Here is a 57,671-nt window from a genome sequence, read left to right as displayed (position 1 = left end):
ACCAATTTTAACGCTTCTGGCTTAGAAAAATCTGCTACCAAATAACTATGACACTGTTTATTATTTGGCAATGCTGCCAATACTTCTTTTAACTTTTCTTCATTTCTAGCAATTAAAGTTACGTTTGCTCCTTCTTCTGCTAATAAAATTGCAGTTGCTTTTCCTATTCCTTGTGTGCTTCCACAAACTAAGGCGTTTTTGTTTATAAGTTCTAAATTCATAAGTCCATCCCTAGCCCTTCCCAAAGGGAAGGGAATTTAATACATGTTAGTAATTTAATTTTAATATAAAACATTTTTTTAACTTTTCAACCTCAACAGTTTCTTCCCTTTGGGAAGATTAAGATGGGCTTTTATTTTCAATCATTGCTTTAATCTTAAGCGCTTTCTCAAAATGATCTAATTGATGTGTTTCAATCCACCATTTTGCAACTTCCATTAACAACACCGGATTATCATTTTTATTTTTAAAAAATGCGTAAAAAGACAATCCCACATTTGTTCCTTTTTTAGCAATCTTATCATCACAAACTTGAATTATTTTTTCTTTTATTTCTTTATTCATAGTGTATACATATATTTTTTGGTTCTGTAAAAAAACGCAAGGCTTCAAAACCTCCTTCTCTACCAATTCCACTGGCTTTTTTGCCTCCAAATGGTGTTCTTAAATCTCGCAACATCCAAGTATTTACCCAAACAATTCCTGTTTGTAATTGCTTAGAAAACTGCATGGTTCTATTTAAATTATTTGTCCATAAAGTGGCCGATAAACCATATTTAGTATCATTTGCCAATTGCAACGCTTCAGCATCCGTTTTAAACGGCATGATGGAAACAATGGGGCCAAAAATTTCTTCTTGATTAACACGACAGGAATTATCTGTCACTTCAATTACCGTGGGTTGAAAATAATAACCGTTTTCAAAACCAGGAACTGTTACTTCTAAACCTCCACATAAAATTCTTGCACCTTCATTTTCTGCAATGGCCACAAAAGATTCTATTTTTTCTAAATGCTCTTTTGAAACCAAAGCACCAATGGCTGTTTTCCTTTTAGAAGGATGACCTACTTTTAATTTTTTTACTTCTTTTATAAAATCTCTTTTAAAGCGCTCATAAATTTGTGCTTCCACAAAAATTCTACTTCCACATAAGCAAATCTGACCTTGATTTGCAAAGGAAGTACGAATTGTAGTTGCCAACATTTTGTCATAATCACAATCTGAAAAAATAATATTCGGATTTTTACCTCCTAATTCTAAAGACAATTTCTTAAACATTGGTGCTGCAATTCTGGCAATATGTGCTCCCGTTTTTGTGCCACCAGTAAATGAAATTGCTTTTATATTTGGATGTTCTACAATGGCTTGTCCTGTGCTTGTACCTAAACCATGCACAATATTTAAAACGCCTTTTGGGAGGCCAGCCTCATTTAGTATCTCACTCAAAAGATAAGCTGTCATTGGAGTTACTTCACTAGGTTTTGCAACTACACAATTACCTGCTGCAATTGCTGGTGCAATTTTCCAGGTAAATAAATACAACGGCAAGTTCCAAGGCGAAATACACCCAACAACTCCTATTGGTTGCCGCAAAGTAAAATTGATTGCATTTAGTCCAATACTTTCATGTGCTTCTGAAGAAAACTGAGTAATTGCATTTGCATAAAACTGAAAATTTTCTGCAGCTCTAGGAATATCAATTTGTTTTGCCAAACTGATTGGTTTGCCATTGTCTTTAGATTCTGCTTCTGCTAAAATATCTAATTTTTCTACAATTAAATTGGCAATTTTAGATAAGATTTTACTGCGTTCCTCTAAGGTTGTATTGCTCCAACTTGGAAAAGCTTTTGCTGCCGCTTCGTATGCTTTTTCTACATCTTCAGAAGTTGAATTTGCAATTTGTCCGTAAACTTCTCCGTTTGATGGATTGTAATTATCAATAAATTCTCCATTTATTGGGTTTTCGAATTTTCCGTTGATGTAGTTCTGGATTTTCATTTCATTAAAAGATTAAAGAAAATAGCGCGAGAAAAAAGACAACTCCTATCTTTATTCTTGACTCTCTTATCTAGATTCTTACTATTCAATTATTTCTTTTTATATGCCGTTACCTTAATCTCTACCACTAAATCTGGATGCGGTAATTGATGCACCGCAACTGTGGTTCTTGTGGGGCCGGTTTCTTTGTCAAAAAATTCTGCGTAGGCTTTGTTGTATCCTGCAAAGTCATTCATATTTACTAAAAATGTAGTAACATCTACCACATCTTTTATACTTGCGCCTACGGTGCGTAAGTTCTTATCTATATTTTCTAAAACGGCTCTTGTTTGCGTTTCTATATTTAAAAATTTAGTCCCCATTTCATCAATAATATCAACTCCGGCAATAGTATTATCTGCTCGTCTAGAACTTGTTCCGGAAACAAAAATAAAATTGCCCACAACTTTTACATGTGGATAAGCGCCTCTTGGTGTTACTTTTTTTTCTGACATATTATTTAGTTGCTAATTCTAATAACTTTAATGTTGTTCTTAGGTTTCTTGTAGTTGCTGTTACATTTAACTTTCTTTCAAACAGATTGTTAGAAAGTTTTGTTCTTGCAAAACCTGAAGGACAATAAAGATAAACCATATTAGTATCAATTAGGTATTCATCTTCCAAAATTCCTTTTACTTCAATTTTTTTAATTTCTGTATTGTGCTCTAAAAAAGTAAAAGCAACTATTTTTTCATTTTCTAGTGAAAATGGATAGTTCTGAATTACTTTTTTCCATTCAGGAATTGTTCTTGCAATTACAGGAATTTCAAATCCAAATTTGTTTTGAATTCCTTCTTTAATTTTCTGACAAACGGTTGATTTTATTTCTTCAGAATCTAAAATAATATTACCACTCTGAATATAGGTTTGCACATTTTTAAACTCTAAATCATGTAATAATTGACGTAAATCTGCCATCGGGATTTTATTTTTTCCTGAGACATTAATTCCACGTAATAAAACGATAAACCTGTTCATTATTGCTTTTAAAATTTCTAATGGTTTCTTACCTAATTTCTTTTACAGATAATATGTCTTTACAAGAAACGAAGTAATCTATTTCTTACAATGAGATTGCCACAGTTTACAAAACTGTAAACTTCGCAATGACAAAATAAAAAGAGAGAACCTTTATATTTTGCTCAAGATAAACTCCAAAAAAGGAAACAGCTACAAATTATATGATTCTGAAATAAATTAAGAATTGCATTGTGCTTACAATCCTGCAATTTTATCTTCTTCTAAAATGGTATTTGTTTCTTTTTTCACCTTCTCTAAAATCACTTTTAATTCTTCTTTTGTCATATTTAAATGCGTGTGTACTTCATCTCCTGCAATTAAGTTTAACAATGCTTTATCTTGTGCTCTTCCTATTTTCATTGCGGCATTATAACCAATATCTTCATTAAAGGTAACTAAAGAATATTTAGAAAAATATTGGGTTGGAAATGTTTTTTCTAAATCCATTTCTATTTTTCTTTTCTCTTTAAAAATAGGGTTTGCCACATGATCTCGCATTTCATAAAAATTATCAATAGCTAAATCTGCAATGGCGTCTGTGTCTTGTTTTCTTGCTTTTTGATAGGTTTTAAAAACGGACTTCCAGTCACTTAAACCTTGATCTAATATTTCATCAAAAACAGTAACATCTTCAAAAGAAGCGTTCATTCCTTGTCCGTAAAAAGGTACAATTGCGTGTGCTGCATCTCCCAATAAAACGGTTTTATTTTGATAACTCCAAGGTGAACATTTTACGGTTCTTAAAGCACCTGTTGGGTTGTTCATAAACTCTTCCTTTATATTTGGAATGATCTCTAGAGCATCTGGAAATTCTTGCTCAAAAAATTGGGTTATTTTTTCTTCGGAAGTTAAATTTTCGAAATTAAATTCACCTTCAGTATAGCTTAAAAAAAGTGTAACGGTAAAACTACCATCTAAATTTGGCAAGGCAATTAACATAAAATCGCCACGAGGCCAAATATGTAAATGCTGATTACTAATTTGGTGTTTTCCGTTTTTATCGGCAGGAATTTCTAATTCTTTATAGCCGTGATTTAGATAATTTTGAGCATAAGAAAACAAGAATTTACGTTCTAAATAATAGCTTTTTCTAAGAGAAGAACCTGCGCCATCTGTTCCGATAATAACGTCTGATTTTACACTAAACTCTTCTTTGGTTTTGTAATCTTTAAAATGTGCTGTATTCTTATCTAAATCTACATTTTTACACTTTTTATTAAAATGAATGTTTACATTTTTATGTTTTTCTGCTTCGGTTAATAACAATCCGTTTAAATCGCCACGCGAAATAGAATTGATGTATTCATTTTCTCTTCCGGAATAATTAGATGCAAAGGTGTTTCCTCCTGTGTCATGCATTAATCGTCCGTACATTGGCAAACAAATTTCTCTTGCCTTCTCTTCTACGCCACACAAACGCAATGCTTTAAAGCCTCTGTCTGACAGCGCTAAGTTGATAGAACGTCCTGCGGAAATATCTGTAGTTCTTAAATCTGGTCTGCTTTCGTACAATTCAACTTTAAAACCTCTTTGTGCCAAACGTAAAGCTAAAAGAGAACCACATAAACCTGCTCCAATAATTAATATTTTGTCTGATTTATTCATGTAATATACCTAATTCTTTCAATGATAAAATAGTTATTTTTTTTCTAATCGGAATAAATTCTTGTAAAGACACACCTTCTTTGGGACTAATTTTTGTAGCAAAATAAACAACTTTTTTATCAACCTCTACAAAACCAACAAACCAACCCATTTTTTCTGTATCAGAAATTGCCAATCCTGTTTTTCCGCTTAACGTAAAATTTTCTTTAACGTCTAATTTCATAATATTCTTTACAATTTTGGTTGTAGTTTTTGTAATTGGCAACCTATTTTCATAAAACCTATTTAAAAAATTAATTTGCTCAAAAGGAGAAATTTTAGAATCTCCAACCAACCAAAAATTATCTATAGTTTCTGAGGCAACATTCATTGTTCCGAATTGCAATTTTTGAAGATAAACCTGTGTACTTTCTACGCCTATTTTTCTTGCCACTTCTTGATAACAAGGAACACAAGATTTCTGAAAAGCATCTTTAAGAATCAAGTCTTTTTCCCAAACTTTCATTGCTCTTTTTTCTCCATTCCATTTAAAAACTGTTTGTTCGTTTTTTATAATTCCTGTTTCTAAACCAATAATAGTATTGATTATTTTATAAGTAGAAGCTGGTAAATATGTTTCTTTCCCTTTGGTAAAATCATTTGAATAATAGGTGTTTTTTTTACTATCAAAAATTAATATAGCACCGTTTACATTGTACGTTTCTAATAAGCTTTCTATTTTTTTACTTACAACATACGCAGCATTATTTTCTTTAAGATTTTGTTTCTGAGCACAAGCAACCGAAACGAATAAAAAAGAGAGCATATAAAACCAGATTTTCATGATAACAATTCTTTTAATATTGAAACCATTCTATACACATCTTCAAAAGAATTATACATTGGGGTTGGCGCACAACGAATAACATCTGGTTCTCGCCAATCTGTAATAATATTGTTTTCGGTTAATTTTTTATGCAACCCTTTGTCTGCATTTTTTACCTGAATACTTAATTGACAACCGCGTTCTTTGGGATTTGAAGGCGTGATAATTTTAATATTATCTGAACCTATTTCATTGATTAAAAACTCGAAATAACCTGTTAGTTTTTCTGATTTTTTACGCAACGCATCCATACCCACTTCATCAAATAAATCTAAAGCCGCTTTTATGGCTGCCATAGATAATATTGGCGGATTGGATAATTGCCAACCTTCTGCTCCTTGCATTACATCAAAGGGCATGCGCATATTAAAACGGGTTTCTTTGTTGTGATTCCACCAGCCGGCAAAACGTGGTAATTTTTTATTATTTGCATGTTTTTCATGCACAAATAATCCAGCTAAACTTCCTGGTCCTGCGTTTAAATATTTATAGGTACACCAAGCCGCAAAATCTACTCCAGATTTATGCAAGTTTGGTTGTATGTTTCCTGCGCCATGCGCCAAATCAATTCCTACAATACAATCTTTTGAGTGTCCTATTTTTGCGATTCTTTTTAAATCTAAAAACTGGCCCGTATAATAATTTACACCACCAATTAACAACATGGCTATTTCATCTCCTTCAAATTCTAGTATTGTTTCTAAATCTTCAATGTTTAATAATTCTTCTCCCGCTCTTGGTTTCCATTCAATTAAATCTGTTTCTTCATCAAAACCATGAAATTTTAATTGAGATTGTACCGCATATCTATCCGAAGGAAAAGCATCACTTTCTATTACAATTTTATATTTTGATTTTGTTGGTCTGTAAAAAGAAACCATTAACAAATGCAAGTTGGTAGTTAGCGTATTCATAACCACAACTTCTATTGGTTTTGCGCCAACAATTGTTGCCATTTTATGGGTTAGTAATTCATGGTAATTTAACCATGGATTTTTAGCTTCAAAATGACCTTCTACCCCTAAATTTGCCCAATCTTCTAATTCTTGATTGATATATTCTTTGGTAGATTTTGGTTGTAATCCCAAAGAATTTCCTGTAAAATACAACCAGTTATTGCCGTTTTTATCTTTTGGAATGTGAAATTGATTTCGCAAATAAGAAAGTGTGTCTTCTGTATCTTGCTGTTGTGCAAATGCTAAATTATTTTGATATTTCATCAACTAAAAAAATGAGTGTTTCCAAATATAAAACAATCCTTATTAGATTTCAATTTTTAAATGTAAATTTAAGATAAAGTTTCCAACCTTTTTTAACACCACTTCACATATTATAAAAGCTATAGTTTTGTATTTTAGCAAAAAACATTTCTTATGAAGTTTCTAAAATTCTTTGCTTTCTCTTTGTTAATATTTTTTATCTCTTGTAAAAAGAACACAAATAGTATTGCAGAACTGCAAGGCCTTCATTCAAAAATTAAGATGGAACTTGCACCAGATAAACGTGTAGAATTGTTTGACATTAACTTTGAATTCACTAATAATCAATTCATTTTAGAAGGAGAAACTACCTCTAAAAAGGCATTCACTATGCTATTAGATAGTTTAGAAAACAAAAAGATAAAATATACCAATAACGTGCGTATTTTACCAGACTCCGCAGTTGGAAACCTACAATATGCCATTGCCAGAAATTCAGTTATAAACATTCGTTCTCAACCAAAACATTCTGCAGAATTGGGCACACAAGGTTTGTTAGGAATGCCATTAAAAGTACTAGATAAAAAAGGCGATTTCTACAGAGTGCAAACTCCTGATAATTATATTTCTTGGGTAGACAAAGGTGGAATTACAAGAATGGATAAAGAAAATTATGATAAATGGACACAAAGAAAGAAAATAATATTTACAAAAAACTTTGGATATGTATATTCTGATAAATCTACAGATTCTCAAATTGTTTCTGACATTACTTTAGGTGGACTTTTAAAATACATAGCGCAAGACGGTAATTTTTACGAAGTAGAATATCCAGACAAAAGAAAAGGCTATATAAAAAAAGAAGAAGGTTTACTGTTTAGTTCTTGGTTACAAAACTTAGAAATAAACAGAGAAAATATTGAAATTACATCTAAAAAAATGATGGGAACTCCCTATTTATGGGGCGGAACTTCTAGTAAAGGAATGGATTGTAGTGGCTTTACAAAAATGGTATATTTAATGAATGGTTTTATTATACCTAGAGATGCATCACAACAAATAAATGCAGGAAAAACTGTTGATAAAGATTTAAAATTTGAAGGTTTAGAAAAAGGTGATTTATTATTCTTTGGAACAAAAGCTACTAAAGATAAAAAACAACGCGTTACACACGTAGGTATTTGGTTAGGAAACCAAAAGATGGAATTTATTCATTCTTCTGGAAACATTCACCTGAGCTCTATGGATGAAACACAACTAACGTATGATGCTTTTAATAAACAGAGATATTTGGGTAGTAAACGGTATTTAAATGTTGATGATAAAATGATTATTGATTTAAAAAAGAAAATGAAACTGTAAATCATAATTGCAAAGCATGAATAACAAAATCTTTCAAAAATTCTTAGCCCTGATTGAACGGTTTGTCTGAGCTCTTTTTTAGTTTATGTTCGAGTGAATTTGCGAAGAATGAGCAAATTTGTATGGAGAACAAACTAAAAAAATCGAGTAGTGAAAGCAGGAAATAGCTTCAAAAAAAAACACCCTTTAAATGATAAATCTAAAGGGTGTTTTTCTATTTTAAAAAGAAGATTAATACAGAACTCTAAATTTAATTGTTCCTTCTACTTTTCTTAATTTGTCTAATACTTCTTTGTTATATTCTTTGTCTAAATCTGTAATTACATACCCTACTTTTGGGTCTGTAGATAAATACTGACCTGTAATATTTAAATCATATTTGGCTAAAATCTTATTGATTTTTGCCATAACTCCGGGTACATTTTTATGAATATGTAAAAAACGATGCGCATTTGTTTGTCTTGGTAAACGAATATTTGGGAAGTTTACAGCATCTACTGTATTTCCAGAATTGATGTACGCCATAATTTTACTGGGTACAAAATCTGCAATATCTCTTTGTGCTTCTTCTGTACTACCACCAACATGTGGTGTTAAAATTACATTGTCTAAACCTTGTAATTCAGTTTCAAACTCTCCGTTTTTTCTTGGTTCAGAAGGATAAACATCTACAGCAGCTCCTGATATTTTTTTGCTTTTTAGGGCAGAAACTAAAGCAGGAATATCAACCACAAAACCACGTGCTAAATTGACTAAAACAGCTCCATCTTTCATTTGTGAGATTTCTTTTTCTCCAAAGAAATTTTTGTTTGCTGCATTGTCATCAACGTGTAAACTAACTGCATCAGAAATAGTTAATAATTCTTCTAATGTTGCAACTTTAGTAGCATTACCTAAAGCTAATTTATCTTCTACATCATAATAATAAACATCCATACCTAAAGCTTCTGCTAATATTGATAGTTGTTTACCAATATTTCCATAACCTACAATACCTAGTTTTTTACCACGAACTTCTCTAGAACCATCTGCTGTTTTATTCCAATAACCATTGTGTATTTCTGTACTTCTTTGAAAAACACTTCGCATTAGCATAATAATTTCTCCAATAGCCAACTCAACTACAGAACGTGTATTACTATAAGGAGCGTTAAAAACAACAATTCCTTTTTCTTTACATGCCTCTAAATCTATTTGTTTGGTACCAATACAAAATGCACTTACCACCATTAATTTATCTGCAGCATCTACTACTTTTTGAGTAACGTTTGTTTTAGAACGAATTCCTAAAACATGTACGTCTTTTATTTTCTCTATCAATTCGTCTTCTGACAAACTTTTAGAAACAGATTCTACAGAAAAACCATCTGACGATAACTTTTTAAAAGCATCTGAATGTACGTTTTCTAATAATAATATTTTAATTCTATTCTTTGGGTATGAGATATTTCTTGGCAACTTGTTTACGTATAAAAATTCATCTAAATTTGGGGCAATATGATCTGCGTTTTCTGTTGTTTTAAGTCTTGAAACATTTTCTGTATAGGCAAAAAACTTATCTGCTACACCTGCTTCACGAGTTACATAATCGCTATATCCATCGCCAATAACTTGTATTTCTCCTTCTAGTTTCATGTCTCTTAAACACTGTATTTTACCATTGTGTTGAGAAAGTGGATTTTTAGCATCAAAACTAACAATTTTACCATCTTTATCAAACTCAAAAGTATTTGCAAATACTCTTTCTGAAGGGATATTGTATTCTTTTACAATAGGATCTATAAATTCTTTAAATCCGCAGGAAATCACATAAATATCATCGGCAAAATTTTCAAAAAATTCTTTGTTGCTTTCTATAGATTTTGATACTTGCTTTTTTAAAGCCGCCACCAAACCAGATAAATCTGATTTATTGGCATTTAATAATTTAATTCTTCTTTCTAAAGATTCTGTGAAGGATATTTCGCCGTCTATTCCTAAATTGGTGATGTCAATTATTTCTTGAATAATTGCTGCTTTATTAGGATTGTTTTCTAAAGTGATTTCAGCTAAAACATCTAATGCTTCTACACGAGTTAATGTGCTGTCAAAATCGAAAATATAATTTCTTTTTGTGGTAATCATTACTTAAGAATCTTGGTTGAATTTTAAGTCTGTAAATTTACAAATATAGTAGGGAAATAAGTAGTAGATTTTAAATTTTATGATATCTGTTTTATTATTAGCACTTTTTTAAAAAACTTTATAAAAAAAGAACTAATAACTACTAAAAATTATAGAATCCTAAAAGAAGTAACCACCAAACCATTGGTAAAGCTTCTACCCAAAAAGAACTATAGTATTTATATTGGTCTGTTTTGGCTCTCATTAGGAAAATAATCAACATAAAAAAGAAAAGCATAAAGGGTGTTTTTACCATAGTTGGCGTTGCAACTAAATACTCTAAAACCAATGAAAAAACAAGCAACATTACCCCCAACTTCTTTGTTTTTTCTACTCCTATTTTCCTTGGAATAGTTTGCAAAGAAATAGCATCATATTTTACATCTCTAATATCAAAAGGCAGTATTAAAACTACTACAATTAAAAATCTTTGAAGCAGTAACAATAGCACATTTAAGGTAATCTCTTTATCAGCATCAACCACAGGAATTAACACGGTAAACCCTGCCCAAACCAAGGCTACCACCATAATTTTTAAGTAACTTACTTCTCTTAAGTTTTTTTCAAAACCACTTAAGAATGGCACTGCATACAATACCGTTAACAGACAAAAAGGGATTGTAAAACACAAGGTTTTTATAGGCATTTGATATGCAAAATAGCACAAAACGAAAAAGCAAAACAATGAAAAAATCTGAATAATTTTTATACCTTTTGTTAAACTTTTGTGATGCAATTTTGCAAAGCCTGCATATTTTACAAAGTTATAGCCAGTAATGCTTCCAAAAAACATAAAATAATGTAAGTTCTCGTTGTACGGAAGATCAAAATAAATTTCTGTAATTCTTAGAAATGCATATACAGAAAATGCAACATGAATACTCGCATTTATATAAAAGTTGAATGCTAATTTTAAAAATTTCATTTTGCAAAAATAGGTTTTCTGTTCATAACAATCTTTTTTTGGTTGATAATTAACCCATTTTTGCTTAAAATATTGGCTAAATTATTTTATTATTTCCCTACTTTTGATACTTTCAAAATCAGTTGATATAGAGCGCATAAAACTCAAACTAAATCGATTGAAACATGACTAAACTAAACTTTCATTAATGAATACAAATTCGTTTCAAAATAGACATATTGGTCCTAATAAAAAGGAGCAAGAAATAATGTTATCTACAATAAAAGCTAAAAATCTAGACCAATTAATTTACGAAACCGTACCCAATGATATTCGTTTAGAAAACGAGTTAGATTTAGCACCTGCAAAGAGTGAATATGAGTATTTAGCTCATATTAAGGAACTAGCAGAAAAAAACAAAGTTTTTAAAAGTTACATTGGTTTAGGATATCATGAAGCAATTGTACCAAGTGTAATTCAGCGTAATATTTTAGAAAACCCCGGTTGGTATACGGCTTATACGCCTTATCAGGCAGAAATTGCACAGGGTAGATTAGAAGCTTTGTTAAATTTTCAAACTATGGTTTGTGATTTAACGGGAATGGAATTGGCAAACGCTTCTTTATTAGATGAAAGTACAGCTGCTGCAGAGGCAATGGCTTTGTTGTTTGATGTTAGAGAAAGATCTCAAAAGAAAGCGGGTGTAAACAAGTTTTTTGTATCCGAAGAAATACTACCTCAAACCGTATCGGTTTTGCAAACACGTTCTATTCCTATCGGGATTGAATTGGTAATTGGAAACCATGAAGAATTTGATTTTTCTAAAGATTTTTTCGGGGCAATTTTACAATATCCAGGAAAACATGGTCAAGTATATGATTATGCACAGTTTGTAGAAAAAGCAAACAATAACAATATAAAAGTAGCGGTTGCTGCAGATATTTTATCGTTGGTAAAATTAAAAGCACCTGCCGAATTTGGAGTTGATGTAGTTGTAGGAACCACTCAACGCTTTGGAATTCCGTTAGGTTATGGAGGGCCTCATGCGGGTTATTTTGCTACTAAAGATGCGTATAAAAGAAGTATTCCTGGACGAATAATTGGAGTTACCAAAGATGTTAATGGCAAAAGTGCTTTGCGTATGGCATTACAAACAAGAGAACAACATATTAAACGTGAAAAAGCAACTTCTAACATTTGTACCGCCCAAGTTTTACTAGCGGTAATGGCAGGTATGTACGCTGTTTTTCACGGTAAAGAGGGGCTAAAACACATTGCAGACGCTGTACATAACAAAACAAAATTAGTTGCAGATTATCTAGAAAAAGCAGGTTTTAAGCAATTAAATACTTCTTATTTTGACACTTTACGTGTAGAAATAGATTGTATAAAACTAAAATCTGTAGCAGAATCTTTTAAAGTAAACTTTAATTATATAGACAATAAACACATTTCTATTTCTATAAATGAAGCTACTACTCAAAAAGATTTAATGAAATTGTTTACCATTTTTGGACAATTAAAAAAGAAACCTAATTCTTCAGAAGCAGAAAATGTAGGTGATTTTCATCAAATTTTGACTAAAGAATCTTTTAATGCTGATTTTGAAGTAATTTCAGAAAACACAACAAGAAACACACCATTTTTAGAAAACGATATTTTTAATACGTATCAGTCTGAAACAGATATGATGCGCTATATTAAAAAATTAGAGCTCAAAGATTTGGCGCTAAATCATTCTATGATTTCTTTAGGATCTTGCACTATGAAGCTGAATGCGGCCTCAGAAATGCTACCTTTAAGCAATCCACAATGGGGAAACATCCACCCTTTTGTACCTTTAAATCAGGCGGAAGGATATCAACAAGTTTTAAAAAGATTAGAACATCAATTAAATATTATTACTGGTTTTGCAGCCACTTCTTTACAACCAAATTCTGGCGCACAAGGTGAGTTTGCTGGCCTAATGACCATTAGAGCTTATCATCAAGCAAATAAAGAAGAGCACAGAAATATTTGTTTGATTCCTGCTTCTGCACATGGTACAAATCCTGCTTCTGCTGTTATGGCTGGAATGAAGGTAGTGGTTACCAAAACTGATGAAAAAGGTAATATTGATGTGGAAGATTTACGAGCTAAAGCAATTTTACACAAAGATAATTTAGCTGCTTTAATGGTTACCTATCCTTCTACGCATGGCGTATACGAAAAAGCAATTAAAGAAATTACGCAAATTATTCATCAAAATGGTGGACAAGTATATATGGATGGCGCAAATATGAATGCACAAGTTGGTTTAACAAATCCGGCAACAATTGGCGCAGATGTTTGTCACTTAAACCTTCACAAAACTTTTGCCATTCCGCATGGCGGTGGTGGTCCAGGAGTTGGTCCTATTTGTGTTGCACCACAATTAGTTCCGTTTTTACCCACAAATCCTGTAGTAAAAACCGGAGGAGAAAACGCAATTACCGCAATTTCTGCAGCACCTTGGGGTTCTGCTTTAGTTTGTTTAATTTCTTATGGATATATTACCATGTTGGGAGCAAAAGGATTAACAGATTCTACAAAAAATGCAATTCTTAATGCCAACTATATAAAAGAACGTTTGCGCGGACACTATGAAACTTTGTACTCTGGTGAAATGAACAGAGCTGCACACGAAATGATTATTGATTGTCGTGATTTTAAACAAAATGGCATTGAAGTAGTAGACATTGCTAAGCGTTTAATGGATTATGGTTTTCATGCGCCAACAGTCTCATTTCCGGTTGCAGGAACTATGATGATTGAACCTACGGAATCTGAATCTATAGCAGAATTAGATCGTTTTTGTGATGCCATGATTTCAATACGTAAAGAAATTATGCAAATAACAAAAGGTGACGATAACAATCTTTTAAAAAATGCTCCTCATACGCAAGAACTACTAACTGCGGATGAATGGACGTTGCCTTATACCAGAAAACAAGCGGCTTTTCCGTTAGATTATATTGCCGAAAATAAATTTTGGCCTTCTGTTAGAAGAGTTGATGATGCTTTTGGAGATAGAAACTTAATTTGTTCTTGCAATCCTATTGAAGATTATATGTAGCAGACAATGTTTGTATAAAAGTATTTTAAAACCACTTCTGTTTGAGGTGGTTTTTTAGCTTCAAAAAAGCTTACGTACAAAAAAAAACCTGACAACCTTTGTTAAACAAAGCCTGTCAGGAATTTTAAAATAACTAATTTATTTTATGCTGTAATTTCTACAACTTCAAGATCAAAAATAAGGTCTCTACCCGCTAAAGGATGATTTCCATCAACAACAATGCTTTCTTCTTTCACTTCAACAACCATTAAATTAATTTCTTGTCCTTCTGGAGACGTAGAAACTAAGCCCATACCAACTTGTGGCTCCATATCTTGTGGAAGTTGCGTTTTAGCTACTTCTTGAATTAAGTTTTCATTTACATCACCATACGCGTCTTCTTTCGCAATTGTTATGGTTTTTTTCTCGTTTAATTTCATGTCAATTAAACCTTTTTCAAAACCTGGAATTAATCTTCCTTGTCCTAAAACAAATTCTACTGGTTCCTTTCCTTCAGAAGTATCAAAAATCTGTCCGTCAGTTAATTTTCCTGTGTAATTTACTTTAATTGTGTTGTTCTCTTTTACTTGACTCATATTATACTATTTCATTTTAAAAATGCTTTTTGTATAATTTTTACACAGCCAACATTTTAGTTTAAACTTACGTTTATGCTTGCCGCCAAAATCAAGCCAAAAAAGGAAAAAACTATAATTTGATACACTAAAAATTGAAGAAAACACCTTACAGACCTTAATTCATAGGATACCACAACTTTATGCTCTTATTTTAAAAAACATTTACAAAAATATTAATCGGAAAAAATGTCAGTTAAAACTAAAAATAGCATAACAATATGTCAAGTTTTCACAAAAGACAATCTCATTTATCATCAACATAATTCTTTAACACCTGTACCATTATATGAACTATTTTTTCACCATAAATTTTTAAAAGATTCTTTCGAATATGTTTTATTGGTATTCTTAAAGTTGGTAGAAATTGGTTTCTTTAACTGAAGAGTGTCTTTTTTATGAAATATTTTAGCTAATAAAGAAATTGGAAATAGTAGAAAATAATAAAACAGCGTTAAAATAAAAGTACTTAGCAAGTTACCAATAAAAACAAATACATAGTGTAAAATAGCATCTATAAAAACAACAAACCTTCTAAAAGCTAGTGCCAAGAAAGAAATCACCGTAATTACATAAGGAATCCAATCGAAACCTTTAAAAATATATAGTAAGGATAACCCAAAAACGGGACCTAAGATGCTTTTATATGGTGAATTATTTTTCATTTAATCTACTAAAAAAGACTATAAATAAATGGTGCAACCGCACTAGAACTACCAATGATAAATAAAATAGACACAAAGACCAAAATGATAATAATAGGTGCTAACCAATACTTTTTTCTCGCCTTTAAAAAATGCAATATATCCTTTAAAAATTCCATTTAATCCAATTTAAAATTGATGTTTTTTTCACTATTCCAATGCACTTGGTCTTCTTTTAAATATATAAAATCTTGCATTACTAAGCAATCCATTTCCGTATTCATAAAACACAGATAAGCTTCTTCCGGAGAACAAACAATAGGTTCTCCTCTCACATTAAAACTTGTATTTATAAGTGCACTTATTCCTGTTAATTTTTTAAAGTTAGTTAATAAATTCCAGAATTTCTCATTCTGATGTTTATTTACTGTTTGTAATCTTGATGAAAAATCTACATGTGTAGTTGCTTGTAAAACGCTTCGTTTTGTATACAAGCGCTCTAACAAAGAAGTATTAAAATAGGTTTCTGGTACATTAAAAATATGTTCCTTTTTTAATTTTGCTACTTTTAACATATAAGGAGATGACTTTCTAATATCAAAAAAAGCAAAAGCGTCTTCTTCTAAAATTGCAGGTGCAAAAGGCCTAAACGCTTCTCTTTTTTTAATCTTGAGATTTACTCTTTTCTGCATTTCAAAAGCAGTTGCATCTGCTAAAATACTCCTATTTCCTAAAGCTCTTGGGCCAAATTCCATCCTGTCTTGAAACCAACCAACAACTTTTCCTTCGGATAAATATTTTGCTGTTAATTTAGAAACATCTACCGAACTCATTTGTTTAGAAACGGCATTCAATTTATGATTTAAAATTTCAATTTCGCAATTTGTATAACTCGGACCTACATATACATTCTGATTCGAATTTTCATCAGAAATTATATTTTTATTTTTAAAATAAAGATGATTAATTGCCAATGCCGCGCCAAGAGCACCTCCTGCATCACCCGCAGCAGGTTGAATCCAAATATTCTCAAAAATATTCGCTTGTTCTAACCTACCATTTGCCACACAATTTAACGCCACGCCGCCCGCCAAACAAACATTGTTAGCATTTGTAATTCTTTTTGCTTCGCTTGCCATTTTTAAAACTACTTTTTCTGTAATTTGCTGAATTGCCAAAGCCAAATTAGCATGATGTTGTTCCAATTTTCCTTCTTCCTTTCTCTTTGGAAACCCAAATAAAGATTCCCATTTCTTTTCTGAAATCATTTTTAAGGAAGTTGAGTAACTAAAAAAATCTTGATTTAACCAAATAGAACCATCATTGTACAAATGAATTACTTTCTCTAAAAGAAGCTTTTTAAAATGAATTGTTTGTGCGTCATTCGGATTACCATAAGGCGCCAATCCCATTAATTTATATTCTCCAGAATTTACTTTAAACCCTAAAAAAAAAGTAACCGCACTGTACAACAATCCCACAGAATGTGGAAACTCTAGTTCTTTTAGCATTTTTATACCAACACTGTTGCCAACACTAATGGAAGCTGTAGTCCACTCACCAACACCATCAATTGTTAAAATTGCCGATTCTTTAAAATTAGAAGTATAAAAAGCGCTTGCCGCATGCGCCAAATGATGTTCTGTAAATAATAATTGAATTTCCTTGTATTTTTTACTGCCCAATTCTTTTAAAGCTTTCCTTAAAACCTTCTTCAAAAATAATTTTTTATGCAACCAAACTGGCATTGCTTTTAGAAAAGATTTTAATCCTATTGGTGTAAATATAAAATAGGTTTCTATTAAGCGCTCAAACTTTAAAAAAGGTTTGTCATAAAAAACAACGGCATCTAAATCATCAATAGTAATTTTTGCTTCCTGTAAACAATAAGCAATAGCTTGATAAGGAAATTCTGAATAATGTTTGATTCTTGCAAATCGCTCTTCTTGAACTGCCGCAATTATTTTTCCATCAATAATAATTGAAGCAGCAGCATCATGATAAAAAGCAGAAATTCCTAGTATTTTAGACACGTAAATTATAGATAAATTAAGAATGAAGTAAATATAATTTATTTTGATTAAAATATCATTTAGAAAAATATGTATCTTAACGTCGTTAAAAAAAGAATTGTTATTTATTGATGAAAAAAAACTCTAAAAATTTATTTTTTGGCTTTCAAAAAAAAACGATAATCTGGTTCTTATATCTTATTATTTTAATTCCTATTTGTTTTGAAATTGCATTGCGAATAGTTGGTGCAAAACCTTATATTCAAAAAGATTATCATATAAAATCTATCCCTGAAAATCCGTTCTTAGGACACGATTCTTTAGCAATTGTCTTAAATCCTGGTATGTATAAAATTACCTTAAATGAACATCATACATTTACAACAACACATACAAAAGACCAATTTAGAAAAGTTTCTTTTTACAAATCACAAGACAGCCTTCTGACTCAAATAGCAATTTTTGGTTGCTCTTTTACGTATGGTTTTGGGGTTCATGATACAGAAAATTTTACATCTTTACTTCAAAAAAAACATGCTAATTATCAATTTAATAATTATGGAGTTATTGGTTATGGAACCACACATTCTTATTTACAATTAAAAAAATTAGCACAACATAAATTCCCAAAAGTGGTTGTTTTAAACTTTGCTACAGATCATTTTAACAGAAATGTGTTGACAAATTCTTACAAAAGAGCTCTAAAAATAGGTTTTAATCGCTCTTTAAAATCGGTTCAAAACCAAATGAAAGATGCCAAATATCCCGTTACCCTAAACACTCAATTAGCCATTGGTTACCAAAAATGGAGTGACATGTATGAAGATTGGAATGGGAGAAGTCTTTTTTCTTCGATAAATTGGCTTCAAACAACTATTGATAAAATTGATGACAATGCTAAAAATAAAGTTGAAATTAGCTTTGCGCTCATCAATGAGATGAATACTATTTGCAAAAAAAATAACGCCATATTTTTGGTTTCTTTATTAGACCAAAACCAAGAAAGTGATGCGCTAAAAAAGTTATTAATTAAGCATCGTATTCGTTTTTTAAATGTTGATTTTAATTTTGAGAACAAACAATTTACTAATTTCCCTTATGACAATCATCCTAACAAATTAGGACATGAATTAATAGCAGAAAAAATAAACAATCAGTTACAAAAAATTTTAGATTATGAGTAAAAAAATACTCATAATTGGCGTTTTAATTTCCATTGCTCTTGGTATTTGGTGTTCTAATTACTTGACCTATAATTTCAATATAGATCCTTTAGCTTTTGGAAACAATGCTCAAAAAGAACAATTTTCGAAATATAAAAATGCTTTTAAAACAGAAAAAGATGCTCTTATTATTGGTATTCAAAAAAAGACTCTTTTTAAAACTTATGATGATTTTTTAACGTTGAATAAATTAACTTCAGATATTAATAACTTATCTGGTGTTGCAAACGTGGTAAGTATAGAAAATTTGAAATTTCCGATTAAAAAAGGATACTTACTAAGCCAGCCACCATTTCTATCTTTAACAAGTAAAAACACTTTTCAAAAAAACTACAATAACTTAGATAAATTTACAGACATTACTGAAAAATTTTTATCTAAAGACAGAACTTCTGCAAGTTTTTATGTGTATTTAAACAACCAAAATAGTACGGAAACAATCGCATCAATTCATCACTTATTAGATAATATTTCATTCGTTGAATATCATATTTTAGGTGCGCCAGTTTTTAAATCTGAAGGAAATGAGGTTTTAGCGAAAGAAACATTATTAATTACCCTTTTGGGGATTTTCCTATTACTTGGTAGTATGATTATCCTTACTCCTAGCTTAAAAAGAATTCTAATTACCATTCTATTTACTGTTTTCAACGTTTGCGTTACGCTTATTTTTATGTACGTTTTTAATTTTGAAATAACTTCTTTCACCACCATAATACCAAGTGTAATTGCCATACTTTCTTTTACAGACATTACCCATATTTTACATCATTATGAATATTTGGTAAAAGAAAAGACACCAAAAAGTGCATTGAAAAAGAAACTTTTTAGGAAAATTGGTTTTCCTTTAATTCTAACTTCCGTTTCTAACCTTTTTGGTTTTATAATTTTCTTTTTTAATGGTGGCGTACATCAAATTACAGATTTAGCTATTGTAGCAACTTTTGGAATTATTTTCGCCTATATTTCCTCTCGTTTTTTATTGCCTTTTTTATTAGATTATAAAGTGCAGTTGGTATTAAAACAGCATGTATTTATAGAGAATTTTATAGCAAGATGTATCAATTTCACCAGTATTTATTATAAAAAAATTGTGCTTGTTTTTACGGTTCTTTTATTAGTGCTACTAATTCAAGCTTTTAAAAATTCGAAAATAAACATGCACTATTATGAGAAAAACAACACAGAATTGGCCATTAATAGTGCTTGTGCATTTTATGATGACAAATTTCAAGGAATTAGAGATATAGAAGTTGTTTTAAAAGCTAAAAAAGGCACTATTCTAAGTCCATTAACCATTAAAAATATTGATACTATTGAAAACTATTTATTGACAAAATATGGCTGTAAAACCACCAATAGCTTAAATACAATTATAAAACGTTACGAAAGATTTAAACTAGAAGGCAACTATAAAGCCTTTAGAATTCCTAATCATATTTCTAACTTTTTGTTGAAGGATTTAATAAAACATGAAGATAAATTAGGTTTGCTTAGCATTGTTTCTAAGGACAAAACAACCACCAGAATTATAGGTAGCTTGCCAGATATTGGCACACATAACGCGCTACTAAAAAACAAAGAACTGGTTCAGTTTCTTTCGAAATATCAAACAGAAAAGGTACAACTTTATTTGAATGGAAAAGCCTTTTTATTTGACCAAAACACCTATTCTTTAACTAGATATGTGCTAATTGCTTTACTTTTTGGGATTTTAATAACAGGTTTAATTACTACTTTTTTATTTAAATCTGTTTGGATTGGTTTCACAACTTTTATTGCAAATCTATTACCCATACTTTTTGGAATTGTCATGATTACTTTTTTAGGTCTAGATTTAAACCCTAATTCTATCTTTATTTTAACAATTTTATTTGGTGTTGCCTTAGATGATTCTATCTATTTACTAGGACATTTATACAAATCCGATCCTAAAAAAGTATTTACAAAAACCATATTACTGCAAAGTTTAAAAACCAATAGTTCGCCACTTTTAATCACCTCTATGGTATTAAGCGTACTTTTTTTAGCATTAACTATTTCTAGTTATCAATCTTTATTTAATTTTGGTATCATTATATCAACTAGTTTAATTTTTGCTTTTATATCAGATTTGTTTTTAATTCCTTCTTTATTATTATTAAAAAAATACACTGCCAAATGATACTCCAAGAACTACTATTTTACTTTTGGGCTATTTTAAATTTACTACTATTCTTTTATGTATGTGTAGAGATTATACTACTATTTTTTGCTTTAAAAGCGAAAAAGAAAAATAGCAAACTTGTTTTAAAAACTTTCCCAAAAGTTACCGTACAATTGCCAATTTACAATGAAAAATATGTAGTTGAACGCTTAATAGAAAGTGTTTGCAAAATTAAATATCCGAAGGAGCAATTAGAAATTCATGTTTTAGACGATTCTACCGATGAAACTAGCTTATTAATTGCCAACATGGTTTCCTTTTATCAAGGTAAAGGAATTGACATAAAACACATACAACGCACTAATAGAGTTGGTTTTAAAGCAGGAGCCTTAGATTATAGTTTACAATTTTGTACAGGTGAATTTATTGCTATTTTTGATGCTGATTTTGTACCCGATGTTGAGTTTTTAATGAATTCCATTCCTTATTTTACTAATGATAATATTGGCGTAGTTCAAACCCGTTGGACACATATTAATGAAAATTTTTCGTTTATTACAAGAGCGCAAGCCATTATGTTAAACACTCATTTTTCAATAGAACATCTTGGAAGAATTTCTAGCAATGCCTTTATAAATTTTAACGGAACAGCAGGCATTTGGAGAAAAACATGTATTGAAGATGCTGGTGGTTGGCATTCAGATACCTTAACGGAAGATTTAGATTTAAGCTTTAGAGCACAAATGAAAGGCTGGAAATTCACCTATTTATTTGATATAGAATCTCCAGCAGAATTACCCATTACAATGGACGCCTATAAAACCCAACAATACAGATGGTCTAAAGGAGCCGCTGAATGTGTAAGAAAAAACTTAAAAAAACTATGGAAATCTCCTGCCAATTTTTGGGCAAAACTAGCTGGTAGTCTGCATTTATTTAATTCATCAATCTTTATTATTGTCTTTTTCTTAGTAATAACAAGTCCTATAATTTATTGGTTATCAAAAGAAAATTTAATTGCTTTTAACAATGTAAACGTTATTTCCTTTTTAAGTTTACTAATTACATCTTTAATTACATTATTATTTTTTATCGGACATTTAATGACTGTAAAATCTAAATGGAAAGGAATCTTATTTTTTCTACCAAATTTTTATGCATTTCTAACCTTAAGCATTGGTATTTCTCTTTATATGGTAATTGGTGTTTTAGAAGGGTATTTCGGAAAAATCTCTGAATTTGTGAGAACTCCAAAATACAATTTAAAGTCTAACATACACAATGAACCTAAAGAAGATTATGCATTTAAAAAAGAAACAAACATTAGCTTTTTAGAATTTATCTTACTTTGTTATGGAGTATTTATTGTTCTTTTAGGCTACAATTATCATGATCTTTATATTATTAATTATGGAGTTATTATTGTATTAGGATATTCCATAAAGGTCTTTTTTCCTAAATATATTTTTAAGTTTTAAAAAACTTCGTACAGTGTAGTTACTATAACTCCTTTTTTATCTTTTAGAGTAAAAACAGTTAATTGTCTTTCATTTTTAATCTTAAAATTAAACGGCGGTGCTAACAGATTTATTCCACTATGTTTTTTAATTCTAATTCCTTGTCCGGATATAATATCTTTATTGGGAATAAAATTTCCCACAGGCAAATGTTCTGTTAAAATAACATATTTAAAATTTTTTAACTTACTTACAATATTTTGCACCTCATTATTCGATACATGTTGCAGCACTTGTCTTAATAAAACACAATCTGCAGCGGGCAAATTATCTTTAGCAATATCTAAACAATGAAATTCTAAATTTTCTGCTGTAAAATTTTCTTGGTTGTAAATTATTAAATCTTTTACAATATCTATTGCAATATATTTATTCGTACATTTTAGTAGTTGTTTTCCAATATTAAAATCGCCACAACCCAAATCGCAAACCACCAACGGTTTTTTAAAAGAAGTTAAAAATGATTTTACAACATTAACATAGGGTGTTACAATTTCTGGTTGATGAGATCCTGCACCAGAATAAAATTCAGAAGAATTATCACCCCAAAGATGAAGCTGATAAATTTGTTCCATGGCAGCTTTGGTTGGCCAAGGTTTTTTAATTTTTTTTATTTCCTGGTTGCTCATTAAAGTCTTGCTGACAAATAGTTATGATTAAAAAGTAACAAAACCAAGAAATAAATATTTCCTAATAATTTTCTATTACAGATTCAATAAAAGGATAATAAAACTCGGTAATTAATAACCCTTTTTTATACCCAATCATTCTTCCTTTATGATTTACAAAAACTAAAGTAGGAAAAGAACGTACTTTATATTTTCTTTTTAAATCATAGGTAATTTCTAATTTTTCCGGACTAATTAAATCCGTATTTCTAGGATCGTCCGCTTCATATAAAATTAAATCTTTTTCAGCTATTCCTTTAAATTTAGTTGTATGAAATAATTGTTTGTCTAATATTTTACACGGACTACACCAATCAGAACCCGTAAAGTAGATTAAAATTGGTTTCTTTTCATTTTTAGATTTTTTTAGGGCTTCATTAAAGGTAGGCTCCCAATTTAGAACAACTTCCTCTTTATAATCTTTAGTTATTAGTTCTTCAGAAGATATACTATCTTGAGAAAATAACACTCCTATGGAGAAAACACTAAAAAAAAAGCTAATAACTGTAATTTTCATAAAAAAGTAGTTTTCACAAAAGTATCAAAAATAATACCACAAATTTAAAATAACTTGTGACTTTCTAAAAAAAAAGGTGTCATATAAGTGTTAAATACTTTGAAAATCAAAATTTTTAACAAAAAATCAAAATCATTAAAAACCAACGTTCTAACAGCGTTGGTTTTGTTTTATATGATTATTTATAAGCGCATTAAAAGCCTCTTTTTTATTGTTCAGAAAAACAGTTTCTATCTTAATATATGAAATAGCAGCTACTTTGTTTTCTAATCTTGTAAAATCTTTTTCTGTAGTTACTAATATTTTCTTTGAAGAAGACAACTCTCCAAATTTCTTGTTGATATGCTCTATATCTGAAGACGAAAAATGATGATGATCGGGAAATTTTAAATGTTTATAAGTAATTTTTTTTTGCTGTAAATGCTGTAATAACGGAGAAGGATTAGCAATTCCTGTTACTAATAAAACCTCATAATCTTTAAGTGCATCCATAGATATAGAATGGTTTCCTTCTAATTTATCAGCATAAGAAATTGACGTAAAATAAATAGGTTTTTTATATTTTTTTAGCTTTTCTATTACAACCTGCTGTTTTAAATCATCTAAATTTTCTGGGCATTTGGTTATTAAAATAACATCAGAACGTTTTGCTCCGTTGCTACTTTCTCTTAAATTACCAGTAGGCAATAAAAAATCATCCGTAAATAAATCATTATATTTTGTAAGTAAAACGTACAAACTTGCTTTTATTTTTCTATGCTGATACGCATCATCTAACAAAACAACCTCTGGTTTTTTTTCTTGTAGCAATCTCTCTACACCCGCTACCCTATTTGCATCAACGGCAACACTAATTTTATTGAATTTTTTAAAATATTGCAACGGCTCATCACCAACATCTTCGGCTGAATGTGTTTTATTTAACAATACAAATCCTTGTGTTTTTCGTTTATAACCTCTACTTAAAACAGCAATTTTATAATTGTCTTGCAAAACTCTAATTAAATATTCTATTTGTGGCGTTTTCCCTGTACCGCCAACACTAAGGTTACCAACGGCAATTACAGGAATTTTAAAAGAGACTTCCTTAAAAATTTTTATATCAAAAAACAAGTTACGCAAAGCGGTAACTAAATGATATAAAATAGCAATTGGAAACAATAAAAAACGTATAATTTTCATCGCCGTAAAAATACAATAAAAGATTTTCTTAAAAATAGGTAAAATGAGTTCAAACTTAGAAATAAAAAAATAATACAAGCATAGCTTTTGTTTCTAATTCAATTTCTTTTAAAAGATAATTTTAACGGAAATTCTATTCAAAACCAGGAAACAATTATCGTTTAAAAATGGTAACTTTGATGTTCAATATATGTGACTATGACCATAAAAAACATAACAGATTATTTAGAAAAACTTGCTCCATTAACGTATGCTGAAGATTTTGATAATGTAGGTTTGTTAGTTGGTAATGCCCAAACAAGTGTAACGGGTATTTTAGTAACTTTAGATACTTTAGAGCAAACGGTAGACGAAGCCATTGCTAAAAACTGCAATCTTATTGTAAGTTTTCATCCTATTATTTTTGGAGGTTTAAAAAAATTAAATGGTAATTCTTACGTAGAACGCGTAGTGCTAAAGGCCATAAAAAATGATATTGCCATTTATGCACCTCATACTGCTTTAGACAATTCAGAAAACGGAGTTTCTGCAAAAATGTGCGAAGTGTTAGGTCTAGAAAACACCAAAATTTTAATTCCTAAAAAAGGAATCATAAAAAAGCTTACTACTTTTGTACCTGTTGAAAAGGCTGAAGCGTTAAGGAAAGCCCTATTTGCAGCTGGTGCAGGAAATATAGGTAATTATGATAGTTGTTCTTTTAATATTGAAGGACAAGGAACCTACAGAGGAAATGAAAACTCAAATCCTGTGTATGGTAAAAAAGGCGTGCTACATACAGAAAAAGAAACGCAAATTTCTGTTATTTTTGAAACTAAAAATGAGCAAGAAATTTTTAAATCACTATATCAAAATCATCCTTATGAAGAAGTTGCTTATGATTTGATTTCCACAGAAAATGTGCATCAGAATATTGGTATGGGCATGATAGGTGAGTTGGCTACCGAAATGAATGAAACAGATTTTTTACTTTTTTTGAAAAAAACGATGAAAACGGATTGTGTTCGTTATTCTAACCTTTTGAACAAAAAAATTAAAAAAGTTGCCGTTTTGGGCGGTTCTGGTAGTTTTGCTATTTCAAACGCAATTAGGGCTGGTGCAGATGCTTATGTAAGTGCAGATTTTAAATATCATGAGTTTTTTAAGGCTGAAAACAGCATTTTATTGGCAGATATTGGCCATTATGAAAGCGAACAGTTTACAAAAAACCTTTTGGTTGATTATCTTACGAAAAAATTCACTAATTTTGCAGTCATTTTATCAGAAAAAAGTACGAATCCAATTTATTATTTATAAACATGGCAAAAAAGAAAGAAGTTTCAGTTGAACAAAAACTTAGAGCATTGTATGATTTACAATTAATAGACTCTAGAATTGACGAAATTAGAAACGTAAGGGGCGAATTGCCTTTAGAAGTGGAAGATTTAGAAGATGAAGTTGCTGGTTTAAACACAAGAGTTGTTAATTTAGAAGCAGATGTTACTAACTTAGAAGCAGACATCAACAATAAAAAGTTAGCGATTGAAGAATCTACTAGCTTGATGAAAAAATACGACGAGCAGCAAAAAAAGGTAAGAAACAATAGAGAATTTGATTCTATTACCAAAGAAATTGAATACCAAGACTTAGAGATTCAATTAGCTGAAAAAAGAATTAATGAGTACAAAGCTAAGATTGCTCAAAAAATGGAGGTTGTGAATGCTACAAAAGAAAAACTAGCAAAACAACAACAACATTTAAAGCATAAAAAAGCTGAGTTAGACGCTATTTTAAAAGAAACTGAAAAAGACGAAAAATTATTATCAGAAAAATCTGATGAATTTTCTAAATCTTTAGATGATCATTTATTTTCTGCGTACAGCAGAATTAGAACCAAAGTAAAAAATGGTTTGGCTGTTGTTGCTATTGAACGTGGTGCTTCTGGTGGTTCTTATTTTACAATTCCGCCTCAAGTTCAATTAGAAATTGCCAATAGAAAAAAAATAACTATAGACGAACATAGTGGACGTATTTTAGTTGATGCAGCTTTGGCTGAAGAAGAAAAAGCTAAAATAGATAAGTTGTTTGCTTAAACAGTTATTAAATTTTACATATAAAAAAAGCCTTAAAATAGTATTTTAAGGCTTTTTTTATATGTGTAAAACAGGCAATAATATTCTTACTACCAGTAATCTATTTAGTAATCTAAATTTTTAAGATAACTTAATTTATCTTTCCAAATACCTAAGTCCTTTTTAAATTCATCTACTCTGTTTCTCACATTAACTACTAACGGATTGTCTGCTTTTGCATTTGAGAAAAAGCCTAAATTGTTTTCTAATTGTTGAATTTCTTTCACAATTTCATCTATTTTCTTTCTTACAAATAACTGTTCAGAATCTAACTTTCTTACGTCATCATCTGCCGCCAAACCATCTACAACATTGGTAAACTTTAACATGGCAACTTCTTGTTTATCCAAAGACAAACTTTCTAACATTCTATCTATTTGCTTGTTAAATTTACCATCTAAATGACGTAAATTTCTAGGCAAACTTCCTAAGTCTCTCCATTCATCAATAGATTTTAAAACCGATTCTTTTGTATGTTTCTTAGATTCTTTTAAAGACTCTAACAGTGCTTTTTTAGCTTCAATAATTTCTTGCTCTTCTTTACTTACAGCATTTTTTTGTTGATGAAAACGATCAAAATAATGATTACAAGCGGCTTTAAAACGTTTCCAAATATCGTCTGAAAACTTTCTTGGAACATGACCAATCTTTTTCCAGTCTGCCTGTACTTTTTTCAAAGTATTAGTAGCTGTTTCCCAATCTTCACTTTCTTTTAAAGATTCTGCAATTTCTATTAGGGCTATTTTCTTTTTTAAATTATCTTGCTGATCTCCTTTTTCTTGTTTGTAAAATACATTTTTGGCGCTATTAAATTTCTTAGTAGCTTTTTTAAACTGTTGCCAAACTTCTTCACTTTTAGAATACGGTAATTTACCAGCGTTAAAATAATTTTGCCTATAAGCTTCAATTACCTTAATGCTTTTTTGCCAATCGCTATGCGATTTATTGCTAGAAGTATCATAGGCATTAATTTGGGCAACTATTGCCAACTTTTCTTCTATAATTTCTTGATATTTAGAACGCATTTCACGAAAATGATTATGACGTTTGTCATGTATTTTCTTCGTAGCTTCACTAAACTTATGCCAAACCTCTTCTCTTAACTCTTGAGAAACGGGACCAATATCTTCTTTCCAAATTTTATGTAAATCTTGCAATTCTTTAAACGCATGATTAATATCACTTTCTTCTGCAAGTGCCTGTGCTTTTAAAATAATTTTAAGTTTTTCTTCTAAGTTATGTTTAAAATCTAAGTCTCTAAAATCATTACTTAAATGCAATAGATCATAAAAACGCTCTACATGATGATGATAGGTTTTCCATGTATCATTATAGCGTGTTTTAGAAACAGGACCAATTGCGCGCCAAGTGTCTTGAATTTCTTTAAAATTCTTATACATGGTTGCAGAATCTGCATTTTCTATAAGGTCTTTTAAACTTTCAATTACTGAAAGTCGTTTTTCAAGATTTACTTTTAACTGCTTCTCTAAATCTCCGTAATGTGCATCTCGTTCCTTTTTGTAATCAGAAAGCAATTTATTATATTCTGATTTTATTGGGCTAGAAAACTGAAAATCAATAGAATTTCCGCCTTCTTCTAAAAAAGCCGCTTTCTTTTCTGCTATTAAAACCCCAAACTTAACATTAAAAGCATTCTTAATGCCATCAACTTGTGATTTTACTTTGTTTACCGGATTGTTAGAAAGTGTTTTAGCAAGGTTTGCTACCAATTCTTCTAAAGATAATTCAGAATAATCTACATCTGGAGTTTCTTCTTCTTTAGCCGAATCATTTTCAGCGCTTTCTGCCACTGATTTTTCTATTTCATCAACAGCATCTGTAGTTTCTTCAACTTTTTCTTGTGCTGCTGGTTCTTTCTTATCAATAACTTTAGAAGTTTCCTGAGAATCTTCTTTAGAGCTGTTTACTAATTTATCAACGTTTTCTTTATCTGAATCTAACATATCTACAATGTTTAAGGTGCATACTTATAATTTATAAAGATACTGACATCTTAGATAATTAACAAGATAACTAACTGTTAAATATTGAAGAATAATTAATCTTTATTCCAAATTCTCCAAGACTCTTCTGCTTGCAATTGCAGCATCTCGTATCCATTTTTTATGGTTGCTCCTTTTTCTTTTCCTTTGGATAAAAAAGTAGTTTCTGCAGGGTTGTAAATTAAGTCGAATAAAAGATGATTTTTAGTCAAAAACTCATAAGGAATGTTGGGTGATTTTTCTATTTCTGGTGATGTGCCAATGGGTGTAGAGTTAATAATAATGAAATGTTTTGCCATCACTTCTTTTGTTAAGTCATCATAAGAAATCTCCTTCTTTTTCTTTGGAGTACGAGAAACAAAACTGTAATTGATATCATTTTTTTTAAGCGCAAATGCAATGGCTTTAGAAGCGCCACCTGTTCCTAAAATTAGCGCATTTTTATGATGTTTTTTTAAAAGTGGTAATAATGAGTTCTCAAATCCAAAAACATCTGTATTATACCCTTTTAAATCTCCTCTTTTTGTAAATTTTATGGTATTTACAGCACCAATTTTTTCAGCAGTTTTATCCAATTTATTTAAAAAAGGAATTACAGCTTCTTTATACGGAATGGTAACATTCATCCCTTTTAAATGCTCTTCTTCTTTAATTACAGCAGGAAAAAGGCTTATGTTCGGAATATCAAAATTAACATATTTATGTTTTTTTAAATCTAAATCTATAAACTTTTCTGTAAAGTATCCGCGAGAAAAAGAATACGAAATATCTTTACCTAACAATCCATACACTTTATTTATTTTTTCTTCCATAATAATCTATCACTAAAATTAAACCAATTCCTATACAAATGAACAATATTGCCAACCACGTTTCTAAAATAGAAAAATCGGGAATAAAACGTTGATAATTTTCTATAATTTTAAACCCTCTTTTGTCTAAAAGTACATTTCCATTTTCTGTTAAAAAAACTGCTTTTTTCCAAGGCCAAACAATTCCTAAAGACCCTGTTATAAAGCCAATAATAATAGAGGTTACAATATTGTGCCATCGTTTTAAAACATAACCCAACACATGTGAAATTGAAACCAACCCAAATGCAGAACCTGCCGTAAAAACACTAATTATTTTTAAATATCTAATTTTAATAGGATCCGATAAAACAGAAAAATCTCCAGAAATAAGTCTTGCAATTACATAAAACAATTCATTGACAGAATCTACTAACAACAACACATAATTACCCAATAATATTAAGATAAATGAACCCGAAAGACCAGGCAATGTCATTCCAGAAACACCAATAATACCACACAAGAACACAAACCAAAGATTGTCATTTTCTCTTGCTGGTGTTAAAAAACTAATTCCTAAACCAACAGAAACACCAATAAGTAAAGAAATAATATTTTTAGCATTCCAATCTCCAAAATCTTTCCCAATATAATATATAGAGCCTATAATCATGCCAAAAAACCAACTCCAAACATAGAGTTCGTGGTATTTTAAAAAATAGTCTAAAACCAAAGAAATGCTAAAATAGCTAAACATGCTACCCAGCATTATTGCGGTTAAAAATTGGGCATTTGTATATCTAAAAAAACTTCTAAACCTACCATTTAAAAGCAATTTTAACGCTTTAAGATTTACTTTTCTAAAAGAATAAATTAGTTCTTCATAAAACCCTAACACAAAAGAAACGGTGCCACCAGAAACCCCAGGAACCTTGTTTGCGGCGCCCATGATTAAACCTTTTAAAAAAAGGGATACTTTTTGCGAAAAAGTTCTTTCTTGATGCACTTACTGTTTTTTTACCGCTAATTTTTCCATCAATAAAATTAAACAAAAACCAATGATAGATAAAACAATTGCCAAAGTTAATTGTGCGTCTCCATCTAAAGAAAAGGGCGACACACTTTGCTGATTAAATGGCACTTCTATTCCATGAGAATTTGTACGCCAAGTAAGCGTTTCTTTCCAAGGCCATATTTTATTTAATGATCCTATAATAAAACCTGTTAAGACCGCTAAAGTATAATTTTTATAATGTGTAAATAACCACTTTAATATTTTAGAAAAAGTAAGCAAACCAACTATTGCGCCTAAACCTACTGCAGCAATGGTTTTAAGATCTCTATCATTAACTGCTGATAATATTGGTTTATAAGCGCCCAATAAAACAAGAATAAAAGCTCCAGAAATTCCTGGCAAAATCATAGCACAAATAGCTATTGCACCTGCTAAAAACATAAATAATAAGGAAGAATTTTCAGAAACCAAAGGATTTAAAGTAGTAATAAAATACGCTAAAACAGCACCTGAAACAAGTTTTAAAACCGTAATAACATTCCATTTTGTAATTTGCTTACCAATATAAATAATACTAGCCAACACCAACCCAAAAAAGAACGACCACAATAAAATAGGTTCATTTTCTAATAAATATTTTATAAGCTTAGCCAAAGACACAATACTTATAAAAATTCCGATAAAAAGTGACAATAAAAAGTTACCGTTTACTTGTTGCCAAGCAACTTTAAAACCATCTTTTTTTAAGGTTTTTAATATTCCAAAATTAAAGCTACTAATAGAAGATAATAATTCTTCATAAATACCAGAAATAAATGCAATAGTTCCGCCAGAAACCCCCGGCACTACATCAGCAGCACCCATAGCCATTCCTTTTAAACCTATTACTACGTAATCTTTAATACTTTTACTCATTTTAAACTCTTTTTAAGCGAAAACGAAGATACTAGAATTTTAAAGAAAAATAGAAATCTAGTTTTTAATTTCTAAGCAATCATTTTAAAAAAAATGAATAAAAAACTAGTTACCCTATTATCTTTTTATTTATTTTACATTAGAAATAGTTTTAAGTAAGTGTTTTGTTTTATCTTTCATTTTGATGAAAAAAATAGTAAAAAAACTAGTAAATCTGTCTTGGTATTTTTTAAACGAAAAGCATTCACTGAATATTCTAAAATAGCAGACACATTCTTTTTGGTTGCAGAAAAAGAAATACCAAGTATAGATACGAAAACTGTTATTCTTTCGAAAAAAATAGACGCATGTCAATTAGTTTTCAAAGATTTAGTAGATATAAAAATAACTGAAAACATTGTTTTATTAATTCTTAGGCTTCATTAAAAACCGAAATGTAATAAATTGGAAATAAAGGAATTTGAAAGAAAAATAGAGAAATGAAATTATACAAAACAATTGAGAATAAAATTCATTTTTGGGAAACTTGGGATATTAATGAAAAAAAAGGTGGAATCAATACTGGAATAATTGGCGAAGTTGGAAATTATAAAGAAGTAAAATCTAGACTTTTCTCAAATTTCAGGAAAACTATTCAAAAGGAAATAGAAGAATATTGTGCAAATGGTTTTCAAGAAGTAGATATTGAAGAGCATTTTACGTTATTAATTGAATTTTCAGTAAATGGAATGGGAACAGAGCAAGATGTGGAAAAAAGGACACGACTTCAAGACCGTATGAACGAAATGCTTGGTTGGAATGGACTTGGATTTTGTGATGGTGGAAGTATTGGAAGTGGAACAATGGAAGTTTGTTGTTTTGTTATAGATTTCGAAATAGCAAAAACTGTTATTGAAAAAGACCTTAAAGAAACTGAATTTTCTGATTATTTGAGAATTTATGACGAACAACAAGAATCGGAATAAAATAACGAAAGCCCAACACCTTTTATAAAAAATGCCAAATTAGTGCTTTACCAAAGTTGTTTACATTTTTGCACACTTTTGAAAGTAAACCAAGGAACTATAATATGAAAAAAATCACATTTAGAAACATTTTTGACATTTTATTAACTGCTTTTATTCTCTATCAAGTTTATAAATACACGAATGAATATTTTCTAATCAAAAAATATCAATATGGAGAGAAATATAATTCCTTTCGTATGAAAAATGGAATACCTATAATTAATGCTGAATTGGAACCATTTAAAATGCCAATTGACAATAATTGGGGAATGATATGGATAAACGAAAATCGTACAAAAAAAGAAAAACCTTTAATTCACAGAATTAAGATTATAAATGCTTCTGAAAAAGATGGCTGGAAAAGTGAAACTGACAGTTATTTATATTTTATTAACGACACAACCAATTATATTCTAAATATGGAATCGAAAAAACTGAATTCTAAAATTGACTATCATTATAAACTTATGAAAACTGACAGTCGAAAAAAAGAATTTAAAGATTATCGAGCAGATGTTTACAGAAATTATCCTAAAATAGAATTGAAAAAACAAGAAGTTGATAGTATAATGGATGAATGGAATTATGAAAAGCATTAATATGAAAAAGCATTACTTTAAAATTGTATTTATGATTTTCGGAATTTATCTGACGTACAGCTATTTTGATAACAAAAAAAAAATTGCGAATTTAGATTACGGAATTAAAGCAAACGGTTTGAGAAGATCACTTAATGTTCCAATTATAGATGAATACATGACAGCTGAAAGCAAACACGATGAGTTTTTCGGAAATAGATGGGAATCTTGGAGGGAAAAACCAAATTCTGATGAAATACTTCATGCTTGGAAAGTTGTAACGCCATCAGAAAATGAACAATATATTTTACATAATGAATTGGATGCTTATCGAATGAAAATTGAAAATGGTATAATTTTACAACTGAATATTTTCAGTGAAATTTATAACGACTCAATTTTAACTCAAACTGGAAGAATTGTTTATCATACCGAACCAAGAAGAAACATAGAATTAAATGAAAAAGATTTAGATAGTGTTGTAAAAAGTTGGAATTTAAACTATCTGATTAAAGAATAACTAAAGCCAACACCTTATAAAAAAAATGCTGGTTTTAGCCTACTTACTAAAATCCCATCGAATTTTCTTTGTCAGTAATTATTTAGTAAATTTAGTACTTAAAAACAGCAACTAAGCTTGTATAAACACCTTGGAAAAAAAAACGAGCAGAAAATTAACATTAGGATAAAAAAAATTGAAAATTCTACATTATGAAAAAAATATTATTAATTCTAGTAATCTCCGTATTTACTCAATCGTGTGTTGAAAAAAAGAAAGAAAATAAAATCAAAACTAATATCGACTATTCTGGAGAATATATAGGAACTTTTACAGATATAAAAAATACGGGAGGAAAAATAGAATTGAGTCTTTTTCAATCACAAAATGGTCAAACTGGAGGAACAATAAGCATAAAAAAGAAAAATGAGCCTTTAATTACAGGAATTGTAAATATTAACGGAGATGAAAATGGATTTAATGGAAGTTTAATTCCTTCTGTTGTAAAATATCAAACGATACAGAAAGAAAATGAAGAGAATACAACACCTTTTGATTCTTATAGTTGTGGTTGGAGTTTGTTTGGAAAAATTAAAAATAAAGGAAAAATAACCATCATCGGAAAAGCAGTTCCTATGAATTGTTCTGAATCAAATATTATGGAATTTACTTTAGAAAAAAAATAACTATTGCTAACAAAACCATATAAATTAATTACTGGTTTTAACTTACTCTTCTTCAAGCTCAAGCCATGCTTACTAAAGTCTACTCAGACTTTCTATCTGCCATTTATTTGCTAACTTTAATACCTAAATACAGTAACTAATCTTATATAACAAAATTCAGTAAAAAATAATTATTTATAGAAATGGCAAAAAAAGGAAAGGCAAAAAACACGGCCAACAAAGCAAAACACACCAAGTTAATGAATCAAAAAATTAACAAAGTAAAGCTAGAAAAACAATTGCAAAAAATGCATTTGAAAGCAATTATTAAAAAGGCTAATGAATCTAAAGATACTAATCAAAATGAGAATTAATTTAGAAAGGATTTAGTTAAAAAAGCTTTATAAATTTGCACTTTTATTTTTTCTAATATGTACTTATGACTAATATTTCTGAATAAATTATAGTATTCAAATAAAAAATCCCAAGCTTTCACTTGGGATTTAGAATACATTAAAGTAACCTTTTTAATTATCTATAGAACCTAAAACACGTTTCATAAAAGCGTTTAAAGCTTCTTTTTTAGAGGTACCTTCTTTAATCATTTTATGCACTTCAATTGCGCCATACATATTAGAAATCAGCTCGCCAATAACATCTAGTTCTTCATCTTTTAAAGACGAAACTTCTGTTAAAGCCTCTAAAGTTTCTATAGTTTCTAACACATAATCTTGATCGTTTTCTTCGATAAAATTTGTTAAGTGTTTAATTACAGGTAATTTCATAGTAGCTTTTTTAAACTTCCTAGTAAGGAAGAATTTATTTTTAAATTACTTCGTTCACCAACTCTTTTAAAACATCAAACTTATTAGTTTGTGTTTGGTTTACAATTTTACCATCAACAAAAGTGGCAAAAGTTGGTAAATTACTAACATCTGCTAATTTTCTACTCTCAGGAAATTTCTCTGCATCTACAATTACAAATGATACTTCTTCATTTTCTGAAGCCAATTTTTTAAATTTCGGCTTCATAATTCTACAGTTTCCACACCATGTTGCAGAATATTGAACAACAACGGTTTTATTTTCTGCAACTATTTCTGTTAAATTGTCTTGACTTAATTCTTGTACCATTTCTTAAAGATTTAAAAGTTCAAAATTTAATATTCAAAGTTAAAACCCCAAAACTTGAGACTTCAAACTTTTTAATGAGTAGCTAAATAAGCTGCAGTTCCTTTTGCATTTGCTTGCATTGCCTCTTTACCTTCTTCCCAGTTTGCAGGACAAACTTCTCCATGAGATTGTAAATGTTCATACGCATCTACCAAACGTAAATATTCATTTACATTTCTACCAATTGGCATGTGGTTTATTCCTTCATGAAAAACCAATCCATCTTCATCAATTAAATATGTAGCTCTATACGTTACATTATCACCTTCTACCTGTACAGTTCCAGAAGCTTCATCATACGTTTCATTGGTAATATCTAAAATACCTAAAATTGATGATAAATTTCTGTTGCTATCTGCTAAAATTGGATATGTAACCCCCTCAATACCACCATTATCTTTTGCAGTACTTAACCACGCAAAATGTACTTCTGGAGTATCACAAGAAGCACCAATTACAATAGTATTTCTTTTTTCAAATTCTCCTAAAGCTGCTTGAAAAGCATGTAATTCAGTAGGACAAACAAAAGTAAAATCTTTAGGATACCAAAACAATAACACTTTCTTTTTATTATTTACAGCTTCTTCTAATACGTTAATTTTAAACGTATCGCCCATTTCATTCATTGCATCTACGTTTAAATCTGGAAATTTTTTACCAACTGCTGTTGCCATTTTTTTTATTTTTATGATTATTTATTATATCTTATTAACACCACAAAAATATTTTTTTAAGGGGTGATAAAAAACTATATCATCACTTTTTTTCTTATTTTAAAATAGATTTTATTGATGCAGAATAAATATCTTATAGATAAAAAATTAAAAAGCGTATTTTTACATGTGAACAAATTTTAATTCAGATTTCAAATCTTAGTTCTTAAACAAACTATAAGATTTAACGATACTTTTATAAAAAGTATAGATAAAAATTATTCGCATGCTTTTTGTAATTTTGACTCATCTAAAAATTTAAACAATATAAAAATGGAAAATACAAGCGAAAACATGAATCAATGCCCTTTTATGAGCGGAGATCAAAAAAAAACTGCGGGCAGAGGAACAAGTAATAGAGACTGGTGGCCTAATGAATTAAAATTAAATATACTTAGGCAAAATGCAACAAAATCGAACCCTATGGGTGAAGATTTTAAGTATACTGAAGCCTTTAATAGCGTAAATTTCACGGAACTAAAAAAAGATGTCATTGCGTTAATGACAGATTCTCAAGACTGGTGGCCAGCAGATTATGGCCATTACGGCGGATTTATGATTCGTATGGCATGGCATAGCGCAGGTACCTACAGAGTTGGAGATGGCCGTGGCGGTGCTGCTTCCGGAAATCAGCGTTTTGCACCATTAAATAGTTGGCCAGATAATGGAAACCTAGACAAAGCCCGTTTATTATTATGGCCTATTAAAAAGAAATATGGAAATAAAATTTCTTGGGCAGATTTAATGATTCTTGCAGGAAATTGCGCTTTAGAATCTATGGGGTTTAAAACCTTCGGTTTTGCTGGTGGACGAGAAGACGCCTGGGAACCGGAACAAGATGTTTATTGGGGAAGTGAAACAGGTTGGATGGACAATGAGGATAGATTTGACACCAATAAAGGAGATTTAGAAGGACATTTAGGCGCTTCTCATATGGGGTTAATTTATGTAAATCCAGAAGGACCAAATGGTACATCTGATCCATTAGGAACCGCAAAGCTTATCAGAGAAACTTTTGGTCGTATGGCCATGAATGATGAAGAAACTGTTGCTCTTACAGCAGGTGGTCACACTTTTGGAAAAGCTCATGGTGCAGCAGATCCTAATAAATATGTGGGCGCAGAACCTGCAGGAGCTCCCATGGAAGAAATGGGAAAAGGTTGGAAAAACTCTTACGGCACTGGTGTACTTGATGATACTATTACCAGTGGACTAGAAGGTGCGTGGACACCAAATCCGACACAGTGGGATCATGATTTCTTTGATGTCTTACTAAATTATGATTGGGAATTGGTAAAAAGTCCTGCAGGAGCAACTCAGTGGTCTCCAACTGCAGCATCAAATGCTAAAATGGCTCCGATGGCTGGAGACGCTTCTAAAAGACAAGTGTTAATAATGACAGATGCTGATATGGCTTTAAAAGTAGATCCAGGATTTTTAGAAATATCTAAACGTTTTCACAAAGATCATAAAGCTTTTGAAGATGCTTTTGCGCGCGCTTGGTTTAAATTAACGCATCGTGATATGGGGCCTGCCAATCGTTATTTAGGTCCAGAAGTACCCAAAGAAGAATTACTGTGGCAAGATCCAATTCCTTCTGTTTCTTATACATTAAGTGCTGCCGACATTTCTACCTTAAAAAAGATGATTTTAGAAACAGGTTTAAGCATTTCTCAATTAGTATCTACAGCATGGGCTTCTGCTTCAACATTTAGAGGTTCTGACAAACGCGGTGGCGCTAATGGCGGACGTTTACGCTTAGAACCTCAAAAAAACTGGGCAGTAAACAAGCCTAAAGAATTAAATAATGTTTTAAATGAATTCAACAGAATTCAAGAGAACTTTAATGGTACCGTTTCTATTGCAGATTTAATTGTTTTGGCTGGAAATGTAGGCATTGAACAAGCTGCAAAAAAAGCAGGACATATAATATCTGTTCCATTTACACAAGGAAGAGGAGATGCTTCGCAAAAACAAACAGATGTTGAGTCTTTTGGATATTTAGAACCCATTGCCGATGCTTTTAGAAATTACATGAATCCTAAACTAAATGTTGCTGCTGAAGATTTATTAATTGATAAAGCTAATTTATTAACGCTATCAATACCAGAAATGACTGTACTTGTTGGAGGTATGCGTGTTTTAGGGACTAATTATGATGGATCTAAAAATGGAGTTTTCACCAATAACGAAGGTAGTTTAACAAATGATTTCTTTACAAATGTTCTAGATTTATCAATTACTTGGAAAGCTACAAATTCTGAAGATAAAGAATTTATTGGACGCGATAGAAAAACTGGAGCAATGAAATTTTCTGGAACAAGAGCCGATTTAATTTTTGGTTCTAATTCTGAATTAAGAGCTGTTGCTGAAGTGTATGGCGCTAATGATGGTCAAGATAAATTTGTAAAAGATTTTGTTGCCGCTTGGACAAAAGTGATGAATTTAGATCGTTTTGATTTAGATTCGTAAATTTTTGATTGCCAAAATATATTGCATTCTTAAAAATGATACTGATTACTCAGTATCATTTTTTATGAACAAAAACTTTAAAATCAAGGCTCTTTTCTGAATCCTCTTAATAAAAAATCAGCATAATTAAAAAATTATCACAAGAAGAAAGAAAGCAACTTTTAGACGCTGTTATTTTAATACAGAAAATTCAATGGTAGAATCTGTAAAAACGGTATGAGTTTGTGTCGTAAAATCTTTTTCATCAGCTTTATAAATATTGTCTACATAGGTTTGCGGATTTAAATCTATTAAAGGAAACCAAGTACTTTGTACCTGAATTTGTACTTTATGTCCTTTTTTAAAGGTGTGAAAAACATCTTGTAATTTAATATTCACCATTGTTTTTTTATTCGGAACAAAAGGTTCTGGATGTTCAAAACTATTTCTAAAACGCCCACGTAAAACTTCGCTTCTTACCATTAAGTGATAATTACTCATTTTTAAATGGTTTTGTAATTTCTTATTATTTTCTTTTGTTTCCGAAGGATGAACATCAATAACCTTTACAATCCAATCTGCTGCAGAACCGGTTGTTGCCACTTTTAGTTTTGCCAAAATATCTCCGGCTAACGTATAATCTTCGGTTAAAACCTCCGTTTCAAAAACCAAAACATCTGGTCTTCTTGCCGCAAAACGTTGATCATCTGTCATATATTTACGTGGCGTAAAAACTGTTTTAATATCTTCTGAATATGGTACAGGGCGTTTTATATCACTAATAAATTTAGTTTCTTGAGTGCGCTTTCCGTTATGAGTCTTTTTTAATTCTTGATTTGAATTTAAAAAAAACGACTCTTTTACCATATTTTTTGGCGGCCAAACATCATAAGATTTCCATTCTTTTTTACCGGTATCAAAAACATAAGCTTCTGGCAAACCAGCGTTTTTATCTCCCTTTCCTTTTAAGAAATGATTAAAGAATTTTGTTTCAACATCCGATTGAAATTTTAAAGAAATAGAATCTCCAAAAAAATAATTTCCCACATAATTTTCTACCGTATTCTTAGACCATTTTCCATGATCCCAAGGACCAAAAACCAAGGTATTGTAATTGTCTTTTCCGTGCTTTTCAATAGCTTTATAAGTTTCTAATGGTCCGTATAAATCTTCGGCATCAAACTCACCAGCAACAATCATGGTTGCAACAGAAGAAGGAACTTTATCTAAGTGCTGAATGATTCCTTTACTTTTCCAAATAGAATCATAATTAGGATGTTCTACAATTTCTTTCCAGAAAAAATCATCAATTCTATCTTTATTCTCAGCCGTTTTTACATCTAATTTATCATACTGAAAATATTTATTTAAGTTTTTTAAAGGACCTTTATCTAAGAAAAATTGATATTGATCTTGAGAATCCATTTTAGGAAACGAATACCAAGCAGAATCTGTTGGTGTGTCTTTATAAGTTCCAAATAAAGAAATTGCTCTAAAATAACTTAGCATAAATGCACCATTATGATGAAAATCATCAAAGAAAAAATCGCCAATACAAGCTTGCGGAGAAGCCGCTTTTAAAGCAGGATGTGCATCAATAGTAGAAATAGTTGCATAATGCCCAGGATACGAGATTCCCCAAGTACCAACATTTCCGTTATTGTTTTCTACGTTTTTTATCAACCAATCAATGGTATCATAAGTATCAGAAACCTCATCTGATTGTTTTGCTGTTTTATTAGGCAGATAAGCACGCATATTATCATAAACACCTTCACTCATCCAACGGCCACGAACATCTTGATAGACCACAATATTGAGTTCTTTCATTAGATGAACATTCGGACCAATTTTGGTTTTCATTTTTCCTTCTCCATAAGGCGCAGAACTATAAGGGGTTCTTTGCATTAAAATAGGATATTTTTTACTAGTATCTTTTGGAGAATAAATGGTTGTATGGAGTTTTGTACCGTCTCTCATGACAATATTTACTTCTTTCTTCGTGTAGTTGTCTGTTACAAACAAATCTTTTTTATCTATGATATTTTCTGTTTTTTTTGAGTTACAGTTGATAAAAAAAGTAAATGCAAATACGACAAAAAGGAATCTTAAAAATGGGTTTTTCATGAAAGTTTTATCCTGAATATGAAACGTAAATTTACAAAACTTCCTTAGAACTGTTCTGTTCTGAAAATAATAAATCTGCAAGTAATTTTATATGAGTAATAAGAGTTTTTTTTTTGAAAAACCTGTGTTTGAAATCAGTTATAAAAAAAACCACGAACCTATCTGCAGACAAGTTCGTGGTACTATTTTTAATAGCTATTTTCTATTTTTTTAATTCAATATTTATTTAATTAGTATTGTTTGAGATACTTTTTTGTTGCTTTTGTCTGATAACACGATAAAATAAGCTCCTTTGGTAAGTTTAGAAACATCAAGTTTAACCTCAGTAGTTTTAACATCAATATTTCGTTCTAAAACTTTTTTACCATTTACGTTAAACAATTGAACCAACTTTAATTGAGTATTACTTACCTTAATATTAAAAAAATCATTTGTTGGATTTGGATATATTGAAATGTCATTTACCCAAGCCGCATTGCTTAAAGATAGACTAGAGGTTTTGTAAAAATCTATTTCCACAATGGTATTCCAATTACTTCCAGATGGTTGTCCGTAACCAATAATTTTTACATATTTTGCTCCGGTAGCTACATCTGGTAAAATAAAACTCTTGTATGTTCCATCAGAATTACTAGTTAGTTTACCTGTAGTTGGAAAAGCATTTTGGAAATCTTCCGTTGCAACTCCTGTTGTAGAAACCCAAATTTCTAATTCATACGTTTTACCATTTGTAGTTGCATAATCTATTAGTTTTAAATCAAAAGCACCGCCTAAATCGTAAATAATTTCACCGCCAACTCCGTTTCCAGACCATTGGGTATCTAGCTTTTTATCCAAGCTATTAACAGCAACATTATTTTTAGAACTTGTTATTTCTTCATGAAAAACATAATTAACGCTTACATTGTCATTTTCAGACTGATCATTAATAAGTGTTAAATCTGTTTTTGGGTCTTTCGCTTTTTGCGTAACATTTAAAATTCTTGTTAAATCTCCACCTACAATAGTTACTATACCTGTACGTTCTGTATACACTGTATTTTGGGTAACAGTAATATTAAAAGCGCCATTATTAGATCCAGCTTCCGGAGAAACGGAAATCCAATCGCTATCATCAGTAACAGACCAATCTACATTTGCCGTTATGGTAACTTCTTGCGTTTGCTCTGTAGCCTCAAATTCTGAAATAGAAGAAACGTATAAAGACTCTGAAGTTTCATCTACTTCGTAAGCATTCGGGCCAACATCTGCAGGTTTTAAATAAGAATATCGTACGGATTCTGTGCTAAAATGATCTGCCCCAGGATTGCTTGTTGTAGGTCTATCTTGCCCTTCAATATCTTTTGCAATTACTTCTGTAGTTACTGCATTCTGGTAATTTGGCGTTGTTTCTGTTGTTCTCCAAATATTTTCTACACTATCATATTCTAAATTAGGGTTTTCATTTACAACCATAGAACTTGTAAAAGAAGTACTTGTTGCCCCCGAAATTGTGGTTGCACTTGCTGTTGGCTGAAATAAATTATTTAGCCAAGTAATATTGTTTCCTTGGTCATTATCGTCAATAATTGCTACTAAGGCATTTTCTGAACCCGTTATTAAATTATTTGCAATAGTAATGTCTTTTAAATCTTTGTCATATTTGTCATTATTACTATAACCAATTTCTATTCCGTGGCTATTATCTACCAAAGTATTGTAAGCTATTAATACGTTGTTGGCTCTAAAGTGAGAAGAAAGGCTAGAGCTTGTTTCCGTTACGTCTCCTAAGGTAAGTGTAATTGGCGCATCCCATTTTGTACCATTTAATCCTTGCATATAATTGTTAATAATTACATGATCTTTTCCATAAATTCTTATTCCGCCTGTATATAATGTTGCATTATCTGGTGAAGTACCAATTGCTTTATCACCACCAAAAAAGTAGTTTCCTTCTACCCTATTTCTGTCTCCATGACGTAAAGACAGGGTTCCGTAACTTTTTAAGAACGTATTATGTCTTACAATATTATCACTAGATTTTACAGATACAATTTCCGGATCTCCATCACAATCTTCAAATAAATTAAATTCAACGGTTGTATAACCGCTAGATTTAGACATTTCGCTCCAACCAACTCTAATTGATTCTTGTTCATTTACTGCTCTAGGGCTGTTGTTTTTAAAATAATTATGATCTATTCTATCATATTGAGATTGATAAGCAATATCTGTATCTTCATCTGTATTACCATCTACAGTTATATAATGTCCTGGTCTAGATTTGTTTTGAAAAATATTATGATCTATTCTATTGTGATGACTTGGCCATGTAAATGGGTAACTTGTATCATCCCAATAACCACCAATATATACCCATTTTGCAGTGCTATCTTCATCTGTTTGTAAATTAAAAACGTTTCTAGAAATTCTAATATTATTAGAACCTTCTAGTTTTATGATACTGCTTTTGTCTTCTCCATCAAAAATAAAGCCTTCTAAAGTGATATAAGAAGATTTTCTAAACACAAAACTTGCGCCGCCTGTTAACGTAACTCCGCCAACTGTTTCTGCTCTTACAATAATAGGGTTTTCTTCTGTTGCCATATTCTCAAAAGTAGCGCTAAAATCATCGTAGGTTCCATTAGCAACAATAAAAGTACCGCCATTTGTGGCCGCATTTACATCATCTCTTAAAGTAGAATCGCTTGTATACATTTGAGACATTAAAGTAAATGAACTTAACAAAAACAAGATGAAAACATATTTTGAATTTGCTGGATAGAATACGTAATTTTTTTTCATAATTTCTCTATTTATTTTTGGTTTACCAGATTGGTTTACCAAATATAGTAAAAAAATGAATACTTAACTTATTTTCAGATGATTAAAAAAGAGTACTTTTTTTTGATAGATTATAAATACTTTTACGGTGGATAAAAAACAACGATGAAAAAAGTATTATTATTTATATTGGTAAGTATTATTGCGTGTCAATCGAAAAAAGTAGAAAGTAACGAAATTGTTTTGAAAAAAGTTCAGCAAGAAAAAACGTTTCCCAAGTTAGAAAAAGACAGGTATAATGTTGCTTTTTTAATTATGGATGGAACTTTTAACACCGAACTAACCGCTCCGTTTGATATTTTTCAACACACCATTTTTAGAGAAAACATAAAAGCAATGAATGTTTTTACCGTTGCAAATACAGACAAACCCATTACTACTTTTGAAGGAATGAGAATTCTTCCAGATTTTAATTATCTAAAAGATTCGTTACCAAAAATAGATATTTTAGTAGTTCCTTCTGCAGAACATCATTTAGATACCGATTTAGAAGATACAGCAATGATAAATTTTGTAAAAAGAGTTGATACAGATGCTCTTTATATTACTTCTCATTGCGATGGTGCTTTTGTATTGGCAAAAGCAGGTTTGTTAAAAGATAAAGTTTCTACAACGTTTCCTTCGGATATTGATAAAATGAGAGCAACCTTTCCTAATTTAGATATTAGAAAAGAAGTTTTATTTGTACATGATGGAAAATATATTACTTCTGCTGGTGGTGCAAAATCTTTTGAAGCTGCCTTGTATTTATGTGAGTTTTTATACGGTAAAGAAGTAGCAAAATCTTTAGCAGGTGGTTTGGTTATTGATTGGAATGTAGATAAGGTGCCGCATTTAATTGTAGAGTAATTAATTTGTCTGCTGGAACAAAGTGTGTTTTTTTTAGACAATTGTCATTTTTATAAAAGAGAGAAATTGCATAAGATTTGGTTAGCGTTGCCGTATCACTGTTATGGGATTTCTCCAAATGTAGAAATGACAAGTTTGAGTTTTATTTGCAGAATGGGTAAAATCTTTTGATGAAAGAAATTATAGTATTAACAGATAGAGACTTTTTAATCCGCAGGTGTAAATTATGATGATTACGATATAGATGGCGATTTGCCTTTTAACAACCCTTTTAATGAGGATGATTAATCTTTTTTTGGATTTTGGCTAAAGCCAATAATTTACTTTTTAATATAACAATATGCGAAAGTTTATTGCTATTGATTCGGTTTAAAATAAAAATTCTACATTAATATCTCGCAATACATCAATTGCCTATGTATTTATCCATAGGGTATTAGAAAGGATAAAAAAAAGGGCTTTAGCCAAAATATTTATTTAGAAGATACGTATTTCGCTTACGGTTTTAAAAAAGCTAGCAAAAAATCTTAGCCCTGATTGAAACGGCATCCTTTTTTCTGTCAGTTCGAGTGAATTTGCTTTTTTGCAAATTTGTATCGAGAACAGAAGAAAAAAGATATAGTGGAAAGCAGGATATAGCTTCAAATTACACTAAAACTAGACATTCTTAAAATAAGTGTTTTTTCTATTAAAATTCTTGTATTTTTGCAAACTATGCAAGAACCTAAAAGACATCAATTAACAGACTGGTTACCAACTACAAACAAAGAAGTAAAAATTCGTGGTTGGGAAGAATTAGACGTTATTTTATTTAGCGGAGACGCCTATGTAGATCATCCGTCATTTGGCCCTGCGGTAATTGGCCGAATTTTAGAAAGTTATGGTTTGCGAGTGGCCATTGTGCCGCAGCCAAGTGTAACTGATAATTTGCAAGATTTTGAAAAATTAGGAAAGCCTCGTTTATTTTTTGGCGTTACTGGGGGTTGTATGGATCCAATGGTTTCTAATTACACCGCTAGCAAGCGAAGAAGAGACAAAGATGCGTATACACCAAATGGTGATAAAGGGTTTAGACCCGATTATGCAACTTCTGTTTATTCCAAAATTTTAAAAGAGAAGTTTCCTGATATTCCTGTTTTAATTGGTGGAATTGAAGCTTCTTTAAGACGTGTAACTCATTATGATTACTGGTCTGATAAATTATTGCCAGGTATTTTAGAAACCTCTAAAGCAGATATGTTAGTGTATGGAATGGGAGAACAACCATTGCGTGAAATTGTAGAATTGTTGCAAAAAGGTGTACCGTTTTCTAGTTTAAAAAACATTAAACAAACGGCTGTTTTTATCAATCAAAAGGAAGAAAAATTACCTGTTGTTAATGGCTGGGAAGATGTAACAATTAATTCTCATGAGGCTTGTTTAAAGGATAAAAAGACATTTGCTTCTAACTTTAAAGTGATTGAGCAAGAATCTAATAAATTAAAAGCAAGAAGAATTTTACAAGGAGTTGGAGAAAAAACGATGGTGATAAACCCTCCTTACCCAACAATGACTGAAAAAGAAATTGATGGTTCTTTTGATTTGCCTTTTACGCGTTTACCGCACCCTAAATATGACAAACGTGGACCAATACCTGCGTTTGAAATGATTAAATTCTCCATCAATATTCACAGAGGATGTTTTGGTGGATGTAGTTTTTGTACCATTTCTGCACATCAAGGAAAGTTTATTGCCAGTAGAAGTCAGGAATCTGTTTTAAAGGAAATAGATAAAGTGGCAAATATGCCAGATTTTAAAGGCTATTTATCTGATATTGGTGGGCCTTCTGCAAACATGTATCAGATGAAAGGAAAAGTGCAATCTATTTGCGATAAATGTGTTGCACCTAGTTGTATTTCGCCAGTAATTTGTTCTAATTTAGATACTTCTCACAAACCTTTAACGGAGTTATATCAAGCTGTTGATAAACACCCAAAGATTAAAAAATCTTTTATTGGGAGCGGTATTAGACATGATATGTTGGTGCCAGAATTTAATAAAAATGCAGATCCAAAAGAATTGGATGCATACACAGAAGAAGTAATGACAAAACACGTTTCTGGACGCTTAAAAGTTGCGCCAGAACATACTTCTGACCCTGTTTTAAAGTTGATGCGTAAACCGTCTTTTAAATATTTTCACATGTTTAAAGAACGTTTTGATAAAATAAACATCAAGAAGAAATTAAATTTACAATTGATTCCTTATTTTATATCTAGTCACCCTGCAAGTGAGGTAGAAGATATGGCAAACTTAGCTGCAGAAACCAAAGATATGGGATTTCAGTTAGAGCAAGTACAAGGGTTTACCCCCACACCAATGACGGTTGCAACAGTTATTTATTACTCAGGATACCATCCTTATACTTTAAAACCAACAAAAACACCTAAAACAAAAAAGGAACGAGAAGACCAACATAAATTTTTCTTTTGGTATAAAAAGGAAAATAAAGAATGGATTAAAAACACACTTAACAAAGTTGGTAGGCCAGATTTATTGAGAAAATTATTACCAGAGAATAATTCTTGGAAAAAAAACAAAAACGCAAAAGAGGTAAAGAATACTTTTGATGATGCGGTTCCGGTTCCTTTTAATAGACGTAAGAAAAAAGCAAGTAGAGCTACTTCTAGTAAAAAAAGAAGGAGATAATATTTTTAATTGAAAATTATGGTTTTCGATGAAATTATTATTCTATAAAAACAGGAATCCAAATACAGATTTTTGATTTTTAACCAGAAAAATAAAACTAGTAAAATACACTATGGTTCTGACCTGAATATCATTAATTTCAACAATTTATTTATTTTAGAAGAATTCTGTAAATAAAAATAGCTTTCTAGAAAATTTGAAATCATAAAAAAAAAGCTCATTTTTGCCAAAATAGTTAAGTTTAAATAATTGATAATGAAAAAAAAAGTATTTGTATCGGGTTGTTTTGATATGTTGCATAGCGGACATATTGCATTTTTTAAAGAAGCGTCTTCTTATGGAGATTTATATGTAGGTATTGGTTCAGATAAAACAGTTTCTGACTTAAAGGGACGTGAAACTATAAATTCTGAACAAGAAAGAATTTATATGATCAATGCAATCAAATATGTGAAAAATGCTTTTGTAAATTCGGGTTCTGGCATGTTAGATTTTAAAGAAGATCTAATAGAATTAAAACCAGATTATTTTATTGTAAATGAAGATGGTTTTTCTCCTGCAAAAGAAGAATTATGTGATGAATTAAATATTGAGTTAAAAAACTTAAAAAGAATTCCTGATGCGGGACTTCCAGAAAGATCTACAACTTCTTTAAGAACTGGAGGTAATTGTTCTTTGCCTTACAGAATAGATCTTGGAGGTACTTGGATAGATCAACCTTATGTTTCTAAATTTCATCCAGGTTGGGCAATTACTCTTTCTTTAGAGCCTATTATTGAGTATAATGAACGCTGTGGAATGTCTACTTCTACTAGAAATGCTGCAAAAAAAATATGGCCCCATTATTTGCCTTTAGATAAACCAGAAAAATTAGCAGAAATACTATTCAAGTTTGAAAACACACCTGGTGCTACCATGGTTTCTGGTGCTCAAGATGCCATAGGTATTTGTATGCCAGGTCTTGTTAGACATTATTATAGTGATGGTTATTGGCCTACAAAATTTGAATCTGTACATGATGAATCTGTATTGGGTTGGTTAGAAGATCATATTCAAATGGTACTTTTATGGCCTAGAGAACAAGGTTTAGATTTATTAGGAGAAACTTATATTAATGAAGAAAATGTAAAATCTTTAGCGAATGCTTCTGAAGAAGTTTGGGAAGCAATTCAAAATAAAGATTTAGCTAAGTTTTCTGAAGGATTTTTGAAATCATTTAATGCTCAGGTAAAAATGTTTCCTGCAATGGTAAATGATAGAATTCTTAAAGAAATAGAAAAGTATAAAACAAAAGCACTTGCATGGAAATTAGCAGGAGCTGGAGGAGCAGGATATTTAATCTTGGTTTCTGATAAACCTATTGATGGAGCGATGAAGATAAAAGTGAGAAGAAAAGAAGCTTTATAAATTTCATAAAAAATAAATTAGAAAATTCCATTGCTACTTTTGTATAAAAGTAAGAATGGAGTTTTTTTTGTCTGATATAATTCAATGCATATTAATCTTTCTTTTTAGTTCGATGTTTCCCTCTAGGACCATCTCCTTTATAAAGTACAAGTTCTGAATGTAACAACTGTGCTGCCTCTGCAGAACTCTTTACTTTAGTGGCACTGCGTTCTATCATTTCAGCTTCAAATGCAGTGAACACACTTTTCCGCATTCCATTTTTTCTCCATGGAGTTAAAGGTTTACATTCTTTTGATATTTCTCTAGCTAAAGACAAAGCATCTAACAATGCTTGATTTGCACCTTGCCCTTTAAACGGACTCATAGGATGTGCTGCATCTCCAATTAGTGTAACTTTACTTTCTTTCTCTAATAATGCAGGTTTTAGTAATTCCCGATCATATACAGGATATCCAGAAATTTGAGTTTCGTTTGTAGCAGCTACAATCTGAGGAATAGGATTGTGCCATTGCGTTCTTTTACAAGCTTCTTCCTTAAGATATGTTGGTCCTTGAGTATTCAATTCTTTGGCTTCTTTTTCTGTTATTGGAAAACTAAGCTGCCACATAATGGTATCTAAATCAAAAGGCATCATATAAATACGTTCATGACCATTAGCGGTTTGAAATACTGTGGCAGAATCTAATAAAGGACTATCTATATCTTTTAAATTTTTTAGAGGACAAATTCCCAAAATTACAATGCAACCTAAATAGCGCAAAGGAGAAATATTCTCACCAATTAATAATTCTCTTACCGTACTTCTAATTCCATCTGCGCCAACTATAAGATCTGTTTTTTCTTGTATGATTTTGCCTTTCACCCGAAAAGCCAACTCCATTTTTCCTTCTTTAGATTCTTTAAAATTCAATAATTGATGCCCCCATTTTATGGAGTCGTGATTTTGAAGTTGCTCAAGCAACGCTAAACGAAGAGACTGTCTTGCAATGTGAATATTTGTGCGCTTTGGAGGCGCTTTTGAAGCCGATCTTCCCCATTTTCTAACTCCCCATTCGCCAATAATCTTTCCTTCGCTAGTATGAACTACATGTTTTGTTGAAGTAACTCCTTTTTCTAATGAAAGTATTCCCAATCCTGACATCGCTTTACTTCCTTGTTGCAACGTGAGTCCGTAACCTTGAGATCTAGCATCAAAACTCTCATCTCTCTCATAAAGTGTAAAAGGAATTCCACGATGTAGACATGCAACAGCTAAGGCAACTCCGCCAATTCCTCCACCAATTATGGCAATATGCGGATAATTTTCTGTATCTGATAAAACTTCTGTATCAGAATAAACCAAGCCGGAACCTTTACAAGTAGAACAAGTTTGTAATTGACTTTTGGGTCGAATAGGTGTTTTTCCGACGCCCTTAGAGTTTTTGAATTCTTCTAAAGTAATTTTATACTGAAGCCTTTCTTTTTTAGAAATTCTTTTACTGTTTTTGCCTATTCCTTTGCATTTTTTACAAATTCCCCAATAAACCTCCTTATCTTTCACTTGGCTACATTTTAATCAGTTTTTGAGTTTCTTCAATAAACAACAAACTATTTCTTCACAGCTATCATCATATGCGGACTAAAAGGCAACAAATATTCGTCATTTTGAGTTAGAGTTTGCAAAGCCTTTAAGGTTTTTGATTTTTTCTTATGAATCATATTTGCAAAATAATCGTTATCTAACCATATCATTCCTTCCACAGCAAATAGATTTATAAATGTAAGGTTTTGTTCTAAAAACTCAGCTTTCAATCCTTCTGGTTTGTGGTAAAAAGCATCTGCTAATAGAAAAGGAAAATCTTTTGGCGCATCATGAATACCTGTTGTGAGCTCTTCTTTACACATCTCAAAAAATGAGTTTGCATGTATCATTCCATTCATTAAACCAACTACAGTAGAAGCTGTTGCGTTAATTGCGAAACCTAAAATAATTCCGTCTTTTTTCAACACTCGCTTGGCTTCAATAATAGCCGCAACCCTATCTTCTCTTTTCTGAAGATGGTATAAAGGTCCGTGTAAAACTACCAAATCTGCAACATTATCTTTAAAAGGTAATTTTCTAGCTTCGCCGATTGCTACAGAAAAAGGTTTCTTTAATTTTTTGGCTCTTTTTTCTGCTAATTTAATATGTTTTAAAACAGGCTCTACTAAATGAACTGTATGATTGTTTTTTGCCAACCATTCAGAATATTTTCCTGTTCCGCCACCAACGTCAATTATGGTAGTATTTGGTTTGGTAATATGCAGTTGTATGAGCTCTTTAATACGTTCAAATTCAAAAATTCCCATTCCTTTTTCTAGCCTGGTTTCTTCTGAAGCTTTGTTGTAAAAGTTGTCTAATTCTTTACTAATAAGTGTTTTCTTTTTCACCTTAAATATTTAAAGGATAAAAGTACTTAAAATATAGTGAAATAGATTCCCGCTTAGGCAGGAATGATAAATTTGTATGTTATTCTTTTAGATGTTTATTAAAAAAAGCAATGGTTCTTTCCCAAGATAAATCTGCAGATTCTTTATCGAACCTTGGCGTAGTATTGTTATGAAAACCATGGTTTACATTCGCATAAAAATGGGCTTCATGTTCTATATTGTTTTCTTTCAAAACTTTTTCAAAATCTGGCCATCCTTCATTTACCCTTTTGTCTAAACTTGCGTATTGTAATAATAATGGAGCTTTAATTTTAATAGCATCCTCCTTTTCTGGTTGTCTTCCATAATACGGAACAGCGGCTCCTAAATCTGGTAATTTTACAGCCAACATATTAGAAATCCATCCACCAAAACAGAAACCAACAACCCCTACTTTTCCGTTGCAATCTTTATGAGATTTTAAATAATTATAACCAGCAATAAAATCTTCTAACATTTCATTTCTGTCTCTTTTCTTTTGCATTGCTCTTCCTTCATCATCATTTCCAGGATATCCGCCTAAAGGCGTAAGTGCATCTGGAGCCAAGCTTACAAATCCTTCTAGAGCTGCTCTTCTACCAACATCTTCAATGTATGGATTTAACCCACGGTTTTCATGAACAACCAAAATACCTGGTAACTTTTCTTTAGCATCTATTGAAATAGAAAACAATCCATTCATTTTTTTGCCACCATTAGGAGAATCATAATCAATCATTTCTGATTTTAGCCTAGGATCATTGGGTTGAACCATTATAGTATCTACATAATTTGGTGAAATAAAACTTAATAAAGCGGGTAATGTTATGGCGCCAACTGCATACAAAGAAAGTCTTTGTAGAAATTCTTTCCTATCCATTTTGTTGTGTGCGTAATCATCATACAAATCAAAAACTTCTTGACTAATATCTTCTTTTTTAAGTGCTTTCATTTTTTTTAAATTTAGAATATACTATTATTTCAACTAAGATATAAAAAAAATAAATTGCATTAAAGCAAATTACAAACTTTACAGTCTGCTTTTTCTTGAATTTCACCAACTAAATGTCCTTCATTATTTATTACAAATCCACAACAATCCATAAAACCTTGTGCAATTAATTTTCTTGCTCTCTGAATTTGTGATTTGGTAGTTGGTAAACTTTGGTGCAGTTGGGTAGCAACTTCTTGCTGTTTTAATCCTTTTATATCTGCCAGAAACAATGGGTCTCTATATTTTTTTGGTAAGCTTTTTAAAATACCACGCAGGCAATCTTGTTCTGTGTGTATGTTTTCTTCGAGAGTTGTTTCCGCTTCAAAATTAGCAATCTCAAAAGTCTGATTTGTAGATTTCCAGTAATCCAAAATAGAATTTCTAGCCACAGTAAAACACCAAGATTTTAATTTTGTTACATCTTTTAAGGTATGTAGTTTTGTGTGAATTTTAATAAAAGTATTCTGCAAAATATCATCAGCAATAGTAACATTTTTTACTTTGCTTATAATAAATCGTTTTAAATCTTCTGAATAGGAAGTCCAAACTTCTTTTGTGTTCATCATAATTTTTTTTAAAACTAACGATCATTAAGCTAATGCCCTACAACATATTGCTAGTTTTATTTTGATTAAAGACTCAATAAACAAAAATTCTATTTTTGTTAGGTTGCTAGCTTTCACAGAGAATCAGTTTCAATATAAAGCCAATGGTATTCTTGTTCATTAAACTAAACTTGTTTCAGTTCTTATCATAAGATACTCAAACAAGTTCAGTAAAACAAATTATGAGCAGCTACAAGAAGCACATGTACAGTTTTCACAAGTACAATTTTTACAATCTCCGCTTGAACATCCTGCACAATTACAAGTGCAATCAACATTTTTATTTTTCATAATAGTATCTATTTTAAGATTCATATAATAGACTCAGAAATTACAAAAAAGATGCAAAATTGTTTAGTTTTTTTTTGAAAGTAGACTTTAATGTAGGCAATGCGTACATATAAAATCTTTGGATTTTAAAAGAATCTCTTAAAAAAATTAGTTAACCAAATCTAAACTAAAACTTCAGTTTTCCTTAAGAACTTCTCTTTTTATCCATATAATTATCCTATCTATGAAAATCTTAATTCTTATCTATAATAGTACCAGACCCCACAGTTTTACTATCTATTTTTGTTGGTTTTCCTTTGTAAAAAACACTTCCAGAACCTACAACTTTTGCTTTGATTTTAGTTGAAACCGTAGTTTTTATATTTCCAGAACCCGCAATAGTTGCTTTTAGTTCATCCGTATTTAATTCATAAGCACTTATACTACCAGAACCCGCTAAAGCACAATTAAATTTATTGCTGTTCCCTTTTAAACGAATGTTTCCAGAACCACTCATAGATGCCTTTGTTGTAGCAGCATCTATATTTAACGTAATATTGCCAGAACCTCCTAAACTTACTTTAAAATCACTACTCTTAATAAATTCTTTACTAGAAATATTGCCAGAACCTCCCAAGGCAACACTTTCTAAATTATTAAAAGCAACCGTAATTGTGAGCTTTTTAGTTGTTCTAATGTTGATGTTTTTTTTATAATTAATTTTTAATATATTATCTTCTACCACAGATTCTATATATGGAATAATATTTTCTTCTCCTTCAATAGTAATTTTTCCTTCTTCACCTTTAACAAGAAGTACATCAAAAGAACCTCCAACACTTATTCCATTGTACTCTTTTGTTGATTTAATTACGGTAACAACCTTTCCGTTTCCCTTTATTTTTTCACTTTTTCCCCACCAACTTTGAGCATTTATTGCAAAAGTTAAGGATAAAATAATGCCTGTTAAAATTATTTTTTTATTCATAATTAATACTTTTGATTGGTTAATTTTAGTTGTTTTCACTAATACTTACACTTCCGTATTCAGATTTTATTTTGATATTCCCTTCAGCATTTCCTTTGCCAAATTTACCTTCATAATATTTTTTGGTAGCCTTAGATAAACTTTTATAAAACGCTATTTTTTCATCATTTCTGTTAAAACCAGCATATTGTAAATCTACTTGAAAATTAAATACTGCACCTGTGGCAACACCAATTTTTATACCTGCATATTGCCCTGTAATTTCTACATTTTCAAAACCCTTTGCTAAATTTTTTACTAAAATGTTTCCATAATCTGTGCGAATACTAATATTCTTTTTTACAGTGCCAAAACGCATATTTACATAATCTGAACTCCCTTTAATAGTATTGGCATTGTTTATTATTAAACTTCCATAATCACTATTAAAATCAATAGTATCTATTTTATCAAATTTTAAAGTAGAATAATCTGCCTTTACACGTACTTTATCAGCAGCATCAATATTAATTTTAGAATAATCAATATTTAAATCGCCACTTTTCATATAACCAATAGAAGATGCAGAGCAGTAATCTAAGGAAATTGAATTATTCTCTGCTAGTAATTCACCAACAATAATTTTACCATAATCACATTTAACATCCGCTTTTCCAGACAAATTATCTAAGTAAATACTGCCATAATCATTGTCTAATTCTACAGAATTAGTTTTTGGCATTTTTACAACATAATTAATTTTATAATTAATGTTTTTACTTTTTTTCCACCAAGACCAGTTACTTCCTTTGTCTTCAAATATAGTTGTAGCTTCTACAAAAGAAGCGTTTGCATTAAAATTTACTCTAATATTAGAAAGTTTATCTTCCACAGCATCTAAATCATCACCATTTACAGTAATAGTTATTTCCATTGCTATCTTATTTTTATCCCAAGTAGTAATGTGTAAATTGCCATATCTATTGTTTAAAGATACCTTTGCATCTGCATTTACATGAAACTCTTTTTTAATAATCAGATTTTTTTCGTGCTTCTTTTCACTCTTGTTAGCAAACGCCACAAATGGTAAAAAGAAGATGACTAATAAGATTTTATATATAGATTTCATTGTCTAAAAGTTTAGGTTCTTTAATTTTTTCTATCAATTGTAAGGTGTTTTCTAAAACATCTAAACGTCTTTGATAATTCTTTATCATGGCACTAATAATTCTTTTCTGATTGCCATTTTTGTTTAAATCTTTCACAAAAACTTGATAATTATCTTCCAATTCTTCCAATTCTTCTAATGCATGTTCAATAATATTTTCTGTATCTAAATTTCTGTTTTTTTCTAAGGTTTTTATTTCTTGATAAATAGTTGAAACAAAATAGCTTTGTACTTCTTCCATTTTTGGTGAAATATCTGCCAAATCTAATTGTCTTTTTTGATGATTGCTACCCAACCAAAAACCAAAAATTAATACAACAGATGCAGCTACAGATAGCCATTTCCATGAAATGTTATTTTGTTTTTGTGTTTGATTTAACCTGCGCTCAAAACGCTTTATATGTCCGGCGTTTGGAGTCTGAAAATCAAAATCATTTTCAGAAAAAAATTGATGTAATTTATCTTCCATATTGCTGTGTTTTTGTTGTGTTATCTAACAACATTTGTCTTAATTTTTTCTTCGCCCTAGAAACTGTAGTTCTTACATTTTCATTACTATAATTAAGAATTTGTGCTATTTCTTCATAATCGAAACCTTCTATTAGATGCAAGTTTAGTACCAATCTATAATTTTCTTTTAAACTTTGTAAAGTTTGCAATACTTCACTAGCTTTTAATCCTGAATAATCTATAGGTTCTTCCTCAATATCAGTACTCGGAATAATATCCATTTTTACTTCTTGATAACGGTTGTTTTTCTTTAATTGAGTTAAACTTTTATTAATTACAATTCTTTTTAACCAAGCACCAAAAGTAACTTCACCTTTATAAGAATTTATTTTTGTAAAAACCGTTAAAAAAGCTTCTTGCATAATATCTTCTGCTTCAAATTCGTCTTTTAAAATGCGGAAAGAAACATTGTACATGGCATTATAATATGCCTTATAAATTTCTAACTGGGCGTTTTTATCCGACTTTTTGCAGCGTTCTAAAAGGTTGGTTATATGTGGTTGATTAGCTTCCAATAAAACGTTTCTATTCTAGAGACAAAATGTTTTTAAAACTGTGACACTTTGCAAGAATAAAAATAGGTTTTTTTACAGGAAATAATAATTGTGAAGACACTTTTATAAAAGTGCTAAAAAATTTAAACCTGTCAATTCTTAAAAAATGACAGGTCTAAAGTATAATTTATTACGTGTTGCAAGGTAAAAAAGTGAGAATCACTTATGCCATTACTGCAGCTTTCTTTGATTTTCTGTATAAAAAAGAATTAAAAATATTTCTTTTTCCGAAGTTATTCATAGACTTCGCATTTACAAATTTTCCAAAAAGAATTCTGTTTACGCCAAAATACTCGTAGGTATTTCCGTCTGTAAAAGTAACTTCTAACAACATACTTTTATGATGCCAATCTGCTACTTGAAACTCTGTAATTGTTCTTTTATAAGCTTCTAAATTAGCTTCTTTTGTTTCTGGAGCAATACTTATTAAAAAGTGATTTCCGTCAATAATTTGAGTACTTATAATTTCTGCTTCCTCTTTTTTAGCTTCATCTTGAAATTTATCTGGATGCCATTCTTTTACTAAACTTCTATAGGTAGATTTTAATTCCTTTAAATCAATCTTACCTTCTATTTTAAATAGTTTCTTATATTCTTTAATTCGCTTCATTTCTAAATTTTCAAATTGCGTGCAAAAGTACTGATATTAAATGGATTGTGTTGCACTAATTCAGTATTAAATTATTAACCGAATTTTAAAGCCTATTTTTTAATTGGTTAATTTACTGCTTTGCTATTGTTTTCTACGTATTTACCAATCAAAAACTTAAGATAGCGGAAATTGCAGAAACACAAAAAAACAAACTTAATAAGAAGTGATTTTTCTACGACGTATAGAGTCTTTTTGAGCGTTTGTCCAATTATAGTTTCCCTCTAAAACACCTTTTGTTTCCCAATCTCCATATATTGGGTTTGGCAAAACAATGTATTTCTCACCAAAAGAAGTACGTAAACTATCTGTATTTTTATTTCTTTGAACTGTAGTACTATTTTCGAATATGGTTGAAAAATCAGATAAATTATCACCAAGAAGTAATACAATTTCATGTGTTTTTTTTACAACACTTCTTCTACTACCTTTTTCGCTACTGTTTGTTTTTAAAAGTACATGTGTTTCATCTGCAAACGGAAAACCTTTTAGTTTTAAGTTTTCAATAGTTTCTGTTGTTTGTTCTGCAGATCTGTTAGAAATATAAAATACAGTTACATTTTTACTTTTGGCATACTTAAAAAAAGCAAGAGCTCCTGGTATTGCTGCTGCTTTTATTTCTTTAACCCATTCTGCCCACCTTGCTGAAGTGTAATTTTCATCTAATTCAATTTGTTTACCAGAATAAGGACTATTATCTAAAAGAGTTTCATCGATATCTGTTACAATAGCAATGGGTTTATCAGACTGATTATTTGCAAGAATTTCATCTAATCGAAGTTTCGCTAAATTGTATGCCTGATACGTTAACGCTTTGTATTCTGCAGCATTTTGTACCCATAATAAAGACTGTATCGTATGTTCTTTAATAACGTGAGTTCGAGCTAATCAATCGCAATACTCGGTAACATATTGGGTATTTTTATAGAAGGTTTTTTA

52 protein-coding genes (1 of these 52 running past the window's edge) are annotated in these 57,671 nt (G+C 30.5%); 16 read left to right on the top strand and 36 right to left on the bottom strand.

The genetic code is table 11. From position 1 onward, the window contains the following. The 8 genes from ACSHW5_RS11765 to kynU form a co-directional block, all read right to left on the bottom strand. Nucleotides 1–221, bottom strand: partial view of an SDR family oxidoreductase gene (locus ACSHW5_RS11765; RefSeq protein ID WP_435676332.1) — the 5' portion only. 556 nt of this gene lie to the left of the window's left edge; the window shows 221 of its 777 coding nt (coding positions 1–221); it begins with the start codon at nucleotides 219–221; its stop codon lies beyond the left edge, outside the window. A 118-nt stretch (nucleotides 222–339) separates the two neighbouring features. After that, entirely contained in the window at nucleotides 340–564 is a 225-nt protein-coding gene (locus tag ACSHW5_RS11760; RefSeq protein WP_435676331.1) for a DUF6500 family protein, read from the bottom strand. Next, entirely contained in the window at nucleotides 557–1,999 is a 1,443-nt protein-coding gene (locus ACSHW5_RS11755; protein WP_435676330.1) for an aldehyde dehydrogenase, read from the bottom strand. The genes ACSHW5_RS11760 and ACSHW5_RS11755 overlap by 8 nt, the downstream gene beginning before the upstream one ends. Nucleotides 2,000–2,088: 89 nt before the next feature. Further along, entirely contained in the window at nucleotides 2,089–2,493 is a 405-nt protein-coding gene (locus ACSHW5_RS11750; RefSeq protein WP_435676329.1) for a RidA family protein, read from the bottom strand. A gap of 1 nt (nucleotide 2,494) precedes the next feature. Continuing rightward, complete coding sequence (locus ACSHW5_RS11745; protein WP_435676328.1) at nucleotides 2,495–3,016, bottom strand: DUF1697 domain-containing protein; 522 nt, start codon at nucleotides 3,014–3,016, stop codon at nucleotides 2,495–2,497. A 237-nt stretch (nucleotides 3,017–3,253) separates the two neighbouring features. Beyond that, the gene (locus tag ACSHW5_RS11740) at nucleotides 3,254–4,663 is read right to left on the bottom strand and encodes an FAD-dependent oxidoreductase (RefSeq protein WP_435676327.1); all 1,410 of its coding nucleotides are present in this window, start codon (nucleotides 4,661–4,663) and stop codon (nucleotides 3,254–3,256) included. Then, the gene (gene blaOXA, locus ACSHW5_RS11735) at nucleotides 4,656–5,486 is read right to left on the bottom strand and encodes a class D beta-lactamase (protein WP_435676326.1); all 831 of its coding nucleotides are present in this window, start codon (nucleotides 5,484–5,486) and stop codon (nucleotides 4,656–4,658) included. The genes ACSHW5_RS11740 and blaOXA overlap by 8 nt, the downstream gene beginning before the upstream one ends. Then, nucleotides 5,483–6,748, bottom strand: a complete 1,266-nt coding sequence (gene kynU, locus ACSHW5_RS11730) for a kynureninase (RefSeq protein WP_435676325.1) — start codon at nucleotides 6,746–6,748, stop codon at nucleotides 5,483–5,485. The genes blaOXA and kynU overlap by 4 nt, the downstream gene beginning before the upstream one ends. Before the next feature lie 153 nt (nucleotides 6,749–6,901). Here kynU and ACSHW5_RS11725 point away from each other — a divergent pair, with 153 nt between their 5' ends. Beyond that, on the top strand, nucleotides 6,902–8,089 hold the full coding sequence (locus ACSHW5_RS11725; protein ID WP_435676324.1) for an NlpC/P60 family protein: 1,188 nt from the start codon (nucleotides 6,902–6,904) through the stop codon (nucleotides 8,087–8,089). Between the two features lie 231 nt (nucleotides 8,090–8,320). On the opposite strand, the gene serA is transcribed toward ACSHW5_RS11725, so the two are convergent. Then, complete coding sequence (gene serA, locus ACSHW5_RS11720; protein WP_435676323.1) at nucleotides 8,321–10,213, bottom strand: phosphoglycerate dehydrogenase; 1,893 nt, start codon at nucleotides 10,211–10,213, stop codon at nucleotides 8,321–8,323. 142 nt (nucleotides 10,214–10,355) lie between these two features. Next, nucleotides 10,356–11,177: a hypothetical protein gene (locus ACSHW5_RS11715; RefSeq protein ID WP_435676322.1), complete on the bottom strand. Its 822-nt coding sequence runs from the start codon at nucleotides 11,175–11,177 to the stop codon at nucleotides 10,356–10,358. 187 nt (nucleotides 11,178–11,364) lie between these two features. Here ACSHW5_RS11715 and gcvP point away from each other — a divergent pair, with 187 nt between their 5' ends. After that, the gene (gene gcvP / locus ACSHW5_RS11710; protein ID WP_435676321.1) at nucleotides 11,365–14,250 is read left to right on the top strand and encodes an aminomethyl-transferring glycine dehydrogenase; all 2,886 of its coding nucleotides are present in this window, start codon (nucleotides 11,365–11,367) and stop codon (nucleotides 14,248–14,250) included. 143 nt (nucleotides 14,251–14,393) lie between these two features. Here gcvP and ACSHW5_RS11705 read toward each other — a convergent pair whose 3' ends face one another. From ACSHW5_RS11705 to ACSHW5_RS11690, 4 genes are all read right to left on the bottom strand, one after another. Beyond that, on the bottom strand, nucleotides 14,394–14,825 hold the full coding sequence (locus tag ACSHW5_RS11705; protein WP_435676320.1) for an FKBP-type peptidyl-prolyl cis-trans isomerase: 432 nt from the start codon (nucleotides 14,823–14,825) through the stop codon (nucleotides 14,394–14,396). A gap of 341 nt (nucleotides 14,826–15,166) precedes the next feature. Beyond that, nucleotides 15,167–15,529: a hypothetical protein gene (locus ACSHW5_RS11700; protein ID WP_435676319.1), complete on the bottom strand. Its 363-nt coding sequence runs from the start codon at nucleotides 15,527–15,529 to the stop codon at nucleotides 15,167–15,169. An 8-nt stretch (nucleotides 15,530–15,537) separates the two neighbouring features. Next, nucleotides 15,538–15,687, bottom strand: a complete 150-nt coding sequence (locus ACSHW5_RS11695; protein WP_435676318.1) for a DUF5989 family protein — start codon at nucleotides 15,685–15,687, stop codon at nucleotides 15,538–15,540. Continuing rightward, the gene (locus tag ACSHW5_RS11690; protein WP_435676317.1) at nucleotides 15,688–17,541 is read right to left on the bottom strand and encodes a carbamoyltransferase family protein; all 1,854 of its coding nucleotides are present in this window, start codon (nucleotides 17,539–17,541) and stop codon (nucleotides 15,688–15,690) included. A 110-nt stretch (nucleotides 17,542–17,651) separates the two neighbouring features. Here ACSHW5_RS11690 and ACSHW5_RS11685 point away from each other — a divergent pair, with 110 nt between their 5' ends. From ACSHW5_RS11685 to ACSHW5_RS11675, 3 genes are read left to right on the top strand one after another with little or no spacing between them, the layout of a single operon-like run. Then, nucleotides 17,652–18,704 carry a hypothetical protein gene (locus tag ACSHW5_RS11685; protein WP_435676316.1) on the top strand — a complete coding sequence of 351 codons (1,053 nt, stop codon included), beginning with the start codon at nucleotides 17,652–17,654 and terminating at the stop codon, nucleotides 18,702–18,704. Then, complete coding sequence (locus ACSHW5_RS11680) at nucleotides 18,697–20,907, top strand: efflux RND transporter permease subunit (RefSeq protein WP_435676315.1); 2,211 nt, start codon at nucleotides 18,697–18,699, stop codon at nucleotides 20,905–20,907. The genes ACSHW5_RS11685 and ACSHW5_RS11680 overlap by 8 nt, the downstream gene beginning before the upstream one ends. Then, entirely contained in the window at nucleotides 20,904–22,367 is a 1,464-nt protein-coding gene (locus tag ACSHW5_RS11675; protein ID WP_435676314.1) for a cellulose synthase family protein, read from the top strand. Before ACSHW5_RS11680 ends, ACSHW5_RS11675 begins: the two co-directional genes overlap by 4 nt. Here ACSHW5_RS11675 and ACSHW5_RS11670 read toward each other — a convergent pair. From ACSHW5_RS11670 to lpxK, 3 genes are all read right to left on the bottom strand, one after another. Next, a complete protein-coding gene (locus ACSHW5_RS11670) occupies nucleotides 22,364–23,035 on the bottom strand; it encodes a methyltransferase domain-containing protein (RefSeq protein ID WP_435676313.1) in 672 nt (223 codons plus the stop codon). The two genes, ACSHW5_RS11675 and ACSHW5_RS11670, sit on opposite strands and share 4 nt — an antisense overlap. A gap of 61 nt (nucleotides 23,036–23,096) precedes the next feature. Beyond that, complete coding sequence (locus ACSHW5_RS11665) at nucleotides 23,097–23,591, bottom strand: thioredoxin family protein (protein WP_435676312.1); 495 nt, start codon at nucleotides 23,589–23,591, stop codon at nucleotides 23,097–23,099. 150 nt (nucleotides 23,592–23,741) lie between these two features. Beyond that, nucleotides 23,742–24,773 carry a tetraacyldisaccharide 4'-kinase gene (gene lpxK, locus ACSHW5_RS11660; RefSeq protein WP_435676311.1) on the bottom strand — a complete coding sequence of 344 codons (1,032 nt, stop codon included), beginning with the start codon at nucleotides 24,771–24,773 and terminating at the stop codon, nucleotides 23,742–23,744. 198 nt (nucleotides 24,774–24,971) lie between these two features. On the opposite strand from lpxK, the gene ACSHW5_RS11655 reads away from it, so the two are divergent. Then, the gene (locus ACSHW5_RS11655) at nucleotides 24,972–26,066 is read left to right on the top strand and encodes a Nif3-like dinuclear metal center hexameric protein (RefSeq protein ID WP_435676310.1); all 1,095 of its coding nucleotides are present in this window, start codon (nucleotides 24,972–24,974) and stop codon (nucleotides 26,064–26,066) included. 2 nt (nucleotides 26,067–26,068) lie between these two features. Continuing rightward, a complete protein-coding gene (locus tag ACSHW5_RS11650; protein ID WP_435676309.1) occupies nucleotides 26,069–26,842 on the top strand; it encodes a zinc ribbon domain-containing protein in 774 nt (257 codons plus the stop codon). A 104-nt stretch (nucleotides 26,843–26,946) separates the two neighbouring features. Here the strand turns inward: ACSHW5_RS11650 and ACSHW5_RS11645 are convergent, their stop codons facing one another. The 4 genes from ACSHW5_RS11645 to ACSHW5_RS11630 form a co-directional block, all read right to left on the bottom strand. Continuing rightward, the gene (locus tag ACSHW5_RS11645) at nucleotides 26,947–28,845 is read right to left on the bottom strand and encodes a DUF349 domain-containing protein (protein ID WP_435676308.1); all 1,899 of its coding nucleotides are present in this window, start codon (nucleotides 28,843–28,845) and stop codon (nucleotides 26,947–26,949) included. A 95-nt stretch (nucleotides 28,846–28,940) separates the two neighbouring features. Beyond that, the gene (locus ACSHW5_RS11640) at nucleotides 28,941–29,696 is read right to left on the bottom strand and encodes a shikimate dehydrogenase family protein (protein ID WP_435676307.1); all 756 of its coding nucleotides are present in this window, start codon (nucleotides 29,694–29,696) and stop codon (nucleotides 28,941–28,943) included. Continuing rightward, nucleotides 29,677–30,684 (bottom strand): DUF368 domain-containing protein, encoded by a 1,008-nt coding sequence (locus ACSHW5_RS11635; RefSeq protein ID WP_435676306.1) that lies wholly within the window; start codon nucleotides 30,682–30,684, stop codon nucleotides 29,677–29,679. Before ACSHW5_RS11635 ends, ACSHW5_RS11640 begins: the two co-directional genes overlap by 20 nt. Continuing rightward, nucleotides 30,685–31,608, bottom strand: a complete 924-nt coding sequence (locus ACSHW5_RS11630) for a DUF368 domain-containing protein (RefSeq protein WP_435676305.1) — start codon at nucleotides 31,606–31,608, stop codon at nucleotides 30,685–30,687. Between the two features lie 479 nt (nucleotides 31,609–32,087). On the opposite strand from ACSHW5_RS11630, the gene ACSHW5_RS11625 reads away from it, so the two are divergent. The 5 genes from ACSHW5_RS11625 to ACSHW5_RS11605 all read left to right on the top strand — a co-directional run bounded on the left by ACSHW5_RS11625 (nucleotide 32,088) and on the right by ACSHW5_RS11605 (nucleotide 34,731). Further along, on the top strand, nucleotides 32,088–32,573 hold the full coding sequence (locus tag ACSHW5_RS11625; protein ID WP_435676304.1) for a hypothetical protein: 486 nt from the start codon (nucleotides 32,088–32,090) through the stop codon (nucleotides 32,571–32,573). Nucleotides 32,574–32,677: 104 nt separating this feature from the next. Beyond that, nucleotides 32,678–33,214 (top strand): hypothetical protein, encoded by a 537-nt coding sequence (locus ACSHW5_RS11620; protein WP_435676303.1) that lies wholly within the window; start codon nucleotides 32,678–32,680, stop codon nucleotides 33,212–33,214. A gap of 1 nt (nucleotide 33,215) precedes the next feature. Then, complete coding sequence (locus ACSHW5_RS11615) at nucleotides 33,216–33,713, top strand: hypothetical protein (RefSeq protein ID WP_435676302.1); 498 nt, start codon at nucleotides 33,216–33,218, stop codon at nucleotides 33,711–33,713. Nucleotides 33,714–33,904: 191 nt separating this feature from the next. Continuing rightward, nucleotides 33,905–34,378: a hypothetical protein gene (locus ACSHW5_RS11610; protein ID WP_435676301.1), complete on the top strand. Its 474-nt coding sequence runs from the start codon at nucleotides 33,905–33,907 to the stop codon at nucleotides 34,376–34,378. A gap of 182 nt (nucleotides 34,379–34,560) precedes the next feature. Next, on the top strand, nucleotides 34,561–34,731 hold the full coding sequence (locus ACSHW5_RS11605; protein WP_435676300.1) for a hypothetical protein: 171 nt from the start codon (nucleotides 34,561–34,563) through the stop codon (nucleotides 34,729–34,731). A gap of 153 nt (nucleotides 34,732–34,884) precedes the next feature. On the opposite strand, the gene ACSHW5_RS11600 is transcribed toward ACSHW5_RS11605, so the two are convergent. The 3 genes from ACSHW5_RS11600 to ACSHW5_RS11590 form a co-directional block, all read right to left on the bottom strand. After that, entirely contained in the window at nucleotides 34,885–35,142 is a 258-nt protein-coding gene (locus ACSHW5_RS11600; RefSeq protein WP_435676299.1) for a DUF6952 family protein, read from the bottom strand. Between the two features lie 40 nt (nucleotides 35,143–35,182). Continuing rightward, nucleotides 35,183–35,491 carry a thioredoxin family protein gene (locus ACSHW5_RS11595; protein ID WP_435676298.1) on the bottom strand — a complete coding sequence of 103 codons (309 nt, stop codon included), beginning with the start codon at nucleotides 35,489–35,491 and terminating at the stop codon, nucleotides 35,183–35,185. Between the two features lie 71 nt (nucleotides 35,492–35,562). Then, a complete protein-coding gene (locus tag ACSHW5_RS11590) occupies nucleotides 35,563–36,204 on the bottom strand; it encodes a peroxiredoxin (protein WP_435676297.1) in 642 nt (213 codons plus the stop codon). Nucleotides 36,205–36,516: 312 nt separating this feature from the next. Here ACSHW5_RS11590 and katG point away from each other — a divergent pair, with 312 nt between their 5' ends. After that, a complete protein-coding gene (gene katG, locus ACSHW5_RS11585; protein ID WP_435676296.1) occupies nucleotides 36,517–38,715 on the top strand; it encodes a catalase/peroxidase HPI in 2,199 nt (732 codons plus the stop codon). Nucleotides 38,716–38,886: 171 nt separating this feature from the next. Here katG and ACSHW5_RS11580 read toward each other — a convergent pair whose 3' ends face one another. Both ACSHW5_RS11580 and ACSHW5_RS11575 read right to left on the bottom strand, forming a co-directional pair. Next, nucleotides 38,887–40,821 carry a CocE/NonD family hydrolase gene (locus tag ACSHW5_RS11580; protein ID WP_435676295.1) on the bottom strand — a complete coding sequence of 645 codons (1,935 nt, stop codon included), beginning with the start codon at nucleotides 40,819–40,821 and terminating at the stop codon, nucleotides 38,887–38,889. A gap of 222 nt (nucleotides 40,822–41,043) precedes the next feature. Further along, on the bottom strand, nucleotides 41,044–43,605 hold the full coding sequence (locus tag ACSHW5_RS11575) for a chondroitinase-B domain-containing protein (protein WP_435676294.1): 2,562 nt from the start codon (nucleotides 43,603–43,605) through the stop codon (nucleotides 41,044–41,046). 144 nt (nucleotides 43,606–43,749) lie between these two features. On the opposite strand from ACSHW5_RS11575, the gene ACSHW5_RS11570 reads away from it, so the two are divergent. The 3 genes from ACSHW5_RS11570 to ACSHW5_RS11560 all read left to right on the top strand — a co-directional run bounded on the left by ACSHW5_RS11570 (nucleotide 43,750) and on the right by ACSHW5_RS11560 (nucleotide 48,588). After that, a complete protein-coding gene (locus ACSHW5_RS11570; protein ID WP_435676293.1) occupies nucleotides 43,750–44,493 on the top strand; it encodes a DJ-1/PfpI family protein in 744 nt (247 codons plus the stop codon). 714 nt (nucleotides 44,494–45,207) lie between these two features. After that, on the top strand, nucleotides 45,208–47,181 hold the full coding sequence (locus ACSHW5_RS11565; protein WP_435676292.1) for a YgiQ family radical SAM protein: 1,974 nt from the start codon (nucleotides 45,208–45,210) through the stop codon (nucleotides 47,179–47,181). Nucleotides 47,182–47,436: 255 nt separating this feature from the next. Continuing rightward, nucleotides 47,437–48,588 (top strand): adenylyltransferase/cytidyltransferase family protein, encoded by a 1,152-nt coding sequence (locus tag ACSHW5_RS11560; protein ID WP_435676291.1) that lies wholly within the window; start codon nucleotides 47,437–47,439, stop codon nucleotides 48,586–48,588. Nucleotides 48,589–48,679: 91 nt separating this feature from the next. Here the strand turns inward: ACSHW5_RS11560 and ACSHW5_RS11555 are convergent, their stop codons facing one another. The 10 genes from ACSHW5_RS11555 to ACSHW5_RS11510 form a co-directional block, all read right to left on the bottom strand. After that, the gene (locus tag ACSHW5_RS11555) at nucleotides 48,680–50,128 is read right to left on the bottom strand and encodes an FAD-dependent oxidoreductase (RefSeq protein WP_435676290.1); all 1,449 of its coding nucleotides are present in this window, start codon (nucleotides 50,126–50,128) and stop codon (nucleotides 48,680–48,682) included. 47 nt (nucleotides 50,129–50,175) lie between these two features. Next, nucleotides 50,176–50,997, bottom strand: coding sequence for a class I SAM-dependent methyltransferase (locus ACSHW5_RS11550; protein ID WP_435676289.1), 822 nt, complete (start codon nucleotides 50,995–50,997; stop codon nucleotides 50,176–50,178). A 79-nt stretch (nucleotides 50,998–51,076) separates the two neighbouring features. Then, nucleotides 51,077–51,967 (bottom strand): dienelactone hydrolase family protein, encoded by an 891-nt coding sequence (locus ACSHW5_RS11545; RefSeq protein ID WP_435676288.1) that lies wholly within the window; start codon nucleotides 51,965–51,967, stop codon nucleotides 51,077–51,079. Between the two features lie 59 nt (nucleotides 51,968–52,026). Next, complete coding sequence (locus ACSHW5_RS11540) at nucleotides 52,027–52,572, bottom strand: sigma-70 family RNA polymerase sigma factor (protein ID WP_435676287.1); 546 nt, start codon at nucleotides 52,570–52,572, stop codon at nucleotides 52,027–52,029. A 565-nt stretch (nucleotides 52,573–53,137) separates the two neighbouring features. Further along, on the bottom strand, nucleotides 53,138–53,872 hold the full coding sequence (locus tag ACSHW5_RS11535; RefSeq protein WP_435676286.1) for a head GIN domain-containing protein: 735 nt from the start codon (nucleotides 53,870–53,872) through the stop codon (nucleotides 53,138–53,140). 25 nt (nucleotides 53,873–53,897) lie between these two features. Further along, a complete protein-coding gene (locus tag ACSHW5_RS11530; protein ID WP_435676285.1) occupies nucleotides 53,898–54,980 on the bottom strand; it encodes a hypothetical protein in 1,083 nt (360 codons plus the stop codon). Then, a complete protein-coding gene (locus tag ACSHW5_RS11525) occupies nucleotides 54,964–55,488 on the bottom strand; it encodes a hypothetical protein (RefSeq protein ID WP_435676284.1) in 525 nt (174 codons plus the stop codon). The genes ACSHW5_RS11530 and ACSHW5_RS11525 overlap by 17 nt, the downstream gene beginning before the upstream one ends. After that, nucleotides 55,478–56,044: an RNA polymerase sigma factor gene (locus ACSHW5_RS11520; RefSeq protein ID WP_435676283.1), complete on the bottom strand. Its 567-nt coding sequence runs from the start codon at nucleotides 56,042–56,044 to the stop codon at nucleotides 55,478–55,480. The genes ACSHW5_RS11525 and ACSHW5_RS11520 overlap by 11 nt, the downstream gene beginning before the upstream one ends. Before the next feature lie 202 nt (nucleotides 56,045–56,246). Then, on the bottom strand, nucleotides 56,247–56,693 hold the full coding sequence (locus ACSHW5_RS11515) for a KTSC domain-containing protein (protein ID WP_435676282.1): 447 nt from the start codon (nucleotides 56,691–56,693) through the stop codon (nucleotides 56,247–56,249). Between the two features lie 195 nt (nucleotides 56,694–56,888). Continuing rightward, a complete protein-coding gene (locus tag ACSHW5_RS11510; RefSeq protein WP_435676336.1) occupies nucleotides 56,889–57,587 on the bottom strand; it encodes a 5'-nucleotidase, lipoprotein e(P4) family in 699 nt (232 codons plus the stop codon). Between the last annotated feature and the right edge of the window lie 84 nt (nucleotides 57,588–57,671).

Source organism: Polaribacter sp., from assembly GCF_051251875.1.
In the GTDB taxonomy this organism is placed as follows: domain Bacteria; phylum Bacteroidota; class Bacteroidia; order Flavobacteriales; family Flavobacteriaceae; genus Polaribacter.
Note: the sequence above shows the minus strand (reverse complement) of the source record. Positions and strands in the feature narration are given on the sequence as shown.

Bases quoted from the DNA above. Each gene is read 5' to 3' on its own strand.
- ACSHW5_RS11675 (WP_435676314.1), top strand. From the start codon at position 20,904: ATGATACTCCAAGAACTACTATTTTACTTTTGGGCTATTTTAAATTTA.
- ACSHW5_RS11570 (WP_435676293.1), top strand. From the start codon at position 43,750: ATGAAAAAAGTATTATTATTTATATTGGTAAGTATTATTGCGTGTCAA.
- ACSHW5_RS11645 (WP_435676308.1), bottom strand. From the start codon at position 28,845: ATGTTAGATTCAGATAAAGAAAACGTTGATAAATTAGTAAACAGCTCT.
- ACSHW5_RS11535 (WP_435676286.1), bottom strand. From the start codon at position 53,872: ATGAATAAAAAAATAATTTTAACAGGCATTATTTTATCCTTAACTTTT.
- ACSHW5_RS11575 (WP_435676294.1), bottom strand. From the start codon at position 43,605: ATGAAAAAAAATTACGTATTCTATCCAGCAAATTCAAAATATGTTTTC.
- ACSHW5_RS11680 (WP_435676315.1), top strand. From the start codon at position 18,697: ATGAGTAAAAAAATACTCATAATTGGCGTTTTAATTTCCATTGCTCTT.
- ACSHW5_RS11695 (WP_435676318.1), bottom strand. From the start codon at position 15,687: ATGGAATTTTTAAAGGATATATTGCATTTTTTAAAGGCGAGAAAAAAG.
- ACSHW5_RS11640 (WP_435676307.1), bottom strand. From the start codon at position 29,696: ATGGAAGAAAAAATAAATAAAGTGTATGGATTGTTAGGTAAAGATATT.
- ACSHW5_RS11580 (WP_435676295.1), bottom strand. From the start codon at position 40,821: ATGAAAAACCCATTTTTAAGATTCCTTTTTGTCGTATTTGCATTTACT.
- ACSHW5_RS11630 (WP_435676305.1), bottom strand. From the start codon at position 31,608: ATGAGTAAAAGTATTAAAGATTACGTAGTAATAGGTTTAAAAGGAATG.
- ACSHW5_RS11685 (WP_435676316.1), top strand. From the start codon at position 17,652: ATGAAAAAAAACTCTAAAAATTTATTTTTTGGCTTTCAAAAAAAAACG.
- lpxK (WP_435676311.1), bottom strand. From the start codon at position 24,773: ATGAAAATTATACGTTTTTTATTGTTTCCAATTGCTATTTTATATCAT.
- ACSHW5_RS11760 (WP_435676331.1), bottom strand. From the start codon at position 564: ATGAATAAAGAAATAAAAGAAAAAATAATTCAAGTTTGTGATGATAAG.
- ACSHW5_RS11670 (WP_435676313.1), bottom strand. From the start codon at position 23,035: ATGAGCAACCAGGAAATAAAAAAAATTAAAAAACCTTGGCCAACCAAA.
- ACSHW5_RS11600 (WP_435676299.1), bottom strand. From the start codon at position 35,142: ATGAAATTACCTGTAATTAAACACTTAACAAATTTTATCGAAGAAAAC.
- ACSHW5_RS11655 (WP_435676310.1), top strand. From the start codon at position 24,972: ATGACCATAAAAAACATAACAGATTATTTAGAAAAACTTGCTCCATTA.
- ACSHW5_RS11605 (WP_435676300.1), top strand. From the start codon at position 34,561: ATGGCAAAAAAAGGAAAGGCAAAAAACACGGCCAACAAAGCAAAACAC.
- ACSHW5_RS11525 (WP_435676284.1), bottom strand. From the start codon at position 55,488: ATGGAAGATAAATTACATCAATTTTTTTCTGAAAATGATTTTGATTTT.
- ACSHW5_RS11625 (WP_435676304.1), top strand. From the start codon at position 32,088: ATGAAATTATACAAAACAATTGAGAATAAAATTCATTTTTGGGAAACT.
- ACSHW5_RS11740 (WP_435676327.1), bottom strand. From the start codon at position 4,663: ATGAATAAATCAGACAAAATATTAATTATTGGAGCAGGTTTATGTGGT.
- ACSHW5_RS11595 (WP_435676298.1), bottom strand. From the start codon at position 35,491: ATGGTACAAGAATTAAGTCAAGACAATTTAACAGAAATAGTTGCAGAA.
- kynU (WP_435676325.1), bottom strand. From the start codon at position 6,748: ATGAAATATCAAAATAATTTAGCATTTGCACAACAGCAAGATACAGAA.
- ACSHW5_RS11650 (WP_435676309.1), top strand. From the start codon at position 26,069: ATGGCAAAAAAGAAAGAAGTTTCAGTTGAACAAAAACTTAGAGCATTG.
- ACSHW5_RS11725 (WP_435676324.1), top strand. From the start codon at position 6,902: ATGAAGTTTCTAAAATTCTTTGCTTTCTCTTTGTTAATATTTTTTATC.
- katG (WP_435676296.1), top strand. From the start codon at position 36,517: ATGGAAAATACAAGCGAAAACATGAATCAATGCCCTTTTATGAGCGGA.
- ACSHW5_RS11705 (WP_435676320.1), bottom strand. From the start codon at position 14,825: ATGAGTCAAGTAAAAGAGAACAACACAATTAAAGTAAATTACACAGGA.
- ACSHW5_RS11590 (WP_435676297.1), bottom strand. From the start codon at position 36,204: ATGGCAACAGCAGTTGGTAAAAAATTTCCAGATTTAAACGTAGATGCA.
- ACSHW5_RS11515 (WP_435676282.1), bottom strand. From the start codon at position 56,693: ATGAAGCGAATTAAAGAATATAAGAAACTATTTAAAATAGAAGGTAAG.
- serA (WP_435676323.1), bottom strand. From the start codon at position 10,213: ATGATTACCACAAAAAGAAATTATATTTTCGATTTTGACAGCACATTA.
- ACSHW5_RS11540 (WP_435676287.1), bottom strand. From the start codon at position 52,572: ATGAACACAAAAGAAGTTTGGACTTCCTATTCAGAAGATTTAAAACGA.
- blaOXA (WP_435676326.1), bottom strand. From the start codon at position 5,486: ATGAAAATCTGGTTTTATATGCTCTCTTTTTTATTCGTTTCGGTTGCT.
- ACSHW5_RS11560 (WP_435676291.1), top strand. From the start codon at position 47,437: ATGAAAAAAAAAGTATTTGTATCGGGTTGTTTTGATATGTTGCATAGC.
- ACSHW5_RS11545 (WP_435676288.1), bottom strand. From the start codon at position 51,967: ATGAAAGCACTTAAAAAAGAAGATATTAGTCAAGAAGTTTTTGATTTG.
- ACSHW5_RS11750 (WP_435676329.1), bottom strand. From the start codon at position 2,493: ATGTCAGAAAAAAAAGTAACACCAAGAGGCGCTTATCCACATGTAAAA.
- ACSHW5_RS11700 (WP_435676319.1), bottom strand. From the start codon at position 15,529: ATGAAAAATAATTCACCATATAAAAGCATCTTAGGTCCCGTTTTTGGG.
- ACSHW5_RS11620 (WP_435676303.1), top strand. From the start codon at position 32,678: ATGAAAAAAATCACATTTAGAAACATTTTTGACATTTTATTAACTGCT.
- ACSHW5_RS11745 (WP_435676328.1), bottom strand. From the start codon at position 3,016: ATGAACAGGTTTATCGTTTTATTACGTGGAATTAATGTCTCAGGAAAA.
- ACSHW5_RS11610 (WP_435676301.1), top strand. From the start codon at position 33,905: ATGAAAAAAATATTATTAATTCTAGTAATCTCCGTATTTACTCAATCG.
- ACSHW5_RS11755 (WP_435676330.1), bottom strand. From the start codon at position 1,999: ATGAAAATCCAGAACTACATCAACGGAAAATTCGAAAACCCAATAAAT.
- gcvP (WP_435676321.1), top strand. From the start codon at position 11,365: ATGAATACAAATTCGTTTCAAAATAGACATATTGGTCCTAATAAAAAG.
- ACSHW5_RS11615 (WP_435676302.1), top strand. From the start codon at position 33,216: ATGAAAAAGCATTACTTTAAAATTGTATTTATGATTTTCGGAATTTAT.
- ACSHW5_RS11530 (WP_435676285.1), bottom strand. From the start codon at position 54,980: ATGAAATCTATATATAAAATCTTATTAGTCATCTTCTTTTTACCATTT.
- ACSHW5_RS11715 (WP_435676322.1), bottom strand. From the start codon at position 11,177: ATGAAATTTTTAAAATTAGCATTCAACTTTTATATAAATGCGAGTATT.
- ACSHW5_RS11565 (WP_435676292.1), top strand. From the start codon at position 45,208: ATGCAAGAACCTAAAAGACATCAATTAACAGACTGGTTACCAACTACA.
- ACSHW5_RS11665 (WP_435676312.1), bottom strand. From the start codon at position 23,591: ATGAAAATTACAGTTATTAGCTTTTTTTTTAGTGTTTTCTCCATAGGA.